We start from the raw sequence: 54,365 nt of genomic DNA on the forward strand, positions 1-54,365 counted from the left end.
GGGACTCGCTCGACTTGCATGTATTAGGCACGCCGCCAGCGTTCGTCCTGAGCCAGGATCAAACTCTCCAATAAAGTTTGTTACTGGTTCAAAGCTGGCAAATCATTTCATGATAGACTCATCAACGCTTTCGCTGTTCAGTTTTCAAGGAGCAATTACTGATTGCTGTCCGCTGAGCGTTCATCGTTTTTCGTGATGGCGTCTCGAGGACAAGAACTAATCTATCATGTCATGCATATGAGAGTCAATAGGTTTTTTAAAAAAGATTTCAGGTGAAATGCTCCTCGCCCAGTTTTCTGCGTCTCACGTACTTGGAAAGCTCATTGGGAGAGGCTATTCTGGCATACATGCGGAACATGATGGAGTAGCGTTCCTCCATGGCGCGTTTCACCAAATAATCGATTCGTTTATCGCTAAAGTCGAGCAGCATTTCTTCGAGCTCCCGCTTCAACAAGTACTCTAGTTCTTGCACTTCTTTGGCATTAAACAAAAACCCTAACAACGATATCGCCTCCGCCTTACGAGTCTCACCTCTATCCTTTCCATCACAATTCAACCCTATTCAAATTAAAAAGCCTCCCGTTTAGGAAGGCTTCAATTTGTTGGCAACTCTGAATTATTTCAGCAAGTTTAGTTGCTGCATTTGTTCCCCAATCGTTGCTTTGAGAATAAGAGGCGTAATCGAACTCTCTACGATCCCCGCAATCAGAAGCAATCCGATGACGGTCAACACCGCAGTTGGAAATTGCTTGAGGGTGTCGTACCAGTCATTTTTCACGCGCTCCTGATTGTGTGGCACAAACAGCAACCCGACAGATCGCAGGCTGAGTATCCCAAACCGTATGCCGATTCCCGCGGCAAACAGGACAGCAGGCAGTTCAAAAATCCCGTGCGGCAAAATGCCTGCGCCAAAAATCAGCCACGGGCTAATTCCAATCGCACTGTATTTCGCGATGATATACCCGAGCAGAATCCCGTTCGCCAGCATTCCAATTATGGGAAAGAATGCAAAAAACAATCCGAGAGCCATCATCATCAAGGAGCTGAGCACGTTGTTGGAAAAAATCATCCAAAACGTAGCGAACACGCCTCCCCCGCTCTCTTTGATCCGATCCGCAATTTCTTTCAGTTGCCCCATCAGGCTCTGCACCACGGGTTCCACGGCGGGAGCCTGCAAATAGCCAATTAAACCGCCCCCGAAAAAAATGAGACAAGCGGCCAGAAAAAATCGTTTGTTATCCAACCACAGACGCTGCAGTCTTTTGTTCATGAGCCACGCTCCTTTACTGCCTCTTACATTCACTATATGCATTGTACCTCAACAATAGCCAACAGGCCAAAGAATATCCTTGTCTTCCCTGCATAAACTGTTATCGGACAAAGGAGGTGCCTATCCATGAAATTCATTTATGTCGTGAGTGCCAACCGTTTGAAGCAAATCCTCATCATCGCAGCAGCCATTCTGCTGACAGTAGGCATTGGCTATGCGGAACGCGATACAATCTCGGCTTTTTCCAGCAGCGGCAACAAGCAGGGGCCCCAGGCAATCTACAAGGTAGACACCAAGGAGAAGAAAATTGCTCTCACCTTTGACATCAGTTGGGGAGAAACCCGCGCACTCCCTATTCTCGATGTGCTGAAAGAAAAAAATGTGAGCAAGGCGACCTTCTTCCTGTCCTCTCCCTGGAGCCAGCGCCATCCGGAAATTGTGAAAAGGATCAAGGAGACGGGACTGGAAATCGGTTCGCATGGCCATAAACACGACAACTACAGCAAATACACGGATGAAGAAATTCGCAGCCAGATTGCGAAGGCCGATTCCATCCTGACAGAGATGACTGGAAAAAAACCGACCTTGATTCGGATGCCAAACGGCGATTTTGACAAGCGTGTGCTGGAAATCGCCAACCGCATGGGCTATACGGTCGTCCAATGGGATACGGACTCCAAGGACTGGATCGAGCCGAAAAAAGACGTCATCGTCCAAAACGTCCTGTCCAAAGCCCATCCCGGCGACATCATCCTGATGCATGCAAGCGATTCCGCCAAGGAGACGCACCTTGCCCTCCCCGTCATTATCGACCAGCTACGCAAGCAAGGATACGAATTCGTCACCGTATCCGAGCTGATCGCCGGCACCAGCATCCAGAGCAAAGAAGTCAATTAAACGTTCAAAAAAACCTCGTCCCTCGCCAGCAGAAAACGTGGCTGCGCCAAGCCTTTGGCGAAGCCCTTTTTTGCTTATCCGAAAGAAAAATCCACAAAAAAAGCTGACCGGATAAAGGTCAGCTTTCTCTTTTTACCAAGCGGTGCAAATGCATCACTTGCCATACGTTGCAAAACAGTAAAGGGACGAGCATGGACAAGGTCGCATGCACGTTGTCTTCCTTCAGGGCCGGAATCCATTCCAGAGCCGTTACTACAAACATGAAAAACATCGTGGGAACCCACGCCGTTCTGTTCGTCAGCTTTACTTTTCCATAAGCGGTAGCCAGGGCGACAATCAGCAGCAAAACCGGCTCGATAAAGTACGGCCCGATTCCTTTTCCTTCGCCAAGCGACGTGTAGCGGAGGTAAATCATATCAAAAAAGACAAACAGGATGAAAAAAACTTGAACGCTCTTCCACAGGGAAGGGGTCTTGAAAATCGTTTTGGCAAAATAATTAATCGTCATATACGCAAAAAAACCCATCTGGGCCACAATACTAATGGTCATCCCATACAAAAGATACATCAGCGTGCCGACAAAAAAGTTGCCTGCGCTGCCTTCCAACAGCTTATCCAAATCAAAAATAAAGGCGACCAGGACGCCTCCCAGTCCACCCAAGAGCAACGTGGTGACAAAGAGCCAGCCATACTTTCGCAAACTCACCAAACATTCCCTCCATTCCACATCGAATATGATTGTACCAATGGATACAAGAAAATACTAGCGTAAGAACAAAACAAAATGCGCACGTTACTCTTAGGCAGAGTAAAGAAGGAGGTGTCCACCCCATGAGAAAAAAGGCATTGTCTTTTTGGCTCTCCGCAATTGTCTGTCTGGTACTATCCAGTTGCTCAGGCGGCGGGCAAGCGCAAGGTTCGTCTCAGCCTGATTATAAAAGCGTCAAAGACATGGTGCTGGACATATTGCAGACTGACGAAGCGAAGCAATCGGTTGGCAAGATGATGAAGGATGAAAAGTTCAAGCAAAGCCTGATGATTGACGAGTCCACTGTCCGCACCACTTTGATACAAAGCATGACCAATCCGAACAGCTCCCACATCAAAGAGGCCTTCAAAGACCCGAAATTCGCCAGCACATTGGCCAAGTCGATGAAGGACGAACAAAAAACGCTGATGAAGGATTTGATGAAAGACCCCGAGTACCAAAAGCAGCTCATCAGCGTAATGAAGGACCCCGAGTTTGAAAAAAATCTCATGGATTTAATGAAAAGCGCCGCTTACCGTCAGCAAACCATGCAGATCATGAAGGAATCCTTGCAAAGCCCGTTGTTCCAGGCGGAGCTGATGAAGATCATGACCAAGGTTTCCGAAGACCTGACAAAGCCGAAAGAACTGAAGCCTAAGAAAAAAGGCAAAGGCGGCGGCAGCGGGGAACGTGGAGAAAGCGGAGACTCCGGTGGCGAATCCTCCTAAGAAAAAAAGGTGAGCTCTCATCCAGAGCCCACCTTTTTGTATCTTTTGCGCTTATTTCTGCTCGCATTTTTCAATCACGCGTTTTGCCATGTCCCGATACAACTGGCCGATTTCGGAGCTTTCCCGATAAACAGAAGGAGAATAATCCGGCTCAGATGGGTGGTTGTCTGGCTGTCCCAACGGAATTTGCGCCAAAAGCTCGGTCGCCAGCGTCTCCGCCAGCTTCCCGCCGCCTCCACGGCCGAAGACGTACTCTTTGGAGCCGTCCTTGGCTTCGTACCAGGCCATGTTTTCCACGACACCGAGAATTTCGTGTCCTGTCCGTTTGGCCATCGCCCCGGCACGCGCCGCGACAAAAGCTGCCGTAGGATGCGGCGTCGTCACGACAATCTCCATGCTTTGCGGAATCATCGTGTGTACATCCAAAGCCATGTCACCCGTTCCTGGCGGCAAGTCCAGCAGCAAGTAGTCCAGCTCTTCGCCCCAATGCACTTCCGTAAAGAAATTGCGCAACATTTTTCCGAGCATCGGACCGCGCCAGATGATCGGCGAGTTGTCCTCTACGAAGAAGCCCATGGACATGACCTTCACGCTTTGCTTTTCTACAGGCAGAATCGTTTCGCCAATTACAGTCGGGCGCTGGTCGATGTTCATCATGTCCGGCACGCTGAAGCCGTAGATGTCGGCGTCGATAATGCCGACCTTTTTCCCCAAACGAGCCAGGGCCACGGCTAGGTTGACGGTGACCGTCGACTTCCCTACGCCGCCTTTACCGGACGTAATGGCAATAAATGTTGTGTTCGAGTCCTTGGCCAAAATCGGATTGAGCAGGGGAGCTTGTCCCTGCGTCATGTTGTGCGTTTGTCCGCCCTGGCTGTTGCGGAGCTGGGCGCTCAAGGCTGCTCGCTCCTCGTCTGTCATCGAGCCGAACTGCACGCGCACTTCCTCCGCTCCAAGCGCTTTCACAGCCCCTATGACGTCGTCTTCGATCTTGGCCTTGAGAGGACAGCCGGAGATCGTCAGAACGACTGTCAGGCTCACTGTAGCGCCCTCAACGCGGATGTCGCGGATCATGTTCAGCTCGACCAGGCTACGATTGATTTCAGGGTCCTTCACATCACGCAGCGCTTCCAGAATTTGCTCTCTGGTCAACATTGGTTGTTCACCTCATCTATATCGTCTTGGCAATCATTTTTCCCCAAACTTTACTTTGCAAGATGGTTTGCGCGTTCATTATAGCACATTCGGACGGGCGGGACACAGCCACCGCCCGCTCAAGGTGCAATTGGCGCCTTTTCGCCGGAGTACTGCCGCAAAATGCCCTGGTAGATGGCATTCGCCATCGCCTTTTGGTACTCCGGGCTTTGCAGCCGTTTCGCTTCTTCTGTGTTGCTGACGAATCCGACCTCGACCAACACTGCCGGGCAGTTGACCTCGCGAATCAGAAACACGTTATTGGTCTTGCTCGGAACACGATCCGTATTTCCCAGCACCCGCTTGATCTCATCCTGAATCAGATAGGATACTTCCGCACTTTTTTTAAACGCAGGCGAGTAAAACGTTTGCGCTCCCGACCATTTGGGAGACGGTATGGAATTGACGTGAATGCTGACCAAAAAATCGGGAGAGCTGTCGTTCACCAGCTTCACCCGGTTGCGAATGTCTTCTGCCTTTCTTCTCTTGGCCAGGTCAGCCTCCGGCGAAGCCAAATCCTTGTCTTCCTCCCGCGTCATGATGACAAACGCGCCTGACTGCTGGAGGAAATCGCGCAAGTACATACTGATTGCGAGCGTCACCTCTTTTTCTACCACATCCCCCGAGCTGGATACAGCGCCACCGTCTTTTCCCCCGTGGCCCGGGTCAATGGCAATAACGGTTCCTGTCAGCGGCAGTGACCATGCCGTCCACGACGAACGATCCGGTGATTCGTAGGTGAACAGCACCACCAGTAAAGCGAAAGCCAGTATCCAGCCTACCCCTTTTCGTGTCACGGCGTATCGTCCCCTTTGTCCCATTCTCGTTCCATCATATGGACAAACATGGACAAATATTCCACACATAAGCCGGATCGGCTCGGGGCTTGCTACGTGCAACGGTTCGTGCTTTTTGCAACGTTTTTCCAAATAGCGCAAAAAGGCTCCCGAACCGTAAAGTTCGAGAGCCTTGGCAAACGTAAATATTAGCGTTTGGAGAATTGAGGTGCGCGACGAGCTGCTTTCAAGCCGTATTTTTTACGTTCTTTCATGCGAGGGTCGCGAGTCAGGAAGCCAGCGCGTTTCAGAGCGCCGCGCAGTTCTGGATCTGCTTTCAGCAGAGCGCGAGCAACGCCGTGACGGATTGCACCAGCTTGGCCAGTTGTTCCGCCGCCGTTTACGTTAACCAGTACATCGTAACGACCGAGAGTTTCAGTCAGAACGAGTGGTTGTTTTACGATCAATTTCAGTGTTTCCAAACCAAAGTAAGTATCCATTTCACGTTTGTTAATCACAATGCGACCTTCACCTGGAACCAGGCGAACACGTGCTACGGAGTGCTTACGACGACCTGTACCGTAGTATTGTACTTGTGCCACGTATATTTCCTCCCTTTACCTTAACCGCGAATTTGCCAAACTTCTGGTTTTTGTGCTGCATGAGGATGCTCAGTGCCAGCGTAAACTTTCAGCTTAGTGAACATTTGACGTCCCAAGCTGTTTTTAGGCAGCATGCCTTTTACAGCCAGTTCGAACATACGAGCTGGTTTTTTGTTCAGCATGTCGCCAGCAGTAGTCTTTTTCAGACCGCCTGGATACAGGGAGTGAGTGTAGTAGATTTTGTCTTGCAGCTTGTTACCAGTCAATTTCACTTTGTCAGCGTTGATTACGATTACGAAATCGCCAGCGTCAACGTGTGGAGTGAATTCAGGTTTCAATTTGCCGCGCAGGATAGAAGCTACTTCGCTTGCCAGACGGCCCAGCGTTTGGCCTTCTGCGTCAACGATGTACCATTTGCGCTCAACTTCGAGCGGTTTCGCCATATATGTGGTACGCATTTTTGTCCCTCCTAAATATCTTACCTTTACATGTCCATCTACTTATAACCAAAACAGCCGAAACTTGCAATGGAAGATAATTGCTGTTAACGGGTGAGCAACTCTTCCAGGTGTTCCATTAATCACGATCTTGTCTTTCAATCCCGGGGCTAGAGTGGGGCTAGGCGGGGTTAAAATACCAAGGAATATCGTACTACATCGCAGTCTCGTAGTCAAGTGCCTCCACCTGGTCTAATAGTTGGAAATCCGTCTGCTAATAGACGACTTCCCACATGGTCAAACCTTTGGCTGGCGCTGTCTTTCCTGCCATCTCCCGATCACGTGCCGCAAGGATTTTTTTCAGCTCATCGGGATGGCGTTTGCCTTGCCCGACCTCCACCAAGGTGCCCACAATAATGCGCACCATGTTGTACAAAAAACCGTTGCCGCGGCACGTTACCCACACTTCGCCGCCAGAGCGCTCCACAGTCAGGCTATACACGGTTCGCACCTTGTCCTCGACAAATGTCTTCGCCGAGCAAAAGGACGTAAAATCGTGCTCTCCGACCAAATGACGGGCCGCCTGCTGCATCGCCTCCACGTCCAGCGGAAAGCGGATGTGGTCGGCATAGCGATGGCGAAATACATCCGCCACAGGGTTGTTGTCGATGCAATACCGATACTCCTTCACCCGCACGTCAAAACGGGCGTGAAAAGACTCTGCCACCTCTTCTACAGACCGGATCACGATCGCATCAGGCAGTTGATTATTGAGCACAAACCGCCACTTGTCCAACGGGATGTGGCTGTTCGTATCAAAATGAATCACCTGTCCGCGCGCGTGCACACCGGCATCGGTACGACCCGAACCGTGGATTTGGATATCCTCCCCTGTGATTCGTTTCAGAGCGGCTTCGATCTCTCCCTGCACCGTCACCTGATCGGGCTGCACCTGAAACCCGCTGAAGTCTGTTCCATCGTATCCCAAAACACAGCGCAACCGCTTCATGCACGCCACCACCCAATCGCAATCGCGAGCAAGACTCCGGCGACCGCCATTCCGGCATCTCGCCATGAAAACGCCAGCTTGTGCAGCCTGGTCCGCCCGACTCCGCCGCGATAGCCGCGCGCTTCCATCGCCAAAGCGAGATCCTCTGCCCGGCGAAACGCGCTGACGAACAGCGGGATCGCGATCGGAATCAGGTTTTGCGCTCGCTTGACGAGACTTCCGCTCGTAAAATTGGCTCCCCTGGCAGTCTGCGCCTTGATGATTTTATCCGTCTCTTCCATCAGGGTCGGAATGAAACGGATCGCAATCGACATCATCAGGGCGATATCGTGCACCGGAACGCCAATCCGGCTAAACGGCCCGAGCAGACGCTCCAGTCCTTCCGTCAAATCGATCGGAGACGTGGTCAGTGTCAGCAGCGAGCTAATCACTACCAGAAGCCCCAAGCGCAAGGAAATGAAGATCGCTTGCTGCACCCCGCGTTCCTCGACTGTGAACCAGCCCCACTGGAAGTACACCTCGCCGCCTTTTGTCAGGAAAATGTGCAGGACGACGGTAAAGACGATCAAGATCCATACCGGCTTCAAGCTTTTCAGGATGTACCCAAGCGACAGCCTGGAGAGCAGTCCGGCATACAGGGTAAAGGCGACCAATACTGCATAAGTGAGCGTATTGTTAGCCAGAAAGACGAGCGTGGCAAAAAGAATGATAAAGAGCAGTTTGCTTCGCGGATCCGCGCGATGTAAAAAGGAATGCCCAGGTACGTATTGACCAATGGCAATATTCTGCAGCATGCCTAGCCCTCCTTCGGTACGGCCAGTCGTTCCAGCAGATGGGCAAGCAACTCTTCCTCCCGATAAACGGAGCTTGGCAGACTTTCCTCGTCCGGCAGCAATTGATTCAGCCTCGACACAAAAGCGACTGTCTCCGGCACATCCAAAGCGAGCTCGCGGAGGCGTTCTGCCTGCATGAAGACTTCATCCGGCTTGCCCTGCAAGGCTACCGTGCCCTGTGCCAGCACCAGCATATAGTCGGCATACCTCGCCGCCTCCTCCATGCTGTGAGTGACCAATAGCGTCGTCAGCTTTTGCTCCTGATGAATGCGGTAGATCGCTTCGAGAATCAACTGACGTCCCATCGGGTCCAACCCTGCCGTCGGCTCGTCCAATACAAGCACTTTTGGCTGCATGGCCAGAACTCCCGCCAACGCGACACGGCGCATTTGTCCGCCACTCATATGAAAAGGCGAACGGTCCTTGACTTTTTCGTAATCCAGTCCAACGATTTCAAGAGCCTCTCTCACGCGGGCGTCTACCATCGCTTCCGGCAAATCGAAGTTCGAAGGTCCGAAGGCAACGTCTTTCGCCACCGTTTCCTCAAACAGTTGATGCTCCGGATATTGGAAAACAAGCCCGATGTTTCGCCTTTGCTCGTGAGGCAAACGCTGCTTCGAGGTGATAACCGTGTCGCCCAAGGTAATTTTCCCAGCGCTAGGCAAAAGCAAGCCGTTCAAATGCTGGATCAGCGTAGACTTGCCAGAGCCGGTCTGCCCGATAATCCCTACAAACGAACCGGATGGAATCGTAAACGAGATGTCGTGCAAGGCTACACGCTCAAACGGTGTTCCTTTTGCGTAAATATGGCTTACCTGGTCAAAAGTAATCTGCATACGTGCTCCACCAGCTCCTCTTGGTGCAGTACAAACGGTAGATCAATCCCTTTGGAAGCCAACATGTGTCGGAGGCGGACGGCAAATGGCACATCCAGCCCTACCGCTTTCAAACGTTCTACCTGGTTGAACACGTCACCAGGCGGCCCTTCCATCAGAACTTCTCCGGCATTCATCACAACGACCTTGTCCGAATAGACCGCTTCTTCGGGAAAATGGGTAATGTTGATGATGGTGATCCCTTCGTCGCGATTCAGCCGTCTGACCAGTTGCAGCACTTCCTGCCTGCCCTGGGGATCGAGCATAGCCGTCGCTTCGTCCAGGATGATGACCGATGGCCGCATCGCCATAATGCCTGCGATCGCCACGCGCTGCTTTTGTCCACCTGACAGCCGGTGCGGCTGCGCCAGCAAATACGGCTCCATCCCTACCGAGGCCAGTGCTTCATCAATACGCTGTCGCATCTGCTCAGGCTCGACACCCATGTTTTCAAGCCCAAAAGCCACATCATCTTCGACTGTTGCCCCGACAATCTGATTGTCAGGGTTTTGAAAGACCATGCCTACATGGCGGCGTATCTCCCACACCAGTTCTCCTTGGGACGTATCCATTCCGCTGACGAGAACTTTGCCGCCCTCAGGCAGCAGCAAAGCGTTCATCAGCTTCGCCATCGTAGACTTGCCTGAACCGTTATGGCCCAATACAGACACAAAGGAACCTTTTTGAATGGTCAGGTCGACGTCCTTCAATACCGGGACACGGCTGCCATTCTCGTCATCATAGGTATAGGAAACATCTTGCAGTGCCAGCAGGTTCTCTTCATTCATGAGGCATCCACATCCTCCCCAGCCTTCGCAGACTAGCAGGATTTCTCCTTATAGAAAGAAAAAAAGGGTTGAATCAGAGTCCAGCCTATGACCAGATCTGCCCCCACCCTTTTCACGGTCTATTACCGGTATCGAGGTTGTGTCTCGCTCCCCATGTAAAACGACCAATTTCTATCCATTATTAAACGAATTCGATGTACGCCATCGGAGCAGCGTCGCCGCGGCGAGGGCCGGCTTTCAGGATACGAGTGTATCCACCGTTGCGCTCTTTGAAGCGAGGCGCGATTTCATCGAACAGTTTTTGTACAGCATCGCGACCTTCTGCATTCGCAACTTCTTTGCGAACGAAAGCAGCAACTTGACGACGAGCATGCAGATCGCCGCGTTTCGCGAGCGTAACCATTTTCTCAGCGATTGGGCGCAGTTCTTTCGCCTTCATCTCTGTAGTTTCGATGCGCTCGTTGATGATTAGGTCAGTTACCAAGTCGCGGAACAACGCTTTACGAGCTGCACTACGACGACCCAATTTACGGTATGCCATGTCTTTACCTCCCTTTTCAAGCTGGCAACACTACGTAGAAAACTCTACTGTCGGGAAGCCAGATCTGTACTCTCCCTAAAAGGGGACAGACTCGAGAGAACGAAAGCCTGCTTGTCAGGGTTTGCTACTCTAGTCGTCGCTACGCAGGGACAGGCCGAGTTCAGCCAGCTTTTCCTGCACTTCTTCCAGAGATTTGCGACCCAGGTTGCGGACTTTCATCATGTCCTCTTCGGTCTTCTGCGTCAGCTCTTGCACGGTATTGATACCGGCACGCTTCAAGCAGTTGTAGGAACGAACAGAAAGATCCAGCTCTTCGATAGTCATCTCCAACACTTTTTCTTTCTTGTCTTCCTCTTTTTCAACCATGATCTCAGCATCTTTCGCCTCATCGGTCAGACCGACAAACAGGTTCAAGTGCTCCGTCATGATTTTTGCGCCGAGACTTACGGCTTCTTCCGGACTGATGCTGCCGTTAGTCCAAACCTCAAGTGTCAACTTATCGTAGTTGGTCATTTGCCCTACGCGGGTATTTTCCACTTGATAGTTAACGCGCTTGATCGGCGTATAGATCGAATCAATCGGAATCACACCAATAGGCAGATCCTCGGACTTGTTTCCATCTGATTGAACATAACCACGACCACGTCCAGCTGTCATGCGGATATGCAGACGACCGCCATTGGCCAACGTTGCAATATGAAGATCAGGGTTTAAGACCTCCACATCACTGTCAGCACGGATATCCCCCGCTTTGACAACGCCTTCGCCTTCTGCATCGATCTCGATTACTTTTTCTTCATCGGAATGGATCTTCAGCGCCAAGCCTTTGATGTTCAGGATGATCTCGGTTACATCTTCAACGACGCCTTCTACCGTAGAGAACTCGTGAAGAACCCCGTCGATTTGAACAGTACGAACTGCCGCGCCTGGCAAGGACGAAAGAAGAATCCGTCTCAGCGAGTTGCCAAGGGTAGTTCCGTATCCGCGCTCCAGAGGTTCTACAACAAATTTTCCATACGAGTTGTCGTCGCTAACTTCCACAACCTCGATTTTTGGTTTTTCTATTTCTATCATTAAACAAACCCTCCTTCAAAACGTCGAAATCCTTGGGTGGGCCGCATACGTGCCCACTCAGGAATTTCCCCGGCGGTTTACCGTTTGCGTGCATGACAAGCTATAAATCAGAATTTACCATTCTAGTATGGACATGTTCTGAACAATATAAACCAGTTACACGCGGCGACGTTTTGGTGGACGGCAACCGTTGTGCGGAATTGGCGTCACGTCTTTAATCATGTTCACTTCAAGACCAGTTGCTTGCAGGGAACGGATCGCTGCTTCACGACCAGCACCTGGGCCTTTTACCGATACTTCAAGGGAACGCATGCCATGTTCCATAGCAACACGTGCAGCCGCTTCAGCAGCCATTTGCGCAGCAAACGGAGTGCTTTTACGGGAGCCTTTGAAGCCGAGGGAACCAGCGCTGGACCAAGAGATCGCGTTACCGTGTGGATCTGTGATGGTTACAATCGTGTTGTTGAATGTGGAGCGGATGTGCGCTACGCCGACTTCAACATTCTTGCGATCACGACGACGGGTACGAGTTGCTGTAGCCTGTTTTCTTTTCGCCATGTCAGTTTACCCTCCTTTACTTCTTCTTGTTAGCTACTGTACGACGTGGGCCTTTACGTGTACGAGCATTTGTTTTAGAACGTTGACCGCGAACTGGCAGTCCACGACGGTGACGGATTCCACGGAAGCATCCGATTTCCATCAGACGTTTGATGTTCAGGGAGATCTCACGACGGAGATCGCCTTCCACCTTCACGTTCTTGTCGATGTACTCACGCAGTTTGCTAACTTCTTCTTCTGTCAGATCGCGAACACGAGTGTTCACATCTACGCCAGTAGCGGACAGAATTTTTTGAGACGTGGGGCGGCCAATACCAAAAATGTAGGTAAGAGCAACTTCAACGCGTTTTTCGCGCGGCAAGTCTACGCCTGCAATACGTGCCATGTGTCAAAAGCACCTCCTTGTTTACCCTTGTTTTTGCTTATGCTTAGGATTTTCACAAATAACCATTACGTTACCTTTACGACGGATAACCTTGCATTTCTCGCAGATCGGTTTAACCGAAGGTCTCACTTTCATGGTTCTTGCCTCCCTTTTCTAGGGGTTTTGCTTACTATTTATAGCGGTACGTAATACGTCCGCGGGTCAAGTCGTACGGCGACAGTTCAACAGTTACTTTATCCCCCGGCAGGATACGGATAAAGTGCATGCGGATTTTTCCGGAGACGTGAGCGAGGACTTTGTGTCCATTCTCCAATTCTACTCGAAACATAGCGTTCGGCAAAGGCTCAATTACTGTGCCTTCTACCTCAATTACATCATCTTTTGCCATGGTAAACTCTCCTTTCTTCTGCTCTTCAGTCGGACCATGAGTTTTGCGAAACGATCACACAACGAACTTATCGTCGACACGTTGGACGACAATCCCGAATCACTCGGAACTCCCGCTTTATGTTCGTGTAAAAATCTCATAGCCATCTTCCGTAATCGCGATGGTGTGTTCAAAATGAGCACATGTTTTCCGATCCAATGTTACTACCGTCCAATTGTCCTCCAATGTGCGGACATAACGTTCGCCGGCATTTACCATTGGCTCAATTGCCAACACCATGCCTGGTTTTAACCGTGGACCCCGATCAGGCGGGCCGTAGTTAGGAACCTGCGGATCTTCGTGCAAGTTTTGCCCAATCCCATGCCCCACATACTCGCGGACGAGTGTGAAGCCGGCAGCTTCTGCGTGAACTTGAATGGCGTGGGAGATATCGGACAACCGTCCGCCAGGAACAGCTTTTTCAAGCCCCTTGAACAGCGATTCTTCCGTTACCCGCAACAGCTTTTCATTTTCCGCTGAAATTTTGCCGACCGGATACGTCCAAGCGGAGTCTCCATGGTACCCTTGGAACTGGGCACCGATGTCGATGCTGATGATGTCTCCTTCTTGCAACGCCCGTTTCCCTGGGATCCCGTGTACGAGTTCTTCATTGACTGAAGCACAGATACTACCTGGAAAGCCACCGTAGCCTTTAAATGATGGAACTGCTCCCATGCTACGAATAAATGTCTCGGCAATTTCGTCTAGCTGCTTTGTCGTGACACCAGGCTTGATCGCCTTGGCCAGCTCTTGATGGGTGAGTGCGACGATACGACCAGCTTCGCGCATAACCTCAAGTTCTGCTTTCGACTTCAGGATAATCATTCGGCAATTACCCTCTTAGCAATGACTTAATTTCCGCAAACACTACCTGGATATCTTGTTCCCCATCGATATCTCGCAGGAGTTCCTGTGCGGAGTAGTAGTCGATGAGTGGCTGAGTCTGAGCGATGTTGACATCAAGGCGCTGTGTTACCACTTCGATCTTGTCGTCATCACGCTGATACAGCTTACCACCATCTTTGTCACACACGCCAGCCTCTTTTGGAGGATTGAACATCGTGTGATAGCTAGCTCCACATACAGGGCAGATCCAGCGACCGGTCAGACGTTCAATCAATTGCTCGCGACGAACGTTGATGTTAATCACATGATCGATTTCGCGTCCCAGCTCTTTGAGGGTAGCTGTCAACGCTTCTGCCTGTGGAACCGTGCGCGGAAATCCGTCGAGCAGGAATCCCTTTGCGCAGTCGTCCATCGAGAGGCGCTCCCGCACAATTCCGATGACTACTTCATCGGGAACAAGCAAACCTTTATCCATAAAGGATTTGGCTTGCAGTCCGAGCGGCGTTTCGTTTTTAACCGCTGCCCGGAACATGTCGCCAGTCGAAATGTGCGGGATGTCAAACTCTTTTACGATACGTTCTGCCTGTGTTCCTTTACCGGCACCAGGCAGCCCCATCAGAATTATATTCACGTCCATTCCCTCCGTCCCATAAAGAAAAGCTACAGAGGCTTTTCTGTAAACATCTAAGTCATTACTTGATAAACCCTTGGTAATGGCGTTTGATCATCTGGCTTTCGATCTGCTTCATTGTGTCAAGGGCTACCCCAATCACAATCAAGAGCGAAGTGCCGCCGATGTAAATCTGCTGCGGCAGGTTAGCCAGCTTACTGAAGAAGAATGGCAAAATAGCAATTGCCATCAAGAACAATGCGCCAGCCAATGTTAGACGGTTTAGTGTACGAGTAATGTAAACCTCAGTGTTTTTACCGGGTCGGATACCAGGAATGTAACCGCCATTTTTTCTCATGTTTTCAGCCATTTGCACAGGGTTTATCTGAACAAATGTGTAGAAGTAGGTGAAACCGAGAATCAAGATAGCGTACAACGTCATTCCCAACGGTTCGTTCACTTGGAAGTTGCGATAGATCCAGTTGGCGAACCCAGTTCCGGATGAATCCACCCAGAACTGCGCGATTGTCGACGGGAACAGTACCAGCGAGACGGCAAAGATTACAGGAATAACACCGGCAGAGTTGATTTTCAGCGGAATGTGTGTGGATTGACCACCGTACATTTTACGTCCAACCACTCGCTTCGCGTATTGCACTGGAATTTTGCGGATACCTTGCTGCATAAAGATAACCCCGACAATAATAGCGAGGATCACCAGCAGAATGATCACAACTTTGACGATGCTGAAGAAGATGTTCTGAGAAGGATCACCGAACTGTGTGGTGTAAATCGTCGAAATTCCAGTTGGAATGTTAGCGACGATCCCGGCCACGATCAGGATCGAAATCCCGTTACCGATTCCCTTCTCCGTAATCTGTTCCCCCATCCACATCATGAATGCGGTCCCAGCCGTCAGTGTCAACGCGATGAGTGCATAGCTGCCAACGGAAGTGTCGTTGAGCAGGCCAGGCGCCATATTATTGAAGCCGATTGTCATCCCTACAGACTGAATCAAACCGAGGACGATTGTCGCGTAACGGGTAACAGTAGCGATCTTGCGACGGCCAACTTCCCCTTCGCGTGCCCATTGCGTCAGCTTAGGCACAACATCCATCGACATCAGTTGCATGATGATCGATGCCGTAATATATGGCATGATACCCATGGCAAAAATCGAGAAGTTTTGCAGTGCTCCACCAGAGAAGGTGTTCAACAAGCCCAACAAGTGGTTTGTGTTCTGCTGAAACAGCTCGACGTTTACGTTAGGAACCGGTACAAAGCTACCGATCCGGAAGACGACCAACATCATGAGAGTAAACAGGATCTTACGACGCAAGTCGCCAATCTTAAAAATGTTAGTTAAGGACGCTAACATTAGATCACCTCGGTTGTTCCACCGACTTGAGCGATCTTCTCAGCAGCAGCTCCGGAGAACTTGTGAGCTTTCACAGTCAGCTTCACAGTCAGTTCACCGTTAGCAAGAACCTTAACACCGTCGCGCAGCGCGCTGATAACACCAGTTTCTTTCAACAGCTCAGGTGTTACTACAGTACCCTCTTCGAAACGGTTCAGCGCGTCCAGGCTAACAATCGCAAATTCTTTGCGGCTGATGTTAGTGAAACCGCGCTTAGGCAGACGACGGTACAATGGGTTTTGACCACCCTCGAAACCAAGGCGAACTCCGCCGCCGGAACGAGCGTTTTGACCTTTGTGACCTTTACCAGCAGTTTTGCCAGTACCGCTACCGATACCGCGACCGATGCGCTTACGAGTGTGACGGGATCCTTCTGCAGGTTGCAGTTCATGCAATTTCATACGTTGCACCTCCTAACTAATTGAGATGTAGGGTTATGCTTCTACTTCTTTCACTTCAACCAAGTGCTTCACTTTGAAAATCATTCCACGGATTGCAGCGTTGTCTTCCTTCACTACAGTGGAGTTGATTTTGCGAAGACCCAGAGCTTTTACGGTATCTTGTTGGTCTACAGTGCGACCGATCAGGCTGCGTTTGAGGGTGATTTGCAATTTTGCCATGTTCATTCCCTCCTTATTAACCCAACAACTCGTCAACAGTCTTACCGCGCAGTTTCGCGACATCTTCCGCTGTTTTCAGACGGCCGAGGCCTTCCAGCGTAGCGTTGACCATGTTGATAGGATTGTTGGAACCAAGAGACTTACTCAAGATATCGCCTACACCAGCCAGTTCGAGAACGGCACGAACAGGTCCGCCAGCGATAACACCAGTACCAGGGGCAGCAGGCTTGATGAGAACTTTACCTGCACCGAATTGGCACATAACTTCGTGTGGAACAGTCGTTCCTCTCAGCGGTACACGGATCAATTTTTTCTTAGCGTCGTCAATCGCTTTGCGAATGGCGTCTGGAACTTCTTGAGCTTTACCCATACCAGCACCTACGTGGCCGTTACGGTCTCCCACAACAACCAGGGCGCTGAAGCTCATGCGACGTCCACCTTTAACCGTCTTAGCTACGCGGTTAACAGCGACTACTTTTTCTTCGAGCTCTAATTTGCTAGGGTCGATACGCATTCCTTACCCTCCTTGTTGTTAGAATTGCAGACCAGCTTCGCGAGCTGCTTCTGCCAGTGCTTTAATACGTCCATGATAGATGTAACCACCGCGGTCAAAAATCACTTCAGTCGCACCTTTTTCTTGTGCACGCTTAGCGATCAATGTACCAACAGCCGCAGCAGCTTCCACGTTAGCGCCATTTTTCAGGCCCAGCTCTTTATCGAGAGAAGATGCAGATGCCAGTGTTACGCCAGTTGCATCATCGATCAGTTGAGCGTAGATGTGCTTAGAAGAACGGAATACGTTCAGACGCGGACGGATAGCAGAACCAATCACGCGTTTGCGGATACGCAGGTGACGTTTTTTCCGAGCTTTGTTTTTATCAGCTTTCGTAAACATTAAGCGGCCTCCTTTCTCATGAAGCTAGAAGCTTATTTACCTTTTTTACCTTCTTTACGACGAACCACTTCATCGCTGTACTTGATACCTTTGCCTTTGTATGGCTCAGGTTTGCGCAGCGAACGAATTTCAGCAGCAACTTGACCAACGCGCTCTTTGTTGATGCCTTTTACCACCAGAGTGGTTTGGTTTGGTACATCGATTTCGATACCCGCTTCTGGAGTAACTTCCACTGGGTGGGAGAAACCAAGAGAAAGAGTAACGCCGTTACCGCTTTTCGCAGCACGGTAACCTACACCGACGAGCTCCAGAGTACGAGTGAAGCCTTCGGATACGCCTTTTACCATGTTGGCAACCAGCGCACGAGTTGTACCGTGCAGGGAGCGGTGAAGTTTGTTGTCGCTTGGACGCTCTACAACAACTTCGTTTTCAGAAATGTTGATTTTGATATCTTCATGGAAGTTACGAACGAGTTGACCCTTAGGGCCCTTTACCGTCAGCTCAGTTCCGTTCAGAGTGAGGGTAACGCCTGCAGGTACCACGATCGGTTTTCTACCGACACGAGACATGTGGTGCACCTCCTGTGCTTTTTTACATTCTGTTAATTACCAAACGTATGCAAGAACTTCTCCGCCAACATGAGCTTGACGAGCTTGCTTGTCAGTCATAACACCGTTGGATGTGGAGATGATCGCGCAACCGAGGCCACCCAAAACTTTAGGTACTTCGTTGTTTTTCGCATACACACGAAGTCCTGGTTTGGAGATACGTTTCAGACCTGTGATAACGCGCTCGTTGTTCGCACCGTATTTCAGGAATACGCGGATGATTCCTTGTTTGTTGTCCTCAACAAACTCCGCATCGCGGATGAAGCCTTCTTCTTTCAGAATGCGCGCGATTTCCTTCTTGATGGTGGACGCTGGGATCTCCACTTTCTCGTGGCGAACCATGTTAGCGTTACGAATACGTGTCAACATATCTGCGATTGGATCAGTCATAACCATGAGAGAAAACCTCCTTCCCGTTTCAAATTACCAGCTTGCTTTTTTCACGCCTGGAATTTGACCTTTATAAGCAAGTTCACGGAAGCAAATACGGCAGAGTTTGAATTTGCGCAATACGGAGTGCGGACGTCCGCAACGCTCGCAACGAGTGTACGCGCGCACTGCAAACTTCGGCTGCCGCTGTTGCTTGATAATCATAGATTTCTTTGCCACATTCTTCCCTCCTTACGAGTGGGTTTATTTACGGAATGGCATACCCATTTGAGTCAGCAGCTCACGAGCTTCTTCATCCGTTTTCGCGGAAGTAACAATTACGATGTCCATACCGCGAACTTTGTCAATTTTATCGTACTCGATCTCAGGGAAGATCAGTTGTTCCTTCAGACCAAGTGTGTAGTTACCGCGACCGTCAAATGCCTTGGAAGAGATTCCACGGAAGTCACGAACACGCGGAAGAGATACGTTCATCAATTTGTCGAGGAAGTGGTACATACGCTCGCCGCGCAGGGTAACCTTCGCACCGATCGGCATACCTTCACGCAGTTTGAAACCAGCGATGGATTTCTTTGCGCGAGTTACTACAGGTTTTTGTCCAGCAATAGTTTGCAGGTCTTCAACCGCAGCATCCAAGGTTTTAGCGTTACCTACCGCTTCGCCAACACCCATATTGATGATGATCTTTTCAACCTTCGGCACTTGCATGATGGAAGTGTAGTTGAACTTGCTCATCAGGCTAGGCACGATTTCTTTTGTGTACTTTTCTTTCAATCTTGTTGCCATCTAGGATATCCTCCTTTCCAACCTGACTACTTGTCGAGTACTTCGCCAGACTTTTTCGCGTACCGAACTTTCTTACCGTTATCCAAAACTTTGTAACCGATGCGAGTAGCTTTTCCGGACTTCGGATCGATCAAAGATACGTTGGAAACGTGAATCGCTGCTTCTTGAGTCACAATGCCACCTTGCGGGTTAGCTTGGGACGGACGGCTGTGTTTCTTCACGAGGTTGATACCTTCAACCAGAACGCGTTCTTTCTTCGGATAAGCAGCGAGAACGCGACCTTTTTTGCCTTTATCTTTGCCCGCAATTACGATAACAGTGTCGCCTTTTTTAACGTGCATCGCCTGGTGCACCTCCTATCGAACAAACTGCCTGAGTTTTTCCGTTCAATTAGATAACCTCTGGAGCCAGAGAGATGATCTTCATGAAATCTTTGTCGCGGAGCTCACGAGCTACTGGTCCAAAGATACGAGTACCACGTGGGGACTTATCTTCCTTGATGACTACCGCTGCATTTTCATCAAAACGGATGTAAGAACCATCTTGACGACGAACGCCGCTTACAGTGCGAACTACAACTGCTTTAACTACTTGACCTTTCTTGACAACGCCGCCGGGTGTAGCGGATTTTACGGAGCACACGATAACATCACCGATGTTCGCCGTTTTGCGACCGGAACCACCCAGAACCTTGATGCACATGAGTTCCTTTGCACCGGAGTTGTCAGCAACAGCCAATCTCGTCTGAGTTTGGATCATTTACTGTTCCTCCTTTCGGATTTGATATCCGAAAATCTGACTTATACGATTACTGCCTCTTCGACGATACGTACCAAACGGAAACGTTTATCTTTGGACAAAGGACGAGTTTCCATCAACTCTACGATGTCGCCCACTTTTGCCGTATTGTTCTCGTCGTGAGCCTTGAACTTTTTGGAGTATTTCACGCGTTTGCCGTACAACGGGTGTGTCTTGTAAGTTTCAACAAGCACAACAATGGTTTTATCCATTTTGTCGGAAACAACGCGACCTACAACGGATCGACGCATATTGCGTTCTGCGGTCATCGTTCAAACCTCCTTCCTTTAATTAGCCGATTCCCAATTCTCTCTGGCGCAGGATGGTTTTCGCACGAGCAATATCCTTACGCACTTGTTTGATGCGAGATGTGGTTTCGAGTTGACCTGTAGCCAACTGGAAACGAAGGTTGAACAACTCTTCTTTCAAAGAAGCGACGTTTTGTTCGATCTCGGCAGTGGTCAAATTGCGGAACTCATTAGCCTTCATGTGCGTCACCACCCACTTCTTCACGCTTCACGAATTTGCATTTGATAGGCAGCTTGTGCATAGCAAGACGCATAGCTTCGCGAGCGACTTCTTCAGATACGCCAGCAAGTTCGAACATGATCTTGCCTGGCTTCACTACCGCTACCCATTTCTCAGGAGAACCTTTACCGGAACCCATCCGTACTTCGAGCGGCTTTTGTGTAATTGGTTTGTCAGGGAAGATTTTAATCCACACTTTACCGCCACGCTTGATGTAACGAGTCATCGCGATACGAGCAGCCTCGATCTGACGGTTAGTTACCCAAGATGGCTCCAATGCTTGCAATCCGTATTCACCGAACGCAACAGTAGTACCGCCTTTTGCGTTACCAGCCATTTTCCCGCGGTGTTGTTTACGGTGTTTCACGCGTTTTGGCGTCAACATGATTACTTGCCTCCTTCCTCAGTAGCGACGTTCTTTCTCGCTGGAAGGACTTCTCCACGGTAGATCCACACTTTTACACCGATGCGACCATATGTGGTATGAGCTTCAGCAGTACCGTAGTCGATGTCGGCACGCAGAGTGTGAAGCGGAACAGTACCTTCGCTGTAACCTTCAGAACGTGCGATGTCCGCGCCGCCAAGACGACCGCTTACCAAGGTTTTGATACCTTTAGCACCTGCACGCAGCGTACGAGTGATCGATTGCTTTTGCGCACGACGGAAAGAAATGCGGTTTTCCAATTGACGAGCGATGTTTTCAGCTACCAGAGTAGCATCCAGATCCGGACGTTTTACTTCGTTGATATTGATATGAACGCGTTTGCCAGTCAAATCAGTCAAGGATTTGCGCAGAATTTCTACCTCTGCCCCACCTTTACCAATTACCATACCAGGCTTAGCGGTGTGAATCGTTACGTTCACGCGATTAGCTGCGCGTTCGATTTCGATAGTGGATACAGCAGCATCTTTCAGACGCCCTTTTACAAACTTGCGGATTTTCAAGTCTTCGTGCAACAGAGTTGCGAAGTCCTTGTCAGCGTACCATTTGGACTCCCAGTCACGAATGACACCGATCCGAAGACCTACCGGGCTTACCTTTTGACCCACACGTAATCCCTCCTTATTTCTCGTTTAGTACCACTGTGATGTGGCTAGTGCGTTTATGGATGCGGCTTGCGCGACCCATAGCGCGCGGACGGAAACGCTTCAACGTAGGACCTTGGTCCACGAAGATTTTGCTAACTACCAGGCTGTTTGGATCCATTTCGTAGTTGTGCTCAGCGTTTGCAATAGCCGACTTCAGGAGCTTTTCAACAACTGGAGAAGCTGCTTTTGGCGTGTGTTTCAAGATCGCCAACGCTTCACCTACTTGCTTGCCTCTAATCAAGTCAACCACCAGGCGGACTTTACGAGACGCAATGCGAATATTGCGAGCAACTGCTCTTGCTTCCATCTTTGTACCTCCTCTCTGTCAAGAGAAAATTAGCGCTTCTTGGATTTCTTGTCGTTGTCGACGTGACCCTTGAAGGTACGAGTTGGTGCGAACTCACCCAATTTGTGACCAACCATGTCTTCCGATACGTATACTGGAACATGTTTGCGACCATCGTATACAGCAAACGTGTGTCCTACGAACTCAGGGAAGATGGTGGAACGACGAGACCAGGTTTTGATCACGCGTTTCTCGTTCTTTTCATTTTGCTCGTCAACTTTTTTCATCAAGTGGTCATCCACGAAAGGACCCTTTTTTAAGCTACGTCCCATTAGTGAACCTCCCTTCGCCAAAGGCGTTCGGTTATTGTATCAGCCTACCTTACTTCTTGCGGCGGCGGATGATGTATTGGTCGGACTTGTTCTTCTTCTTGCGAGTCTTGAGACCCAGGGTTGGTTTACCCCAAGGAGTAACAGGTGCTTTACGACCGATTGGAGCGCGACCTTCACCACCACCGTGTGGGTGATCGTTCGGGTTCATTACGCTACCGCGAACAGTTGGACGAATACCCAACCAGCGGGAACGTCCTGCTTTACCGATGTTCAGCAGTTCGTGATCGAGGTTACCTACTTGACCGATAGTAGCGCGGCATACGTTGTGGATGCGGCGAGTCTCACCGGAAGACAGGCGAACGATTACGAACTCACCATCACGACCCAACAGTTGAGCGGAAGCACCAGCAGCGCGAACCAGTTGGCCACCTTTGCCTGGTTTCAGCTCGATGTTGTGGATGGTAGTACCTACCGGGATTTTTTCCAGCGGCAGCGCGTTACCGATTTTGATGTCGGCATCTGCTCCGGAAATGATCTCATCTCCAACTTTCAGGTTGTGAGGAGCGAGGATGTAACGTTTTTCACCATCAACGTAGTTGATAAGTGCGATGTTAGCGGAACGGTTTGGATCGTATTCGATAGTAGCTACGCGACCTACGATGCCGTCTTTGTTACGCTTGAAGTCGATAATACGGTATTTACGTTTATGACCGCCACCTTGATGACGTACGGTAATTCTACCTTGGTTGTTGCGACCAGCTTTTTTGCTAAGAGGCGCCAGCAAGGATTTTTCGGGAGTCGACGTAGTGATCTCCTCGAAAGTAGAAACCGTCATTTGGCGACGACCAGGAGAAGTCGGTTTAAACTTTTTGATACCCATGTTAATACCCTCCTTTTCGGTAGTCGTCGAGGTTATACTCCCTCGTAGAAGGCCAGTTCTTTGCTGTCATCAGTCAGCTTAACGATTGCTTTCTTCCACTCGGATGTGTAACCGGAGTATTTTCCGTAGCGTTTTGGTTTAGCAGGGACACGGATAGTGTTAACTGCTTCTACTTTCACGCCGAACACTTTTTCAACAGCTTGCTTGATTTCGGTTTTGTTGGCTTTGAGAGGTACTTCGAAAACGTACTTCTTCTCAGCCATCATATCAGTGGTGCGCTCGGTAATGACAGGGCGCTTAAGGACGTCATGAAGGCTCTTCATTATGCGAGCACCTCCTCTACTTTCGCAACCGCGTCTTTCGTCACGATTACTTTGTCATGCGCTACCAGATCCAGAACGTTAATGCCTGCAGCATCTACAAATTTAGCACCTGGGATGTTACGGGAAGAGAGAGCTACGTTTTGATCGAACTCGGAAGTTACGATCAGAACTTTGCGATCTACTTTCAGGTTGTTCAAAACAGCGGTCATTTCCTTGGTTTTAGGAGCTGCGAAGTTCAATGCATCCAGAACCAGGAGTTCGTTGTTTTGTACTTTCGCGGACAGTGCGGATTTCAGAGCCAGACGGCGAACTTTACGGTTCAGTTTGTAACCGTATTTGCGCGGAGTTGGACCGAATACAACACCGCCACCTTTCCATTGCGGAGAGCGAATGGAACCTTGGCGTGCGCGACCTGTACCTTTTTGGCGCCATGGCTTGCGGCCACCGCCACGTACTTCAGAACGGTTCTTTACATCGTGTGTTCCTTGACGTTGGGATGCTTGTTGCATCACGATCGCATCGTACAGAACAGCGTTGTTAGGCTCAATCCCGAATACGCTATCTGCCAATTCGATTTCGCCAACTTGAGAACCAGTTTGGTTATAAAGAGCTACTTTCGGCATGTCAGTTCCTCCTTTCCTTAGTGTTTCTTGACTGCCGTCGATACCAGTACACAACTGTTTTTCGGACCAGGCACGGAGCCTTTTACGAGAATCAGGTTGCGAGCAGCATCTACTTTAATTACTTCCAGATTTTGGATGGTTACCTTGTCGCCACCCATTTGTCCTGGCAGGGTTTGACCTTTGAAAACGCGGTTTGGAGCGACAGCACCCATGGAACCAGGACCGCGATGGTAGCGCGAACCGTGAGCCATAGGACCGCGGGATTGGTTGTGACGTTTGATCGCACCTTGGAAACCTTTACCCTTGGTTACGCCAGACACGTCAACGATGTCTCCCTCGGCAAAAATGTCTACTTTCAACTCTTGACCAACCTCGTAATCAGCGAGGTTAACTCCGCGAATTTCGCGAATGAAGCGCTTAGGAGCAGTGTTAGCTTTTGCTGCATGTCCTTTTTCCGGCTTGTTAGCGCGCTGTTCTTTTTTGTCTTCGAAGCCGATTTGAATCGCTTCGTAGCCATCGTTCTCCACATCTTTCTTTTGAAGAACCACGTTAGAACCTGCTTCGATAACCGTTACAGCGATCGCTGTTCCGTTTGGACCAAAAACTTGAGTCATGCCAAGTTTTTTCCCTAAGATTCCTTTGGTCATTTGTGCCACCTCCTGTGCTTATTTCAGTAAAAAAACGTTTTTATGTTGTATCAAGTCCCCACCGATGCGCAGGGGTGCCATTTTAAGGGTTTGTTGCTTGGTATAACACGCTTATCAAGACAACGTCTGCGCGTGTATCGCTTTTTGGGACCTTACAGTTTGATCTCGATGTCTACACCGGATGGCAGATCCAGACGCATCAAAGCATCTACTGTTTGTGGTGTAGGGTTCAAGATGTCGATCAAACGTTTGTGAGTACGCATCTCGAATTGCTCGCGAGAATCTTTGTACTTGTGCACCGCACGCAGGATCGTATAAACTGCTTTCTCGGTCGGAAGCGGGATTGGGCCGGATACGTTTGCTCCGGAACGCTTCGCTGTGTCCACGATTTTCTCTGCGGATTGATCGAGGATTTTGTGATCATACGCCTTCAAACGAATACGAATCTTTTGCTTTGCCATTTTAGTCCCTCCTTTTTCGCCCATTTATTAAACAGACATTTCTCCGTGGAAATATCCTGCACCCCGGTCATGGCAAAGGGGCCGGGTGTGTCAGCAACCTCCCACATCATCGCAAGTCCATGACCAACATTCAATATTGTACTAAAAATATCTGGGCAACGCAAGTGATTTCTTGGTCTCCCGCACATTTTTTGTACACGCGAGCCTACTGAAAGACTCACCTCGTCCATATTACTGATTTCCCGGCAGAAAGGCAAGCGGGATTACCTGCCAACTTCCTCCCGTCCTATCTATAATAGAAAGAAGACGTTATACTAAGGAATGAGCTGTCTAAGCAAAGGAGGCTGTCTGTATGTCTGAAGCCATTCGCACTCCGTATGAAATGATTGGCGGGGCCGATACGTTGGCTCGTCTTGTTGATGCCTTTTACGATCTGGTTGCCCGGCACCCCGATCTTGCTCCCCTTTTCCCTGAAGACTTCACGGAAGTAAAAGAACGCCAATATCAGTTTCTCACACAGTTTCTCGGCGGCCCGGCTCTCTATACAGAGCGCCACGGGCATCCGATGCTGCGCGCACGCCACATGCGCTTTCCGATCGGCCCTGTCCAAGCGGAAGCCTGGCTGGCTTGTATGAAAACCGCCATGGACAAAACCGGGCTGAAAGGCGAGCTTCGGGAACAAATTTTTGAGCGGCTGCGTTTGACTGCTTATCATATGGTGAACAAGTGGGACCAAGAAGAAAAAGCGTAGGATATCCTACGCTTTTGTCGTTAGTTCGGGAGCTGCTTTGGATGGAACCGGGGTCGGCTTAACCAAATTGCGCGAACCGAGGTACACCCCACCTACAATCATAAACAGCGCGAGCACGTGCACGAGCTTCAGTTGCTCTCCGAGAAACAGTGCGGCGAACAGCAGGCTGGCCATTGGCATTCCGTTCAAAAATACGGCTGTTCGGCTGGCTCCCAGTTGGCGGATGCCGTAGTTCCAGCCGACCGAGCCGAGCGCGGTGGAAAGTGCGCCTGAGACGAAGATCACCAGCCACTGGAACGGCGATACCTCCAGGGAAAAATAGTACGATGCCGGCTGTTGCACGAGCGCTGCCGCCCACAAAAAGACGATCCCGAACATTTGCGACAAGGCCGTAATCAGCAGCACAGGCACTCCGCGGACAACCAGCTTGCGGATCAGCAAGCCTCCTGTTACATACATGAGCATGGAGAAAAACATGATGGCGTCGCCCCAGCCGTTCATATGAAAACCTCCGTGCTGGGAAATGACCACAATCAGCACTCCCGCAAAGCCTACGCCAATACCGAGCCCTTTTTGCCACGACATGGCTTCGCCGAGAAAGATCATCGCCAGCAAAGCTGTCGCCAAAGGATTCAACCCCAAAATCAGCGAAGCGTTGCCTGCCGTTGTCGTCTGGACGCCTGCCGCCAGAGTGATCTGGTGCAGCGCAATCGAGCTGGCTCCCACACCCGCGATCAGCAGCCAGTCGCCTTTTTTCAAACGCAGATTCGTTTTGTATTTATAAATAATAGGTGCCAGGCATACTCCCGCTACCGTCATCCGAATCGCAGCAACGTAGAGCGGCGGAAACGTGGCGAGGTATTTCACCATTACCACGTTCAAGCCCCAAAGCGTGACAACGCCGATCAGCATGAAAAACAACAACTTCTCCTTGTTTTGCATTTCTCTATCCCCCATCCACTGATCGTATTGTAGCACACGGCCAGTCGCCGGCTTATTGAATCATTTTGATGGGAACGATGCAGAAAATTGATGAGACCCTGTCATACAAAAAGAAAAACCCGACAACAAATGCTGTCGGGTTTTTGTACGTATCAGTAAATCTTACGCGTCGATAGAAGCTACAACGCCAGCGCCTACTGTACGGCCACCTTCGCGGATCGCGAAGCGAGTACCTTGTTCCATCGCTACTGGAGCGATCAGTTCAACGGTGAACTCAGTGTTGTCGCCAGGCATAATCATTTCAACGCCTTCTGGCAGTTGGATGATACCTGTTACGTCAGTTGTACGGAAGTAGAATTGTGGACGGTAGTTAGCAAAGAAAGGAGTGTGACGTCCGCCCTCTTCTTTGGACAGAACGTAAACTTCTGCTTTGAACTTGGTGTAAGGCTTAACGGAACCTGGTTTCGCCAAGCATTGTCCACGCTCGATGTCTTTACGCTCAACACCGCGCAGCAGGGCACCGATGTTGTCACCAGCTTGAGCTTGATCCAGCAATTTGCGGAACATCTCAACACCAGTTACAGTTGTGGAGCGAGTTTCTTCAGCCAGACCAACGATTTCTACTTGGTCACCGACTTTAACGATACCGCGCTCTACACGGCCAGTAGCAACTGTACCACGACCAGTGATTGTGAACACGTCCTCAACTGGCATCAGGAAAGGCTTGTCAGTTGCGCGCTCAGGAGTTGGGATGTAGTTGTCAACAGCGTCCATCAGTTCAACAACTTTTTGAGCCCATTCGCCAGTTGGGTTGTCGAGAGCTTCTTTAGCGGAACCTTTGATTACTGGGATATCGTCGCCTGGGAACTCGTATTGGGAGAGCAGGTCACGGATTTCCATTTCAACCAGTTCGAGCAACTCTTCATCGTCTACCATGTCGCATTTGTTCATGAATACTACGATGTAAGGTACGCCTACTTGGCGGGACAGCAGGATGTGTTCGCGAGTTTGTGGCATTGGGCCGTCAGCCGCGGATACAACCAGGATAGCGCCGTCCATTTGAGCAGCACCGGTAATCATGTTTTTCACGTAGTCAGCGTGACCAGGGCAGTCAACGTGAGCATAGTGACGGTTTTCAGTTTCGTACTCAACGTGAGCGGTGTTGATGGTGATACCGCGCTCTTTTTCTTCTGGAGCAGCATCGATGCTGTCATAAGCCATAGCTTTTGCTTTACCTTGTTGCGCCAATACAGTAGTGATCGCAGCAGTCAGGGTAGTTTTACCGTGGTCAACGTGACCGATGGTACCGATGTTAACGTGTGGTTTATTACGCTCAAATTTTTCTTTTGCCATGAGAGCTAAAGCCTCCTTAAATGATAAGGGTTTTATAGGTAAGAAAGGTTTACCCTATCAAGGGTTGTACCTTAAACATTGTAAACCTTTCCTGATTCAAGATAAAGCGGAACCGTAAATTATTCGCCTTTCGATTTCTTAATGATCTCTTCAGCGATGAATTTAGGTACTTCTTCGTAGTGGTCGATCACCATGGAGTAAACGCCACGGCCTTGGGTACGGGAACGAAGAACTGTGGAGTAACCGAACATCTCGGACAGTGGTACCATCGCACGGATTACTTGTGCATTCGCACGAGCTTCCATACCTTCGATACGACCGCGGCGGGAGTTCAGGTCGCCCATTACGTCGCCCATGTACTCTTCCGGCATTGTAACTTCTACTTTCATGATTGGCTCGAGCAATACAGCGCCACATTTTTTCGCAGCTTCTTTCAGAGCGAGAGAACCTGCTACTTTAAACGCCATCTCGGAGGAGTCGACATCATGGTAGCTACCGTCTACGATCGTAGCTTTGATGTCAACCAGCGGGAAGCCGGCGAGAACACCATTTTTCATCGCTTCTTCGATACCCGCTTGTACAGCAGGGATGTATTCGCGCGGTACCACACCACCGACGATTTTGTTTTCGAATTGGAAGCCTTGTCCTGGTTCGAGTGGTTCGAACTCCACCCAAACGTGACCGTATTGACCACGACCACCGGACTGACGAACGAATTTACCTTCCACTTTCGCAGCTTTACGGAATGTTTCACGGTAAGCTACTTGTGGAGCACCTACGTTCGACTCGACTTTAAATTCGCGTTTCAGACGGTCAACGATGATCTCCAGGTGAAGCTCACCCATACCGGAGATGATTGTTTGACCAGTCTCTTCGTCTGTGCGGGTTCTGAACGTTGGATCCTCTTCAGCCAGTTTGGACAGGCCGATACCCATCTTGTCTTGGTCTGCTTTGGATTTTGGTTCGATCGCAACAGAGATAACTGGCTCTGGGAATTCCATAGACTCGAGGATTACAGGAGCCTTTTCATCACACAGAGTATCACCAGTTGTCGTATCTTTCAAACCTACAGCCGCAGCGATGTCACCGGAGTAAACCGTTTGGATCTCTTCGCGGTGGTTTGCGTGCATTTGCAGGATACGACCTACACGTTCGCGTTTACCTTTTGTGGAGTTCAGAACGTAAGAACCGGAGTTCAGTACGCCGGAGTAAACGCGGAAGAAGGTCAGACGGCCTACGTACGGGTCAGTCATGATCTTGAAGGCAAGAGCAGAGAACGGACCGTTGTCGTCTGCAGGACGTTCAACTTCATCTTCAGTGTCAGGCAAAGTACCTTTGATTGCAGGGATGTCTACTGGAGATGGCAGATAACGAACAACGTTGTCCAGCATAGGCTGAACACCTTTGTTACGGTAGGAAGATCCGCACATTACAGGAGTCAGTTTGCACTCAATGGTACCTTTGCGCAGAGCCGCACGGATTTCGTCGTTGGTCAGCTCTTCGCCTTCCAAGTACTTCATCATCAGCTCTTCGTCTTGTTCCGCAGCCGCTTCAACCAGTGCCAGACGCAGCTCTTCGCACTTGTCTTTCAGCTCAGCAGGGATTTCGGTAGCATCGGAAGTTTTGCCCAGGTCATCGGTATAGATGATTGCCTTCATTTCGATCAGGTCAACCATACCTTTGAATTGGTCTTCTGCTCCGATTGGATATTGAACTGCTACTGGATTTGCACCCAGACGAGTTTTGATCTGCTCCAAGCACATATCAAAGTTAGCGCCCAAGATATCCATTTTGTTGATGTAGCACATACGCGGTACGCCGTAGCGGTCAGCTTGGCGCCATACGGTTTCGGTTTGCGGCTCAACGCCACCTTTTGCGTCAAAAACGGTTACAGCACCGTCAAGAACGCGCAGGGAGCGCTCAACTTCTACAGTGAAGTCTACGTGGCCTGGCGTGTCGATGATGTTAATACGATGGCCATTCCATTGAGCGGTAGTAGCAGCCGAAGTGATGGTGATACCGCGCTCTTGCTCTTGTTCCATCCAGTCCATGGTTGCTGCACCTTCGTGCACCTCACCAATCTTGTGAACGCGACCGGTGTAGAACAGAATACGCTCAGTCGTTGTCGTCTTACCAGCATCGATGTGAGCCATGATACCGATATTACGCGTATTCGGCAAAGAGAACTCGCGAGCCATTCAGGTATGCTCCTTCCATACTCGAGTTTTTGAATAAACGGGTATCCAAAACGGACACCCGATTCAATTTCCTACCAGCGATAGTGAGCAAACGCTTTGTTCGCTTCAGCCATCTTGTGCGTGTCTTCACGCTTTTTAACTGCTGCACCGGTGTTGTTAGCTGCGTCCATGATCTCGTTAGCCAGACGTTGTTCCATGGTTTTCTCTCCACGGCTACGGGAGTAGTTAACCAGCCAACGCAAACCAAGAGTAGTACGGCGCTCCGGTTTTACTTCGATTGGTACTTGGTAGTTAGCACCACCTACACGGCGAGCTTTAACTTCCAGTACAGGCATTACGTTTTTCAGTGCTTCTTCAAACACTTCCATCGGGTTGCGACCAGTGCGCTCCTGAATGATGGTGAATGCGTTGTAGAGAATATTTTGCGCTACACCGCGTTTGCCATCCAACATCAGGCGGTTAATCAAACGAGTAACCAGCTTGCTGTTGTAAATAGGATCAGGCAACACGTCACGACGGGTTACAGGACCTTTACGAGGCATCGTATTCCCTCCTTCTTTTCGGTATAAATTCACGCCACTTCACAGGCGTTTTTCTTATTTCTTTTTCGCTGCTGCAGCCGCTTGACCTGGTTTTGGACGTTTTGTACCGTATTTGGAACGACCTTGTTTACGGTTGTTAACGCCTGCAGTGTCAAGTGCACCACGAACGATATGGTAGCGTACCCCTGGCAAGTCTTTTACACGACCGCCGCGCACCAGCACGACGCTATGCTCTTGCAGGTTGTGGCCAATACCACCGATGTAAGCTGTTACCTCGATTCCGTTAGTCAAACGCACACGAGCGTATTTACGCAACGCGGAGTTCGGTTTTTTCGGAGTCATGGTACCTACACGCGTGCAAACACCACGTTTTTGAGGAGAGCTTTGGTTGGTTTGGCTTTTCTTGAAGCTGTTGTACCCTTTTTGCAGAGCTGGGGACTTCGACTTCACAACCTTGTCCTCGCGACCTTTACGCACCAATTGGTTAATTGTAGGCATGATGTTACCTCCCTTCTTAATACCCAATCTTCAAGACCACAGATCCAGGTGAGTCATTTTTAGGCCAAATAGAAAGTTCTTGTCCACCTTTTACGCACTGCGTAACAGACAAAAACATCGTTAACCACTTTTCTTAATCGCAGCGGTAGCCGCTCCCACTTCAATTCCGCACGCTTTGCCTAACCGGCGCATGGAATCTACATGAATGACTGGAACACCCTTCTCTTTGCAAAGGAGCTCGACTTTTTGGGTCAAACGTCTGTCAGCATCAGCCGCGATGTAAACTGCTTCAACCTGGAGGTTTTCCACGGCTTTCATCGTTTGCTTGATACCGATCGTCAACTCCTTGGCCCGCTCTACTTTTTCATAAGACATGATTCTCATATCCTCCAAAGTACAGATGTCAGGCACACTTGAATATAATATCAGGTGGGTCAGTTGTTGTCAACGCCCAGCTCATATTTTTATTCAGGAAGGCGCCCACCAAATTTTGACGGGCGCCACTCCTGTTATTACTCGACAGAAACTGCTTCCTGCTCTGCTTTCAGAGCTTCCTGTTCTGCTTCGTAATCAACCTGACTAGCTACTTTTACATTGCGATAACGGGACATACCGGTACCTGCCGGAACGAGTTTCCCGATAATCACGTTTTCTTTCAGGCCAAGCAGGCGATCCACTTTTCCTTTGATCGCTGCATCGGTAAGAACGCGAGTCGTCTCCTGGAACGAAGCTGCCGACAGGAAAGAGTCGGTTTCCAGGGATGCTTTTGTAATCCCCAAAAGAACCGGACGGCCTACTGCCGGGTTTTTGCCTTCGAGGAGAACTTTTGCGTTCGCTTGCTCAAACTCCGGAACTTCCACATAGGAGCCTGGCAGGAGGTCTGTGTCTCCGCTGTCGATGACGCGCAGCTTGCGGAGCATCTGACGGATCATAACCTCAACGTGCTTGTCGTTAATTTCTACACCCTGCATGCGGTAAACTTTTTGTACCTCTTGCAAAATGTAGTTGGAAACGCCGCGCATGCCGCGAACTTTGAGCATTTCTTTCGGGTCTACGGAACCTTCCGTGAGCTCGTCACCGGCACTCAGCTTGGTACCGACAGATACCTTGATACGCGCACCGTATGGAGCAGAGTACACTTTGCTTTCCGCTTCCCCGCGAACTTCGATTTCACGACGGTCCTTGCCTTCGCGAATGTCGACAACTTCCCCGTCGATTTCGGAAATAACGGCCTGACCTTTTGGATTGCGCGCTTCAAACAGCTCTTGAATACGCGGCAAACCTTGGGTAATATCGTCTCCGGCAACCCCACCGGTATGGAAGGTACGCATGGTCAGCTGGGTACCAGGCTCACCAATGGACTGAGCGGCGATAATACCAACCGCTTCTCCCACTTCCACCTCGGCTCCGGTTGCCAGGTTGCGTCCGTAGCACAGTTTGCAGACACCATGGCTGGTGCGGCAAGCGAGTACGTTGCGGATGTAGACACTTGTGATGCCCACTTTTTCGATATACTCGGCAACTTCTTCAGTAATTTCCTCGTTGCGGCCGACGATGACTTCGTTTGTTTCCGGATGGCGCAATGTCTCAAAGCATGTACGTCCAACCAGACGGTCAGACAGCTTCTCGATTTCTTCCCGGCCATCCTTGATCGCTGTAACACGGATCCCTTTATCCGTACCGCAATCTTTTTCGCGGACGATCACGTCTTGAGCAACGTCTACGAGACGACGGGTCAAGTAACCCGAGTCCGCAGTACGCAGCGCCGTATCGGCGAGACCTTTCCGCGCACCGTGCGTGGAGATAAAGTACTCCAATACGGTCAGACCTTCACGGAAGTTGGATTTGATCGGCAACTCGATGATTCGGCCGGACGGGTTCGCCATCAGACCGCGCATACCAGCGAGCTGTGTGATCTGGGACACGTTACCGCGGGCACCGGAGTTCGCCATCATGAAGATCGCATTGAATTTGTCCATGGACTTCATGAGTACGTCGGTTACTTCGTCCTTGGCTTTGGACCAGATCGAGATGACACGGTCGTAACGCTCGTCTTCGGTAATCAGACCGCGACGGAACTGCGTCATGACGGTTGCAACCTTTTTATCCGCTTCTTCCAGAATGTCTTTCTTCTTCTCTGGTACGGCAATGTCCGCTACCGCGATGGTAATACCGGCTTTTGTCGAGTACGTGAAGCCCAGTTCCTTGATCTTGTCGAGGATCATGGACGTTTTCATCGTACCGAAGCGACGGAAGCACTCGGAAATGATCGTTCCCAAGAAGCCTTTTTTCACCGCGCCCGGATCAGGCAGGTTCTTGATGAACTCGGTAACGTTGACGCCTTTATCGAAAATAAAGTATTCGTCAGGAACCATGTTTTGCAGGTTCGCTTTGGTTGGTACGTTGATGTACGGCAGCTCTGGCGGGAAGATTTCGTTGAAGATCACTTTCCCGACCGTTGTTACGATGAGCGCGTTCTGCTGGCGCTCGGTAAAGCTGGTTTTGTTCAGGCGCTTCGCTGGCAGAGCGATGCGCGTATGCAGGCTGATAAAGCCTTGCTGGTAAGCGGCAATCGCATCGTGAGGATCGCGATAAATCGTACCCTCGCCTTTGTCGCCTTCACGTTCCAGTGTCAGATAGTAAGAACCAAGCACCATGTCCTGGGATGGCGTTACTACTGGTTTACCGTCTTTCGGGTTCAAGATGTTTTGCGCTGCCAGCATGAGAATACGGGCTTCCGCCTGCGCCTCTGCAGACAGCGGAACGTGAACCGCCATCTGGTCACCGTCGAAGTCCGCGTTGTACGCTGTACAAACGAGCGGATGCAGACGGATCGCGCGGCCTTCAACCAGTACCGGTTCGAAAGCCTGGATACCCAGACGGTGCAAGGTGGGGGCACGGTTCAGAAGCACTGGATGCTCGCGAATGACGTCTTCAAGAACGTCCCATACTTCAGGCTGAACGCGCTCTACCTTGCGCTTGGCGCTCTTGATGTTGTGAGCGAGTCCTTTGGAAACCAGCTCTTTCATCACGAACGGTTTAAAAAGTTCCAGCGCCATTTCTTTTGGCAGACCGCACTGGTACATCTTCAGGTTAGGTCCTACAACGATAACGGAACGTCCGGAGTAGTCAACACGCTTACCGAGCAGGTTTTGGCGGAAACGTCCTTGTTTACCTTTCAGCATGTGGCTGAGAGATTTCAGCGGACGATTACCTGGGCCAGTCACCGGACGACCGCGGCGGCCGTTGTCGATGAGCGCGTCTACCGCTTCCTGCAGCATCCGTTTTTCGTTTTGTACGATAATGTCAGGAGCACCCAGTTCGAGCAGGCGCTTCAGACGGTTATTCCGGTTGATTACGCGACGGTACAGATCGTTCAGGTCGGAAGTGGCAAAACGTCCACCATCCAACTGAACCATCGGACGAAGCTCTGGCGGGATTACCGGCAAAACGTCCAGAACCATCCAATCCGGGTGGTTGCCGGAGTTGCGGAATGCCTCCAGCACTTCCAGGCGCTTGATCGCGCGGTTGCGACGTTGGCCTTGTGCTGTTTTCAGGTCTTCCTTCAGCATTTCCACGTCTTTGTCCAGATCGATTTCCGCGAGCAGGCGCTTGATCGCCTCCGCCCCCATCATCGCTTGGAAAGAGTGGCCGTATTTCTCCCGATAGTTGCGGTACTCCTTTTCCGAGAGCAACTGCTTTTTATCGAGTGGTGTGTCACCTGGATCGGTTACTACATAAGAAGCGAAGTAGATAACTTCTTCCAGGGAACGCGGGGACATGTCGAGCACCAAGCCCATGCGGCTTGGAATCCCTTTGAAATACCAGATGTGAGAAACTGGGGCAGCCAGCTCAATATGCCCCATGCGCTCACGCCGTACTTTGGCGCGGGTCACTTCCACGCCGCAACGGTCGCACACTACACCTTTATAACGTACACGCTTGTACTTACCGCAATGGCACTCCCAGTCCTTGGTCGGTCCAAAGATGCGTTCGCAGAACAAGCCGTCTTTTTCCGGTTTCAGTGTGCGGTAGTTGATCGTCTCTGGCTTTTTCACTTCCCCGAAAGACCACGAACGGATCTTATCGGGGGAAGCCAAGCCGATCTTCATATATTCGAAGTTGTTCACGTCTATCACAGGGCGTTACCTCCCTTTGTACCGGAATCTTACTCGTCGTTCAAGCTTCCACCTTCGAGAACGAGGTTCAGTTTTTCACCGTTGCCTTCATCCTCGTCTTCCATTTCTCGCATTTCAATCTCCTGCTCGTCACCGGACAGGATCTTCACGTCCATACCCAAGCTTTGCAGTTCCTTGATAAGAACCTTGAACGATTCAGGAACACCTGGCTCTGGTACGTTTTCACCTTTGACAATCGCTTCGTACGTTTTCACACGGCCCACGACGTCATCCGACTTGACGGTGAGGATTTCCTGCAAGGTGTAGGCTGCACCGTAAGCTTCCAATGCCCAAACCTCCATCTCCCCGAAACGCTGTCCGCCGAACTGGGCTTTACCACCCAATGGCTGCTGGGTAACGAGAGAGTATGGACCAGTAGAACGAGCGTGGATTTTGTCATCCACCAAGTGAGCCAGTTTCAGCATGTATACGCATCCGACCGTTACACGACGATCGAACGGTTCACCTGTACGTCCATCGTACAAAATGGTTTTACCATCGCGGTCGAGGCCAGCCTCTTCCAACGTCTCGAATACTTCCGCCTGACGGGCACCGTCGAATACAGGTGTCGCCACGTGGATGCCGAGAAGCTTCGCCGCCATACCCAGGTGCGTCTCCAATACCTGACCGATGTTCATACGCGAAGGTACGCCGAGCGGGTTCAGGACGATTTCAACCGGAGAGCCGTCTGGGAGGAATGGCATATCCTCTTCTGGCATGATCCGCGCGATAACCCCTTTGTTACCATGTCGTCCGGCCATTTTATCACCCACGGAAATTTTCCGTTTTTGGGCGATATAGACACGTACGAGCTGGTTTACGCCTGGAGGCAGCTCGTCGCCGTTCTCACGCGTAAATACTTTTACGTCTACAACAATACCGGAACCACCGTGCGGCACGCGCAGGGATGTATCGCGAACTTCACGAGCTTTTTCCCCGAAGATAGCGTGCAGGAGGCGTTCTTCCGCAGTCAGCTCGGTAACCCCTTTAGGCGTTACTTTACCAACGAGGATATCGCCGTCCTGGATCTCCGCACCGACGCGGATAATACCGCGCTCATCCAGGTTTTTCAGAGCGTCTTCCCCGACGTTTGGAATATCGCGGGTGATTTCCTCTGGACCCAGTTTGGTGTCGCGAGCTTCGGACTCGTATTCTTCAATATGGATCGACGTGTAAACGTCATCCTTCACAAGCTTCTCGCTAAGGAGAATCGCATCCTCGTAGTTGTAACCTTCCCACGTCATAAACGCGACGATTACGTTACGTCCCAGTGCCAATTCACCTTTTTCGGTGGATGGACCGTCACCAATGATATCGCCTTTTTCAATCCAGTCTCCGCGTCTTACGATCGGGCGCTGGTTGATGCAAGTACCTTGGTTGGAACGGATGAACTTGTGCAATTTGTATTTGTCGATGTCTCCGGCTACTTTCTTGCCGTCGATTTCTTTGTAGCGGCGAACCCAGATTTCGCGAGCCGTTACGCGCTCAACCTGGCCCGGATGCTTCGCGACGATCGCCACACCGGAGTCTTGCGCTGCTTTGTGTTCCATACCAGTACCGACGAACGGCGCTTGTGGAATCAAAAGCGGAACGGCCTGCCGCTGCATGTTGGAACCCATCAGCGCGCGGTTCGCGTCATCGTTCTCCAGGAACGGAATGAGCGCGGTCGCCACGGATACAACCTGCTTCGGCGATACGTCCATGAAGTCTACCTTGTCGCGCGGCACGCTCAAGATCTCGCCTTTACGACGGCAGATAACCATGTCGTTGACAAAGCGGCCATCCTCATCGAGAGGCTGGTTCGCCTGCGCCACGTTGAACACGTCTTCTTCATCCGCAGTCAGATAGACGATGTCGTTCAGAACAAAGCCTGTTTCCGGGTCTACCTTGCGGCGCGGTGTTTCGATGAAACCGTAGTCGTTGATGCGCGCAAAGGACGACAGCGAGTTAATCAAACCGATGTTCGGACCCTCCGGCGTCTCAATCGGACACATACGGCCATAGTGAGAATGGTGAACGTCGCGGACTTCGAAGCCTGCGCGCTCACGCGTCAAACCACCCGGTCCGAGAGCGGACAGACGGCGTTTGTGCGTCAGTTCGGCCAACGGGTTCGTCTGGTCCATGAACTGGGAAAGCTGCGAGCTTCCGAAGAACTCCTTCAGCGACGCGATCACTGGACGGATGTTAATCAGAGCCTGCGGCGTAATCTGGTTCTGATCCTGAATGGACATGCGCTCGCGCACCACGCGTTCCATACGGGACAAACCGATACGGAACTGGTTTTGCAAAAGCTCACCCACGGAACGCAGACGACGGTTGCCCAAGTGGTCAATATCGTCCGTGGAACCGACACCGTGCAGCAGGTTCATGAAGTAGTTGATCGCCGCTACGATGTCCGCCGGCGTAATATGCTTGACAGATTTATCTACGTTCCCGTTTCCGATTACCTTGATGATCTTGCCATCTTCAATCGGAGAGAAAATATTGATGGATTGCAGACGAATCGTATCCTCTTCCAAAACGCCGCCATGCGTGCGAACGTCCAGATAGCCGACGTTGCCTTCAAGCGCTGGCAGGATGCGATCCAGTAGACGACGGTCAATCATTTGACCCGCTTCGGCGAAAATTTCACCTGTGGTGGTATCGACCAATGTCTCAGCCAGGCGCTGGTTGTACAGACGGTTTTTCAGATGTAGCTTCTTGTTCATTTTGTAACGACCTACAGATGCCAGGTCATAACGCTTTGGATCGAAGAAGCGAGAGATCAAGAGGCTCTTCGCGTTTTCGACAGTAGGCGGCTCGCCCGGACGCAGACGCTCGTAAATTTCAATGAGCGCTTTTTCTGTAGAATCGGTGTTGTCTTTTTCCAGCGTGTTCTTGATGTACTCATCTTCACCCAGCAAGTTGAGAATCTCAATGTCGGAACCAAAGCCGAGTGCACGCAAAAGAACCGTTACCGGGATTTTTCGCGTACGGTCGATGCGGACATAAATTACGTCTTTCGCATCGGTCTCCAGCTCCAGCCACGCACCCCGGTTCGGGATTACCGTAGCTGTAAACGTCTGCTTGCCGTTTTTGTCCACTTTGGTGTTGTAATATACACTGGGGGAACGAACAAGCTGGCTGACGATTACGCGCTCAGCACCATTAATAATGAAGGTTCCCGTTTCGGTCATGAGCGGGAAATCCCCCATGAAGACTTCTTGTTCCTTCACTTCTCCCGTCTCTTTGTTCAACAAACGTACCTTCACACGCAGAGGCGCCGCATAGGTGACGTCACGTTCTTTCGACTCGTCAACATCGTACTTCGGCTCTCCCAAACTGTAGTCGATAAACTCCAGCACGAGATTGCCGGTGAAGTCCTGGATTGGCGAAATGTCTTGGAACATCTCACGGAGCCCCTCATCAAGGAACCATTGGTAGGACTTTTGCTGAATCTCGATGAGATTTGGAAGGCCCAGCACTTCGTTAATACGTGAATACGTACGACGCTGGCGGTGTCGGCCACTTTGAATCACTTTACCTGCCAACTTATTCACCCCTCAGGTTGTGTTTTCACACATAGAAACTTGGCATTCGGCAATCTTGCAATTGCGAGCGAACACCTTAAAATAAAAATGGGTTAAAGCAGCATCAACCATTTTTAACCCAGAGAAAATCTATTTTAAAAGAATTCCCATGTTTTTACACAAACATTCCTCTTTCAGGAAAAAAGTAGAAACGCTTGACAGACAGGGAATTGCTGAAAAATAGACATTTATCCCATATTGACATTTTATAATGCTACCACAATCAAATATTCACGTCAAGAAAACTTTTCTAAGGATTGTCGCTTGACTATTTGATTGCCCGAAAGATGGAGTATCCCTTTTCCCGATCCACTTCAATCACTTCACGGTACGTCTCTTGCAGCTTCTTCAGAGCAGACGGAGCGCCTTGCTTTTTCTGAATCACTACCCACATCTCTCCATCTTCCACGAGCAGCGCATGTCCTTCAGTAAAAATGCGATGCACAATTTCCTTGCCCGCCCGAATCGGCGGATTGGTCAAAATGACGTCGTACTGCTCGCCTTGCACGGCGCTGTAAACGTCACTGACCCGCACCTCAACATTTTTGATCCCGTTTCTTTCGGCATTCCGACGAGCCAGGTCAACCGCACGCTCATTCACGTCGATCATCGTCACCCGCCCCTGATCCGCAAGCGTGGCAGCCGTCAAGCCGATCGGCCCGTAGCCACAGCCCACATCCAGCACACGCGCATGACTGCCGATCTCCATGTTTTCGATGAGCAATACACTTCCAAAGTCAATCCGGTCCCGGGAAAAAACGCCTGCGTCCGTGATGAAGCGCAGCTCCTTCCCGCGCAGCACAAACGAAAACTGCTGCTCGTCATGCGCTGCCCCCGGCCGATTGGTGTAATAGTGATCTGCCACGTGTGATTCACCCTTCCTCATCGATTGGAAAACACTCGCCGTCCCCTTACAGAAAAACCCCCTGCCGCAGGCAAGGGGAATTTCTAAAGAAAGCTAACTTACTTCACTTCTACTTGTGCGCCAGCTTCTTCGAGTTTTGCTTTGAGAGATTCTGCTTCTTCTTTGGAAACGCCCTCTTTGAGTGTTTTTGGAGCGTTGTCTACCAGGTCTTTCGCTTCTTTCAGACCCAGACCAGTCAGTTCGCGAACAACTTTGATTACGTTGATTTTGGAAGCGCCGCCGCTTACCAGGGTTACAGTGAATTCAGTTTGCTCAGCAGCAGCTTCAGCAGCGCCACCAGCAACTACAGCTACAGGAGCAGCAGCAGTTACGCCGAATTCTTCTTCGATTGCTTTTACCAGGTCGTTCAGTTCGAGAACGGACATGCCTTTAATGGCTTCCAAGATTTGCTCTTTAGACATTTTGAAATCCTCCATTCATGGAATAGTATTTGTGTAAGCTTTACCCGATCAGACGATTACGCGCCTTGACCTTCTTTTTGCTCGGCCACTGCTTTGATTGCCAACGCAACGTTGCGCATTGGAGCTTGCAGGACGGAGAGAAGCATGGACAAGAGACCTTCGCGGGAAGGAAGAGTTGCCAGTGCTTTGATTTGCTCTGCACCAACTACTTTGCCTTCGATCACGCCACCCTTGATTTCCAGCTTTTCGTTTTTCTTCGCAAATTCCGCGATGATTTTTGCTGGAGCGACAACATCGTCTTTGGAGAACGCCAGAGCGTTCGGGCCAGTCAGATATTGATCCAGTTCAGTCAGGTTTTCCTTCTCGGTAGCCAGACGAGTCAGGGAGTTTTTCAACACCTGGAACTCAACACCAGCTTCACGCAGTTGTTTGCGGAGCTCGGTAACTTGGGCTACAGTCAGACCGCGGTAGTCAGCCACCACTGTGGTTTGGCTCTCGCGGAGCTTGGTTGCGATTTCGTTGATCGCTTGTACCTTTTCTTCACGAATAACGGTTGGACGAATTTCTGCCATTGTTTACACCTCCCGTGCTCTAATCCTGGAAAAAGAAGAATGCCCTCGCAGACATCACGAGGGCATAATGCTCTATCGTCAAAGGAAATCCACATTTCCTCATTCGTACATTACACGCCTCGGAGGGATATTAAGCGTTACTCTTGCAAGCACCGCACCTTCTGTCTACGGCATATTCTTTTCGTCAACAGGAACTATCTTAACAACTCCCCAAAAGGAAGTCAAGCGTCATTATTTTACAGCTACGCGTACACCAGGACCCATTGTAGAGCTCAGGGTTACATTTTTCATGTAAACACCTTTTGCTGCAGCCGGTTTCGCACGGTTCAGCGCTTCTGTCAGAGCAGCCAGGTTTTCAGCCAGCTTGTCAGCGTCGAAAGACACTTTTCCGATCGGAGCGTGGATGTTACCTGCCTTGTCTACGCGGTACTCGATTTTACCGGCTTTGATTTCGTTAACCGCTTTGGTTACGTCGAAAGTAACTGTACCGGTTTTAGGGTTTGGCATCAGGCCTTTTGGACCGAGTACACGACCCAATTTCCCTACTTCACCCATCATGTCAGGAGTAGCTACTACGACGTCAAAGTCGAACCAGCCACCTTGGATTTTCGCGATCATGTCTGCATCGCCTACGAAGTCAGCGCCAGCAGCTTCTGCTTCTTTTGCTTTTTCGCCTTTTGCAAATACAAGAACGCGTTGTACTTTACCAGTACCGTGTGGCAATACTACAGCACCACGGATTTGTTGGTCAGCACGTTTCGGGTCTACACCCAAACGGAATGCTGCTTCAACTGTTTCGTCGAATTTAGCAGTAGCTGCTTTTTTAACCAGCTCAATGCCTTCGACTACTTCGTACACTTTGTTTTTATCAACGAGCTTTACAGCCTCTTGATACTTCTTACCTTTTTTAGCCATGAATAAAAATCTCCCTTCAATGTGGTCGTAGCGGTTAATCCTCCCACAGACAGGGGGGCACAATGTCTGTGCCCCCTTGCACTCAAGACAATTAGTCTTCGATTACGATACCCATGGAACGAGCAGTACCTTCCACCATGCGCATAGCCGCTTCCACGGATGCAGCATTCAGGTCAGGACGCTTCAGTTCAGCGATTTCGCGAACTTTATCACGTTTCAGCGTAGCAACCTTTGTTTTGTTTGGTACGCCGGAACCGGACTCGATACCAGCAGCTTTCTTCAACAGAACAGCAGCCGGAGGAGTTTTTGTGATAAAGGTGAAAGAGCGGTCTTCGAACACGGTGATTTCCACCGGGATAATCATACCAACTTCGCTCTCTGTACGAGCATTGAATTCTTTACAGAACCCCATGATGTTTACACCAGCTTGACCGAGAGCCGGACCTACTGGAGGTGCAGGATTCGCTTTACCTGCTGGGATTTGTAATTTAATTACGCGGATAACCTTCTTAGCCACGTAAGACACCTCCTTACTTCACATGTGGTTATTACGGGGGAATGCCCCCTCCCACCGTTTTATGAAAGTCTCGCAAAAGACTTTCGATCTATAGTGAGAGTGCAAGAAACCCCAGATATTGTTGTGGGATTGTTAAAACAAAATGAAATGTACCACATAGCGCGATACTTTTCAAGTTGAATCCTAATCCAATTTTTGAACTTGTGTAAAGTCTAGCTCTACCGGTGTTTCGCGACCGAAGATGTCCACCAATACGCGAACCTTCTGTCTGTCGGGGTGAATCTCGATAATCTCCCCGGTGCGATTAGAAAACGGACCATCTGTGACGCGCACCATATCGCGGAGAGCAAAATCGACTCTGATCTTGGGAATTTCGATCCCCATTTGCTTGAGAATCGTATCGGCCTCTTCAGGACGCAGCGCTGTCGGCTTGGAGCCAGCGCCCGTGGATCCGACAAAGCCGGTAACCCCAGGAGTGTTGCGCACGACATACCAAGAGTCGTCCGTCATCACCATTTCAACAAGGACGTATCCAGGAAACACTTTTTTCGTGACGGTGCGCTTTTTGCCATCCTTAGTCTCCACTTCTTCTTCAGTGGGAACGAGAACGCGAAAGATCTTGTCTTCCATGCCCATCGACTCGACGCGCTTCTCTAGGTTCGTCTTTACCTTGTTTTCGTAACCTGAGTACGTATGAACGACATACCATGCTTTTTCCATATCCACCAGGACGTTAACCGTCCGTCCCTCCTAAGACTTGCAAAATTACGTTCCTAGAATCAAATCGATCAAGCGCGAGATTCCCAAATCAACGACGAAGAAGAATATTGCCAGAAGCACAACCGTAACGAGAACGACGATCGTATAGGTCGTCAATTCTTTACGATTCGGCCAACGGACTTTCTTTAGTTCGGACATTACGTCGCCAAAGAAATCACCGGTGCGGCGAAAACTGGCTCCGATTCGTGCTAAAAAACCCACTTTGCCACCCCCTGACTTCGTCGCATCAACCATTACTTCGTCTCGCGATGAAGGGTTTGCTTCTTGTCACGGGAGCAATACTTTTTCAGCTCAACACGTTCAGTAGTGGTGCGCTTGTTTTTTGTGGAGATATAGTTACGCTCGCCACACTCGGTGCACGCCAACGTGATGTTTACTCGCATTTATTGCCACCTCCATCTCATTTCAAACCTGCTATTCGTTAAAAGTACCAAATGATAAATAGTACGGGAAAACCGCTACTTTTTCCTGACCATTTCATTCACCAAAGTAACCATAGAACAGAGAGATAAGAGTCTATGGCTACCTAAATAAATTTATCACACCAAAATACCCATGTCAAACAAAACGACTTGACAAAAAGAAGGCCTTTTGCTTCCATATTCCTCCGCGGTTCGTTATGTACAAAGCTTTTGCGCGCTTGGCGGTCCGAAAATAAAAAGAGATTCCCCTGTTTTACAGATGAATCTCTCTTCCTTCCAGATAGCGCTCCAGTTTGCGTTTGACGCGCTGCAGTGCATTATCAATAGACTTGACGTGACGTTTGAGCTCGACGGCAATTTGTTGATAGGACCGTCCATCCAGGTACAGCATCAGCACTTGCCGCTCCAGGTCACTCAATATTTCGCTCATTTTCCCTTCGATGTCATCAAACTCTTCGCGATTGATGAACAGCTCTTCCGGATCAGTCACTTTGGTCCCGGAAATCACATCGAGCAGTGTCCGATCAGAATCCTCGTCGTAAATCGGCTTGTCCAGCGAGACGTACGAGTTGAGCGGAATGTGCTTCTGCCTAGTCGCTGTCTTGATCGCCGTGATGATTTGACGAGTAATACAAAGCTCGGCAAACGCCTTGAACGACGTGAGCTTGTCCCCTCGGAAGTCGCGAATGGACTTGTACAGACCGATCATGCCTTCCTGTACGATATCTTCGCGGTCAGCCCCAATAAGAAAATAGGATCTCGCTTTGGCACGCACAAAGTTCTTGTACTTGTTAATCAAGTATTCCAGAGCTTCGGCATCATTATCGCGAACCAGGTCGACTACTTCTTCGTCGGTCATTAGTTCATATTGGGCATGTTTTAACTCCTTGAGGTCAACACTCACAAATGATCCCTCCGCCAACCGGTTTCTCCATAGCTAGCGCTATTATACATGATGCCGTAAAAAAGCGTCAACCGAATCCAAGTTATTCCCTTCTCCATTTTTCGAATATTTTCGCTATTTCGTCATTCAGCGCAATCCGTTTGGAGAACCGTTCTTCGTGCGTTTTTTCGACCTGCTGCTTGATTTCTTTCCCGGCGTTTTCCATATCGAGCAGCAACTCCCTCGCGGATTTGCGCAAGGCTCCCTGTCCAAAAATAACCCGCTGGGACGTATAGTCCGAGGTCGCTACATAAATTTGTCGATTTTTTTGGTGAAATTCGGAGACAAGCTGCTCAATTTTTTCGTCAGCCGTCTCCTTTTTCTTCGTGAAGTAGATTTCAACCAGGTAATCTTCCATTTGCCGGCCGATGCCGGGAACGTTGTATGCGTCGAACACGATGATGACTTTGATCCCGGTATAGCTCTGGTACTCTGCCATTTTGGAGATCAACTGGTCGCGCGCCTCGTCCATCCGCTCCTGATCTTTCAAAAGGCGCAGCTCAGGCCAGGCCCCGATGATATTGTAGCCGTCCACGATCAAAAGCTGTTTGGCTTTTCTTTTCGCCATCTCACTTCACCCGCGTCGGAAGAGGACTCCTGGAGCGATATACTTCATACATCAGCAAAGCAGCAGCCACCGAAGCATTCAGGGAGGTGACGTTGCCCGCCATGGGCAGACTGTAGAGGAAATCACAGTTTTCCCGCACGAGGCGACTCATCCCTTTTCCTTCACTGCCGATGACAACGGCGAGCGGCATCGTGTAGTCGCCCTGGCGGAAGTCCTGCTTGGCGCTGGCGTCCGTTCCCGCGATCCAGACTCCGCGCTCCTTCAGCTCCTCCATCGTGCGCACGAGATTGGTGACGCGCGCTACGGGCACGTAGTTGATCGCTCCGGCTGACGCCTTTGCCACCGTCGCTGTCAGGCTGACAGAGCGCCGCTTCGGAATGACGATGCCATGCGCTCCCACCGCATCTGCGGTACGCATGATCGAACCCAGGTTATGCGGGTCTTCCAGCTCGTCCAGCAGCAAAAGGAACGGCTGCTCGCCTTTTTCCTCGGCCCGCTGCAAAATGTCGTCAACTTCTACGTAGTCGTAAGCCGCGACAGAAGCCACGACTCCCTGATGGTTGTCCGTCGACACAAGCTGGTCCAGCTTTTTGCGGTTGGCGGTAGTCACAATGACCCCCTGCTCTTTTGCCAAAGCAAAGACAGGTGCCATCAAATTTTTGTTGGTCCCTTCCGCAATCCAAATCTTGTTGATCGTGCGCCCGGAACGCAGCGCCTCGATCACGGGGTTTTTCCCCAAAATCCACTCTTCACTCATGTCTTACTCTCCTTCCACAATCGCAAACGCCTGTTGCACAATTTCTGCGATCCGCTCTTCTTTTCCACACAAATACAAGTAGCCAATCAGCGCTTCAAAAGCCGTAGCATGCCTGTAGTCGATAATATCGGCATTTTTGGCGGTGGAGCCGGACTTGGCATTCCGCCCCCGTTTTACCACATTCAGCTCTTCCTCCGGCAATGTCGGCATCAGCGCGAGCAGCACATTGGCCTGTGCTTTGGCTGAAACGTAACGATTGGCCGCCTTGTGGAGCTGGTTAGGTTTAACCAGCCCCTTGGCGATCAGATGATACCGCACGCAATGCGCATAGGTAGCATCGCCCAGAAAGGCGAGCACGAGTGGATTTGTCAGGTTTGGATCTCGGGTCAGTTCTTCTTTTTGCATCTAGCTTCTTCGGCCCCTTATTTTCGGCGCCAGCGAACACCTTGTGGCGTGTCCTCCAGCACGATTCCTTTTGCCGCGAGCAGGTCGCGAATTTCGTCAGAGCGGGCAAAGTTTTTCGCTTTACGCGCCTCTGTGCGCTCTGCGATCAGCGCGTCGATCTCACTGTCCACCAGCCCCTGCTCCTCGGCAATCTCAAGTCCGAGAACTTCTGTCAATTCCACGAGCAGCTCCATATAGGCGCGAACCTCTCCAGCCCCTACATTTTGGTGGCGCAAATACAGGTTCGCTTCCTTCACCACGTCGAAAATGACCGTGATGGCATTGGCTGTATTAAGATCGTCGTCCATTTCAGTGATGAACCGTTCTCTCAGCTCATTGATGATGCGCTGCTGTTCCTCGGCCTGGCCGTTCGGCTCCTCGTCTCTTGCCGTATCCAGGCGGTGGGAGAGGTTCGTGTAAGCCGTTTTGATGCGTTCCAGGCCGTTCGCTGCCTGCTCCAGCAGCTCCTCGCTGAAATTGATCGGGTTGCGGTAGTGGCCTTGCAGCATGAAGAAACGGATCAACTGGCCGCCGAATTTTTTGGACAGATCGCGAGCGAGCAAAAAGTTTCCGAGGGATTTCGACATTTTCTCGTTGTCGATATTGAGCATCCCGTTGTGCAGCCAGTAGCGGGCAAACACTTTTCCGGTAAAGCACTCGGACTGCGCGATTTCGTTTTCGTGGTGCGGGAACACAAGGTCGGTTCCGCCCGCATGAATGTCGATCTGTTCGCCCAAAAACTTCAGGGCCATCGCCGAACATTCGATATGCCAGCCTGGTCTGCCTTCGCCCCACGGGCTGCTCCAGGTTACTTCGCCTTCCTTCGCAGACTTCCAGAGCGCGAAGTCGAGCGGATGCTCTTTTTTCTCGTTGATCTCTACGCGAGCGCCTGCCTGCAAATCGTCCAGCGGCTGGTGCGAGAGCTTGCCGTATTCCTGAAAACGCCCCGTGCGGAAATAGACGTCGCCTTCGCTCTCGTACGCGTAGCCTTTTTCGATCAGCCCTTCCACGAACGAAATGATCTCCGGAATCGTCTGCATGACGCGCGGCTGAATGTCAGGCGGCAACACGTTCAGCGCACGCAGGTCCTCGTTGTACGCATCGGTGTAGCGATCTGCTACTTCCTTGACCGTCGTTCCTTCCTGGTTGGCTACCCGAATCAGTTTGTCGTCCACATCGGTAATGTTTTGCACGAACGTCACTTCGTAGCCGCGGTATTTCAAATAACGTCGAAGCGTGTCGAAAACAATAGCGGGACGGGCGTTTCCAATGTGAATGTAGTTGTACACGGTCGGTCCACATACGTACATCTTCACCTTGCCCGGCTCCAATGTGACGAACGGTTCCTTTCGTCGTGTCATCGTATTAGTCAGTTGAATGCCCATGGTTCTTTTTATCCTCCCTCAAAAGCTCCAATTCTTTGCGCAATTGATCGATTTCCTTTTGCATCAGACGAATCGTGTCTGCAACCGGGTCAGGCATGTTGACGTGGTCCAGATCGTGTTTGACGCGTTTGCCATCCTGAATGACGATGCGTGCCTTGATCCCTACTACGGTCGAGTTGGGCGGCACTTCCTGCAAAACGACTGCGCCAGCCCCTATCTTTGAATTATCGCCAATTTTGAAAGAACCCAACACTTTTGCCCCCGTTGCGATAATGACATCGTTGCCGATTGTGGGATGGCGCTTGCCTTTTTCCTTCCCGGTTCCCCCGAGCGTGACGCCCTGATAGATGGTGACATTGTCGCCGATTTCACATGTCTCCCCGATGACCACGCCCATACCGTGGTCGATAAACAAGCCTCTGCCAATTCGCGCGCCCGGATGAATTTCGATCCCGGTGAAAAAGCGGGTAACCTGCGACACAATCCGCGCAAGCGTGTACCACTCCGCTTTCCAGAGCTTGTGGGCAATCCGGTGCCCCCATATGGCGTGCAGACCTGAATAGGTCATGACAACTTCCAATGCACTGCGTGCTGCCGGGTCTCTTTCAAATACAGCCTGAATGTCATCTTTCATCTGTGCGAACATAGTTGGGTGGCACCTCCTGCCTGAAATTCCTGCCAGATTTTTTTGCTGCAAAAGAAAAACGCCTCCACCCCTTCAAGGACGAAGGGACAGAGACGGGGTTTACCGCGGTTCCACTCTGCTTAGATCGCTGTTCATCCGGCCAAAAGAAAGCCAGTCGCACGATCTCGCTCTACATCCCGATAACGGCGGGAACCGATGGCACCTACTGATGTCGTCCAAACAGTCAGACACGTTCAGCTCATTGCTCACAGGCGCATTTCCGAACAGGGCACGCTGGATGGCTCTCACCTTTCCATCCTCTCTGTAAACGTGTATCCTGCCGTACTTCTCCTGATCGTCGCATTCGTTTGTATATCACTGGCCCTTTACAGGTTATTTTCCGTTTGCAATCACACGCTGGGCACGCGCCAACACTTTGTCGCGTCCGAGCAGGTACAGCGTCTCTGCCAAGTCGCGCCCGTGCGCTTGACCCGTTGTGCCGACACGTACTGGCATGAACAGCGCTTTGCCTTTTTGACCCGTTTCCTTTTGCACGTCCTTCAGCACCGCTTTGATGACATCCACATTATATGCATCCTGGGCCGACAGGTGTTTCACAAAAGAAGCGAGAACTTCCGGAAACTGCGGCTCTTTCAGTACCATTGTCGCCTCTTCATCGTACACCACTTCGTCCAGGAAGAAAAGAGCGGCCAATGGAACGATTTGGGCACAGTAGGACATTTGCTCCTGGTACAGCGCGACAATGCTGCGCACCCACTCCCGCTTCTCGTCAGACAGCGTTTCCTCGATAAAACCCGCTTTTTGCAGGTGCGGAATGCACATGTCGGTAATCAGATCGAGCGGCTGACGCTTCAGGTAGTAGTTGTTCATCCAGTTCATTTTTGTCGCATCAAATACTGCCGGCGACTTGCTCACGCGCTCCATGGAGAACAGCTTGACCAAATCGTCCATGAGGAAAATTTCCTCTTCGCCACCTGGAGACCAGCCCAAAAGAACGAGGAAGTTCACGATTGCTTCTGGCAGGAAGCCAAGATCGCGGTATTGCTCGATGAATTGCAAAATGCTTTCATCGCGCTTGGACATTTTTTTGCCATCCTGGTTGAGAATCAGTGCCAAGTGGGCGAAGTCAGGCGCTTCCCAGCCAAACGCTTCGTAGATCATCAATTGGCGAGGCGTGTTGGAGAGATGTTCCTCACCGCGAATGACGTGGCTGATTTTCATCAGGTAGTCGTCGATCACAACCGCGAAGTTGTAGGTAGGGATACCGTCCGGACGGCAAATGACGAAGTCGCCCATTTCGTTGGAGTTGAATGTCACCTGTCCGCGGATCAGGTCGTTGACTACGTATTCGCGGTTATCCGGCACAAGGAAATGAATGGATGGCACACGGCCTTCCGCTTCGTATTGCGCGCGCTGCTCTTCTGTCACATGGCGATGCTTCTCCAGAATACGCGGAGTTTCTCCACGCGCCAGTTGTTCTTCGCGCTCGGCATCCAGCTCTTCCTTGGTCGCGTAACAGTAGTACGCCTTGCCTTCTGCGAGCAGTTGATCGATATATTTACGGTAAATGTCCAATCTCTCGGTTTGGCGATACGGGCCGTAGGGGCCGCCCACATCGGTGCCTTCTTCCCATTCGATTCCGAGCCATTTCAAGTTCTTCATTTGCTCTTCATCGGCATTTTCCTTATTGCGCGTTTGGTCCGTATCCTCGATCCGAACGATAAACGAACCGCCGTGATGTTTGGCAAACAGATAGTTAAAAAGCGCTGTTCGCGCACCGCCGATGTGCAAATGCCCCGTAGGACTCGGCGCATAACGCGTGCGGATTTCTTTCGCCATTTTTAGCACCATCCTTGTGAATGTAAAAGGCTATGATCCTTCATGAATACGTTTCTAAGGCTTTATGTTACACCTTGCCCCTTTACTTGACAAGCAAGCATGCAGCCTGGGCCGCGATTCCTTCTCCTCTGCCCGTAAAACCGAGCTTTTCCGAAGTCGTCGCCTTCACGTTTACCTGCGAGGCGTCTTCTGCCTCCAGCACACGGGCAATGACTTCGCGCATTTGCGGTATGTAAGGAGCCATTTTCGGCGCTTGCGCGATAATCGTCGCATCTACGTTGCCAAGGCGATAGCCACGCTCTTTTGCCAGCTTCCACACATGCTCGAGCAGCACGACGCTGCCAGCTCCCTTGAAGGCAGGGTCCGTATCCGGGAAGTGGCGCCCGATGTCGCCTTCGCCAATCGCTCCGAGAATCGCGTCGCTGATGGCGTGCAGCAGCACATCGGCGTCAGAATGGCCCAGCAAGCCTTTTTCATACGGAATGGTGACGCCGCCGATAATGCACGGACGACCTTCCACCAGTTGATGCACATCAAATCCTTGTCCAATACGCATGATTTACTCTCCCCTTCGCTTACGCATGATCTCTTCACCGAGCCACAGGTCATCCGGCGTCGTGATCTTAATATTCTCATAGCTTCCCTGCATGACGGACACAGGATGCCCCAGCCATTCGACCAGCATCGCGTCATCCGTACCGAGCTTGCCCGCTTTTTCTGCCGCCTCATGCGCCTCTCGCAGCAAAGACATACGAAAAGCTTGTGGGGTTTGAACCGCCCACAAGCTTTCCCGTGCCGGGGTAGCCTCCACAAGCCCTGTGGCCCCCACCACTTTTATCGTATCCTTGACAGGCACGGCCATGATCGTGGCCTGATCGCGCCGCACCTGCCGGAGTATGTCGCTGATCTGCTGCTGCGTGACGAAAGGTCGGGCAGCATCGTGAACAAGCACGTAGGTACAGGATGAAGCCAGTGACGCCAGACCGTTTCTGACGCTGTCCTGCCGTTCGGCGCCGCCCAAGGTGACGGTGACTTGCAGCTTTTCCGCATCCACCAAGGCAAGCACGTCGGCGTAGTCCGCTTCGCTCACGACCAGGACGATCTGGTCGATCTCCTGATGCGAAGCGAAAAGGCGAACGGTGTGAGCCAAGATCGGCTCTCCTGCAAGCGGCAACCACAATTTGTTTCGTTGACCGCCCATTCTTTTGCCGGAACCGGCAGCAACGATCACGACCCCTGTACTCACGTTTTCTTTCCTCTCCCGTCTTGTACTTCTCGCCTTACAGCGCTCTTTCCAGCAGCTTCGGCTTGGCGAAGATCATCCGTCCCGCTGACGTTTGCAGCACGCTGGTGACCAATACGTCCACGTCGTTGCCGATGTATTCGCGTCCGCCTTCCACGACGATCATCGTGCCGTCGTCGAGATAAGCAACGCCCTGACCGTGCTCTTTGCCGTCTTTGATGACTTGCACGTTCATTTCTTCCCCTGGCAGCACGACCGGCTTCACGGCGTTAGCCAAGTCGTTGATGTTCAATACCGCCACGCCTTGCAGCTCGCACACTTTGTTCAGGTTGAAGTCGTTGGTGACGACTTTTCCGTTCATGACCTTCGCCAGCTTAATCAGCTTGCTGTCCACTTCGGATACTTCTTCAAAGTCGCCTTCCCAAATCTGCACCTTGACCTTCATTTCCTTCTGGATCTTGTTGAGGATGTCCAGACCACGGCGGCCGCGGTTGCGCTTCAGCACATCCGAGGAATCCGCGATGTGTTGCAGCTCCTCCAGGACAAAGCCCGGAATGACCAGCACGCCCTCCAAAAAGCCCGTGCGGCAAATATCTGCAATGCGTCCGTCAATGATGACGCTCGTATCCAAAATCTTGTGCTCGACATTGGTCGTCGCAGCAGCCTGTTCCTTTTTCTTATCCTTGCGTCCAATAGAGAAAACCGACATAATCTCGTCCCGCTTGCGAAACCCTACCTGAAAGCCCAGATAGCCGAGCAACCCGGAAACAACCAGTGGCAACAGATCACCTATTAGCGGAATCGGAATTTTACTGATGGGCAGGAATAATAAAAAGGCAACAATAAGACCACTAATCAACCCCATCGCTCCGAACATCACGTCAACAATCGGCATTTTGACGAGCGTCTCTTCTCCCCAGCGAACTACCCTCAAAATGTAGTCCAACAGCCAATTAGCTAAAAAGAAGAACAGAATGGCACCAAGTACCGCCCCAATATATTGCGCTCCAGCAACTACTCCAAAATTCAACAACGGGTTGAGCAGCGAAAACAGCTCTGTACCGTATTGGTACCCCAAGCCACCGCCAACCAAGACAAAAAAGATTTTTCCTATGCGGCGTACCATGCCTTCACCTCCTTTTATTAATTATAGACAGAAGCCTATGAGTAAAACCCTGTTTCTTTCCAAATAGCGAAATTGCTTCATTATCGCTTTCCCTCACTATAGCAAAAATGATTTTACCATGTCAAATAGCCAAAAATTTTAACATAGTTGCCATTTTCTCGTCAACCTCAAACACCTGTTTCCTTCCCAGGCAAATTGACAGCGGCCAGACTCCCTTCTTATAATGGCAGTAACACAATGAGCGAAAATTGTGACGATACGAACAGCTTAAAGCAGAGGTGAATCGATATGGACAAACGAGATGTAGACGACTTTCAAGCACAAGTATCCGAGCTTTTGATCCGACATCGAAGCGTACTGGACGTCATGTCCAAAGTTCAGGAAACAGCGTCTCGCATCAACCGCTCCCTGACGAAAGCCATCACCGAATGCGGCTGTGTTGAAGTGGTAGCCAAAAAGCAAACCTACGACGCAAGCAAAAACCTGGAGGAGAACAAGTCCCATCTGGACACTCACTTTAACGGCCCACTATGCGAGCATTGTCGCGACGTAGTCACAGCAGAGCTTGGCAAAAATCTTTTTTACCTGACCGCCTTGTGCAACATTACAGACATCAAGCTGGAGGACGTCTTGCAAAAAGAATCGAACCGGCTGAATACGCTGGGTGTGTTCAATCTTTCTTAACCCCACACTCGTATTACGAATGAACCCTACAAAAAGTTGCATCCAAAAGCGAAAAACCCGCACATCGCAGCGCGGGTTTTTTCATTGCCTGGCTTATTCAAATGGCACAGATTCTTCTTCCTTGTTCTTGCGCTTGCGTAATTTTTTGACGAGAAAGTCAACGTTTTTTTTTATTCCATACAGGGCATAGAAAGCAAGCGGCAGGAAGACGATTTTGGGAAACTGCTGCGGATACTTGATCGCAACCACAACGACGATGGCGATGATGATCGGCGTAATCCAGTAGGCCGATTTTGGAATCCCGACCTTCTTGAAGTTCGGATACTTGACCTTCGATACCATGAGGAAAGCCAGAAGCAGCATGCTCACCGCAAGCAGTACCGGATTGAAAACTTGATGATACAGGGCCAGCGTGGCCAGCACGCCACCGGCAGCCGTGATCGGCAGCCCGATGAAATATCCCGGAACTCCGGCCTGGACGTTGAATCTGGCCAGACGGAGCGCACCACAGATCGGGAAGATGGCGGTAACGAGAATCCCAAGCCAATCGAAGTGCTGCAGGACAACAACATACATGATGAAAGCCGGAGCTATCCCAAACGTAATGACGTCAGAAAGCGAGTCGAGTTCCTTTCCGAATTCACTTTGCGCATTCAGCATGCGAGCGACGCGTCCATCCAGTCCGTCCGCCAGCATACCGATGATGACCGTAATCGCCGCGTAATCGACGTAATGATCGCCTCGAAACGCAAGTATGATTGCCAAGACTCCCAGAAACAAGTTGCTTACGGTTAGCATGTTCGGCAACGATTTCACGAACATAGACTACCTCCTGATTTCTTTTGCAGAGGAGACAGTGTATCCTGTCAAACTTGCTGTTGCTTTC

The 54,365-nt window shown here is 50.6% G+C and carries 72 protein-coding genes, 1 rRNA gene and 2 other annotated features; of the genes, 4 read left to right on the plus strand and 69 right to left on the minus strand.

Annotation, left to right across the window (positions count from 1 at the left end; all coding sequences use genetic code 11):
- The 3 genes from AC3WQH_RS16705 to AC3WQH_RS16715 form a co-directional block, all read right to left on the minus strand.
- Positions 1-74, minus strand: a 16S ribosomal RNA gene (locus AC3WQH_RS16705); the annotation flags it as partial.
- A gap of 194 nt (positions 75-268) precedes the next feature.
- Positions 269-502: a hypothetical protein gene (locus tag AC3WQH_RS16710; RefSeq protein ID WP_007787097.1), complete on the minus strand. Its 234-nt coding sequence runs from the start codon at positions 500-502 to the stop codon at positions 269-271.
- A 114-nt stretch (positions 503-616) separates the two neighbouring features.
- Positions 617-1,270: a stage II sporulation protein M gene (locus AC3WQH_RS16715; RefSeq protein WP_025845216.1), complete on the minus strand. Its 654-nt coding sequence runs from the start codon at positions 1,268-1,270 to the stop codon at positions 617-619.
- A 126-nt stretch (positions 1,271-1,396) separates the two neighbouring features.
- Here AC3WQH_RS16715 and pdaB point away from each other — a divergent pair, with 126 nt between their 5' ends.
- Positions 1,397-2,167, plus strand: coding sequence for a polysaccharide deacetylase family sporulation protein PdaB (gene pdaB, locus AC3WQH_RS16720; protein WP_025845218.1), 771 nt, complete (start codon positions 1,397-1,399; stop codon positions 2,165-2,167).
- Between the two features lie 118 nt (positions 2,168-2,285).
- Here pdaB and AC3WQH_RS16725 read toward each other — a convergent pair whose 3' ends face one another.
- Positions 2,286-2,873, minus strand: a complete 588-nt coding sequence (locus AC3WQH_RS16725) for a KinB-signaling pathway activation protein (RefSeq protein WP_005828781.1) — start codon at positions 2,871-2,873, stop codon at positions 2,286-2,288.
- A gap of 125 nt (positions 2,874-2,998) precedes the next feature.
- Here AC3WQH_RS16725 and gerD point away from each other — a divergent pair, with 125 nt between their 5' ends.
- Positions 2,999-3,643: a spore germination lipoprotein GerD gene (gene gerD / locus AC3WQH_RS16730; RefSeq protein ID WP_005828783.1), complete on the plus strand. Its 645-nt coding sequence runs from the start codon at positions 2,999-3,001 to the stop codon at positions 3,641-3,643.
- A gap of 51 nt (positions 3,644-3,694) precedes the next feature.
- Here the strand turns inward: gerD and AC3WQH_RS16735 are convergent, their stop codons facing one another.
- From AC3WQH_RS16735 to rpsJ, 38 genes are all read right to left on the minus strand, one after another.
- Positions 3,695-4,798, minus strand: coding sequence for a P-loop NTPase (locus tag AC3WQH_RS16735; protein ID WP_007787090.1), 1,104 nt, complete (start codon positions 4,796-4,798; stop codon positions 3,695-3,697).
- A 119-nt stretch (positions 4,799-4,917) separates the two neighbouring features.
- Positions 4,918-5,634 carry an N-acetylmuramoyl-L-alanine amidase CwlD gene (cwlD, locus tag AC3WQH_RS16740; protein ID WP_005828786.1) on the minus strand — a complete coding sequence of 239 codons (717 nt, stop codon included), beginning with the start codon at positions 5,632-5,634 and terminating at the stop codon, positions 4,918-4,920.
- A 188-nt stretch (positions 5,635-5,822) separates the two neighbouring features.
- Complete coding sequence (gene rpsI, locus AC3WQH_RS16745) at positions 5,823-6,215, minus strand: 30S ribosomal protein S9 (RefSeq protein WP_005828788.1); 393 nt, start codon at positions 6,213-6,215, stop codon at positions 5,823-5,825.
- A 20-nt stretch (positions 6,216-6,235) separates the two neighbouring features.
- The gene (gene rplM / locus AC3WQH_RS16750; RefSeq protein ID WP_005828789.1) at positions 6,236-6,673 is read right to left on the minus strand and encodes a 50S ribosomal protein L13; all 438 of its coding nucleotides are present in this window, start codon (positions 6,671-6,673) and stop codon (positions 6,236-6,238) included.
- Positions 6,674-6,926: 253 nt separating this feature from the next.
- Positions 6,927-7,661: a tRNA pseudouridine(38-40) synthase TruA gene (truA, locus tag AC3WQH_RS16755; RefSeq protein ID WP_005828791.1), complete on the minus strand. Its 735-nt coding sequence runs from the start codon at positions 7,659-7,661 to the stop codon at positions 6,927-6,929.
- Positions 7,658-8,455 (minus strand): energy-coupling factor transporter transmembrane component T family protein, encoded by a 798-nt coding sequence (locus AC3WQH_RS16760; RefSeq protein ID WP_005828793.1) that lies wholly within the window; start codon positions 8,453-8,455, stop codon positions 7,658-7,660. The genes truA and AC3WQH_RS16760 overlap by 4 nt, the downstream gene beginning before the upstream one ends.
- 2 nt (positions 8,456-8,457) lie before the next feature.
- Entirely contained in the window at positions 8,458-9,330 is an 873-nt protein-coding gene (locus AC3WQH_RS16765; protein WP_005828795.1) for an energy-coupling factor transporter ATPase, read from the minus strand.
- Positions 9,306-10,157, minus strand: a complete 852-nt coding sequence (locus tag AC3WQH_RS16770; RefSeq protein WP_005828797.1) for an energy-coupling factor transporter ATPase — start codon at positions 10,155-10,157, stop codon at positions 9,306-9,308. Before AC3WQH_RS16770 ends, AC3WQH_RS16765 begins: the two co-directional genes overlap by 25 nt.
- A 181-nt stretch (positions 10,158-10,338) precedes the next feature.
- A complete protein-coding gene (gene rplQ, locus AC3WQH_RS16775) occupies positions 10,339-10,698 on the minus strand; it encodes a 50S ribosomal protein L17 (RefSeq protein WP_005828799.1) in 360 nt (119 codons plus the stop codon).
- 129 nt (positions 10,699-10,827) lie between these two features.
- Positions 10,828-11,772: a DNA-directed RNA polymerase subunit alpha gene (locus AC3WQH_RS16780; RefSeq protein ID WP_005828801.1), complete on the minus strand. Its 945-nt coding sequence runs from the start codon at positions 11,770-11,772 to the stop codon at positions 10,828-10,830.
- Positions 11,773-11,928: 156 nt separating this feature from the next.
- Positions 11,929-12,330 (minus strand): 30S ribosomal protein S11, encoded by a 402-nt coding sequence (gene rpsK / locus AC3WQH_RS16785; protein WP_005828803.1) that lies wholly within the window; start codon positions 12,328-12,330, stop codon positions 11,929-11,931.
- 16 nt (positions 12,331-12,346) lie between these two features.
- Positions 12,347-12,715, minus strand: a complete 369-nt coding sequence (gene rpsM / locus AC3WQH_RS16790; RefSeq protein WP_005828805.1) for a 30S ribosomal protein S13 — start codon at positions 12,713-12,715, stop codon at positions 12,347-12,349.
- A gap of 21 nt (positions 12,716-12,736) precedes the next feature.
- Positions 12,737-12,850, minus strand: coding sequence for a 50S ribosomal protein L36 (rpmJ, locus tag AC3WQH_RS16795; RefSeq protein WP_003333770.1), 114 nt, complete (start codon positions 12,848-12,850; stop codon positions 12,737-12,739).
- Positions 12,851-12,884: 34 nt separating this feature from the next.
- Positions 12,885-13,103 carry a translation initiation factor IF-1 gene (gene infA, locus AC3WQH_RS16800; protein ID WP_003333772.1) on the minus strand — a complete coding sequence of 73 codons (219 nt, stop codon included), beginning with the start codon at positions 13,101-13,103 and terminating at the stop codon, positions 12,885-12,887.
- A 117-nt stretch (positions 13,104-13,220) separates the two neighbouring features.
- Positions 13,221-13,967, minus strand: a complete 747-nt coding sequence (map, locus tag AC3WQH_RS16805; RefSeq protein ID WP_005828809.1) for a type I methionyl aminopeptidase — start codon at positions 13,965-13,967, stop codon at positions 13,221-13,223.
- Between the two features lie 7 nt (positions 13,968-13,974).
- Positions 13,975-14,619 (minus strand): adenylate kinase, encoded by a 645-nt coding sequence (locus AC3WQH_RS16810; protein WP_005828811.1) that lies wholly within the window; start codon positions 14,617-14,619, stop codon positions 13,975-13,977.
- Between the two features lie 61 nt (positions 14,620-14,680).
- A complete protein-coding gene (gene secY / locus AC3WQH_RS16815; protein ID WP_005828813.1) occupies positions 14,681-15,976 on the minus strand; it encodes a preprotein translocase subunit SecY in 1,296 nt (431 codons plus the stop codon).
- Positions 15,976-16,416 (minus strand): 50S ribosomal protein L15, encoded by a 441-nt coding sequence (gene rplO / locus AC3WQH_RS16820; protein ID WP_005828815.1) that lies wholly within the window; start codon positions 16,414-16,416, stop codon positions 15,976-15,978. Before rplO ends, secY begins: the two co-directional genes overlap by 1 nt.
- 33 nt (positions 16,417-16,449) lie before the next feature.
- Positions 16,450-16,635 carry a 50S ribosomal protein L30 gene (rpmD, locus tag AC3WQH_RS16825; RefSeq protein WP_005828818.1) on the minus strand — a complete coding sequence of 62 codons (186 nt, stop codon included), beginning with the start codon at positions 16,633-16,635 and terminating at the stop codon, positions 16,450-16,452.
- 16 nt (positions 16,636-16,651) lie between these two features.
- Entirely contained in the window at positions 16,652-17,149 is a 498-nt protein-coding gene (gene rpsE / locus AC3WQH_RS16830) for a 30S ribosomal protein S5 (RefSeq protein WP_005828820.1), read from the minus strand.
- An 18-nt stretch (positions 17,150-17,167) separates the two neighbouring features.
- Positions 17,168-17,530, minus strand: coding sequence for a 50S ribosomal protein L18 (rplR, locus tag AC3WQH_RS16835; RefSeq protein WP_005828822.1), 363 nt, complete (start codon positions 17,528-17,530; stop codon positions 17,168-17,170).
- Positions 17,531-17,562: 32 nt separating this feature from the next.
- Entirely contained in the window at positions 17,563-18,099 is a 537-nt protein-coding gene (rplF, locus tag AC3WQH_RS16840; protein ID WP_005828824.1) for a 50S ribosomal protein L6, read from the minus strand.
- 36 nt (positions 18,100-18,135) lie between these two features.
- Positions 18,136-18,534, minus strand: a complete 399-nt coding sequence (rpsH, locus tag AC3WQH_RS16845; RefSeq protein ID WP_005828827.1) for a 30S ribosomal protein S8 — start codon at positions 18,532-18,534, stop codon at positions 18,136-18,138.
- 27 nt (positions 18,535-18,561) lie between these two features.
- On the minus strand, positions 18,562-18,747 hold the full coding sequence (locus AC3WQH_RS16850; RefSeq protein ID WP_005828830.1) for a type Z 30S ribosomal protein S14: 186 nt from the start codon (positions 18,745-18,747) through the stop codon (positions 18,562-18,564).
- 24 nt (positions 18,748-18,771) lie between these two features.
- Positions 18,772-19,314 carry a 50S ribosomal protein L5 gene (rplE, locus tag AC3WQH_RS16855; protein WP_005828832.1) on the minus strand — a complete coding sequence of 181 codons (543 nt, stop codon included), beginning with the start codon at positions 19,312-19,314 and terminating at the stop codon, positions 18,772-18,774.
- Between the two features lie 26 nt (positions 19,315-19,340).
- Positions 19,341-19,655 (minus strand): 50S ribosomal protein L24, encoded by a 315-nt coding sequence (gene rplX, locus AC3WQH_RS16860; protein WP_005828833.1) that lies wholly within the window; start codon positions 19,653-19,655, stop codon positions 19,341-19,343.
- Positions 19,656-19,704: 49 nt separating this feature from the next.
- Positions 19,705-20,073: a 50S ribosomal protein L14 gene (gene rplN / locus AC3WQH_RS16865; protein ID WP_005828835.1), complete on the minus strand. Its 369-nt coding sequence runs from the start codon at positions 20,071-20,073 to the stop codon at positions 19,705-19,707.
- A gap of 41 nt (positions 20,074-20,114) precedes the next feature.
- Positions 20,115-20,381 (minus strand): 30S ribosomal protein S17, encoded by a 267-nt coding sequence (gene rpsQ, locus AC3WQH_RS16870; RefSeq protein WP_005828837.1) that lies wholly within the window; start codon positions 20,379-20,381, stop codon positions 20,115-20,117.
- Positions 20,382-20,403: 22 nt separating this feature from the next.
- Entirely contained in the window at positions 20,404-20,601 is a 198-nt protein-coding gene (gene rpmC / locus AC3WQH_RS16875; protein ID WP_005828838.1) for a 50S ribosomal protein L29, read from the minus strand.
- Positions 20,591-21,025, minus strand: a complete 435-nt coding sequence (gene rplP / locus AC3WQH_RS16880; protein WP_005828841.1) for a 50S ribosomal protein L16 — start codon at positions 21,023-21,025, stop codon at positions 20,591-20,593. Before rplP ends, rpmC begins: the two co-directional genes overlap by 11 nt.
- Positions 21,026-21,027: 2 nt before the next feature.
- Positions 21,028-21,690 carry a 30S ribosomal protein S3 gene (rpsC, locus tag AC3WQH_RS16885; RefSeq protein ID WP_005828842.1) on the minus strand — a complete coding sequence of 221 codons (663 nt, stop codon included), beginning with the start codon at positions 21,688-21,690 and terminating at the stop codon, positions 21,028-21,030.
- Between the two features lie 13 nt (positions 21,691-21,703).
- Positions 21,704-22,036, minus strand: coding sequence for a 50S ribosomal protein L22 (rplV, locus tag AC3WQH_RS16890; RefSeq protein WP_005828844.1), 333 nt, complete (start codon positions 22,034-22,036; stop codon positions 21,704-21,706).
- A 29-nt stretch (positions 22,037-22,065) separates the two neighbouring features.
- Positions 22,066-22,347, minus strand: coding sequence for a 30S ribosomal protein S19 (rpsS, locus tag AC3WQH_RS16895; RefSeq protein WP_005828846.1), 282 nt, complete (start codon positions 22,345-22,347; stop codon positions 22,066-22,068).
- A 49-nt stretch (positions 22,348-22,396) separates the two neighbouring features.
- Positions 22,397-23,227 (minus strand): 50S ribosomal protein L2, encoded by an 831-nt coding sequence (gene rplB, locus AC3WQH_RS16900; RefSeq protein WP_005828847.1) that lies wholly within the window; start codon positions 23,225-23,227, stop codon positions 22,397-22,399.
- A gap of 32 nt (positions 23,228-23,259) precedes the next feature.
- Entirely contained in the window at positions 23,260-23,550 is a 291-nt protein-coding gene (gene rplW, locus AC3WQH_RS16905) for a 50S ribosomal protein L23 (protein WP_005828849.1), read from the minus strand.
- Positions 23,550-24,173 (minus strand): 50S ribosomal protein L4, encoded by a 624-nt coding sequence (gene rplD, locus AC3WQH_RS16910; protein ID WP_005828851.1) that lies wholly within the window; start codon positions 24,171-24,173, stop codon positions 23,550-23,552. The genes rplW and rplD overlap by 1 nt, the downstream gene beginning before the upstream one ends.
- Before the next feature lie 17 nt (positions 24,174-24,190).
- Positions 24,191-24,820 (minus strand): 50S ribosomal protein L3, encoded by a 630-nt coding sequence (rplC, locus tag AC3WQH_RS16915; protein ID WP_492332167.1) that lies wholly within the window; start codon positions 24,818-24,820, stop codon positions 24,191-24,193.
- Between the two features lie 152 nt (positions 24,821-24,972).
- Positions 24,973-25,281: a 30S ribosomal protein S10 gene (gene rpsJ, locus AC3WQH_RS16920; protein ID WP_005828858.1), complete on the minus strand. Its 309-nt coding sequence runs from the start codon at positions 25,279-25,281 to the stop codon at positions 24,973-24,975.
- A 352-nt stretch (positions 25,282-25,633) separates the two neighbouring features.
- Here rpsJ and AC3WQH_RS16925 point away from each other — a divergent pair, with 352 nt between their 5' ends.
- Positions 25,634-26,032 carry a globin domain-containing protein gene (locus tag AC3WQH_RS16925; RefSeq protein WP_492332168.1) on the plus strand — a complete coding sequence of 133 codons (399 nt, stop codon included), beginning with the start codon at positions 25,634-25,636 and terminating at the stop codon, positions 26,030-26,032.
- 6 nt (positions 26,033-26,038) lie between these two features.
- On the opposite strand, the gene AC3WQH_RS16930 is transcribed toward AC3WQH_RS16925, so the two are convergent.
- From AC3WQH_RS16930 to AC3WQH_RS17055, 26 genes are all read right to left on the minus strand, one after another.
- Positions 26,039-26,974 carry a DMT family transporter gene (locus AC3WQH_RS16930; RefSeq protein WP_005828862.1) on the minus strand — a complete coding sequence of 312 codons (936 nt, stop codon included), beginning with the start codon at positions 26,972-26,974 and terminating at the stop codon, positions 26,039-26,041.
- A gap of 162 nt (positions 26,975-27,136) precedes the next feature.
- A complete protein-coding gene (tuf, locus tag AC3WQH_RS16935) occupies positions 27,137-28,327 on the minus strand; it encodes an elongation factor Tu (RefSeq protein WP_005828864.1) in 1,191 nt (396 codons plus the stop codon).
- A 119-nt stretch (positions 28,328-28,446) separates the two neighbouring features.
- Positions 28,447-30,525, minus strand: a complete 2,079-nt coding sequence (fusA, locus tag AC3WQH_RS16940) for an elongation factor G (RefSeq protein ID WP_005828865.1) — start codon at positions 30,523-30,525, stop codon at positions 28,447-28,449.
- 71 nt (positions 30,526-30,596) lie between these two features.
- The gene (gene rpsG / locus AC3WQH_RS16945; RefSeq protein ID WP_005828872.1) at positions 30,597-31,067 is read right to left on the minus strand and encodes a 30S ribosomal protein S7; all 471 of its coding nucleotides are present in this window, start codon (positions 31,065-31,067) and stop codon (positions 30,597-30,599) included.
- Between the two features lie 54 nt (positions 31,068-31,121).
- The gene (gene rpsL, locus AC3WQH_RS16950) at positions 31,122-31,565 is read right to left on the minus strand and encodes a 30S ribosomal protein S12 (protein ID WP_005828873.1); all 444 of its coding nucleotides are present in this window, start codon (positions 31,563-31,565) and stop codon (positions 31,122-31,124) included.
- 120 nt (positions 31,566-31,685) lie between these two features.
- The gene (locus AC3WQH_RS16955) at positions 31,686-31,940 is read right to left on the minus strand and encodes a 50S ribosomal protein L7ae-like protein (protein WP_005828874.1); all 255 of its coding nucleotides are present in this window, start codon (positions 31,938-31,940) and stop codon (positions 31,686-31,688) included.
- A 137-nt stretch (positions 31,941-32,077) separates the two neighbouring features.
- Complete coding sequence (gene rpoC, locus AC3WQH_RS16960) at positions 32,078-35,704, minus strand: DNA-directed RNA polymerase subunit beta' (RefSeq protein WP_005828875.1); 3,627 nt, start codon at positions 35,702-35,704, stop codon at positions 32,078-32,080.
- Positions 35,705-35,733: 29 nt separating this feature from the next.
- Positions 35,734-39,273 (minus strand): DNA-directed RNA polymerase subunit beta, encoded by a 3,540-nt coding sequence (gene rpoB, locus AC3WQH_RS16965; protein WP_007787066.1) that lies wholly within the window; start codon positions 39,271-39,273, stop codon positions 35,734-35,736.
- Between the two features lie 307 nt (positions 39,274-39,580).
- On the minus strand, positions 39,581-40,177 hold the full coding sequence (locus AC3WQH_RS16970; RefSeq protein ID WP_005828879.1) for a class I SAM-dependent methyltransferase: 597 nt from the start codon (positions 40,175-40,177) through the stop codon (positions 39,581-39,583).
- Between the two features lie 98 nt (positions 40,178-40,275).
- Positions 40,276-40,638, minus strand: coding sequence for a 50S ribosomal protein L7/L12 (gene rplL / locus AC3WQH_RS16975; protein WP_005828881.1), 363 nt, complete (start codon positions 40,636-40,638; stop codon positions 40,276-40,278).
- A 56-nt stretch (positions 40,639-40,694) separates the two neighbouring features.
- Positions 40,695-41,210, minus strand: a complete 516-nt coding sequence (gene rplJ / locus AC3WQH_RS16980) for a 50S ribosomal protein L10 (RefSeq protein WP_005828883.1) — start codon at positions 41,208-41,210, stop codon at positions 40,695-40,697.
- Positions 41,211-41,234: 24 nt separating this feature from the next.
- Positions 41,235-41,399, minus strand: a sequence feature (ribosomal protein L10 leader region).
- Positions 41,400-41,441: 42 nt separating this feature from the next.
- Positions 41,442-42,125, minus strand: a complete 684-nt coding sequence (gene rplA, locus AC3WQH_RS16985; RefSeq protein ID WP_005828884.1) for a 50S ribosomal protein L1 — start codon at positions 42,123-42,125, stop codon at positions 41,442-41,444.
- Positions 42,126-42,216: 91 nt separating this feature from the next.
- Positions 42,217-42,642 (minus strand): 50S ribosomal protein L11, encoded by a 426-nt coding sequence (rplK, locus tag AC3WQH_RS16990; RefSeq protein ID WP_005828886.1) that lies wholly within the window; start codon positions 42,640-42,642, stop codon positions 42,217-42,219.
- 183 nt (positions 42,643-42,825) lie between these two features.
- Entirely contained in the window at positions 42,826-43,362 is a 537-nt protein-coding gene (gene nusG / locus AC3WQH_RS16995) for a transcription termination/antitermination protein NusG (RefSeq protein ID WP_005828888.1), read from the minus strand.
- 45 nt (positions 43,363-43,407) lie between these two features.
- A complete protein-coding gene (secE, locus tag AC3WQH_RS17000; protein ID WP_005828890.1) occupies positions 43,408-43,656 on the minus strand; it encodes a preprotein translocase subunit SecE in 249 nt (82 codons plus the stop codon).
- Positions 43,656-43,805, minus strand: a complete 150-nt coding sequence (rpmG, locus tag AC3WQH_RS17005; RefSeq protein WP_003392018.1) for a 50S ribosomal protein L33 — start codon at positions 43,803-43,805, stop codon at positions 43,656-43,658. The genes secE and rpmG overlap by 1 nt, the downstream gene beginning before the upstream one ends.
- Positions 43,806-44,097: 292 nt before the next feature.
- Positions 44,098-44,748, minus strand: a complete 651-nt coding sequence (sigH, locus tag AC3WQH_RS17010) for an RNA polymerase sporulation sigma factor SigH (RefSeq protein WP_005828894.1) — start codon at positions 44,746-44,748, stop codon at positions 44,098-44,100.
- An 82-nt stretch (positions 44,749-44,830) separates the two neighbouring features.
- Positions 44,831-45,355, minus strand: coding sequence for an NYN domain-containing protein (locus AC3WQH_RS17015; protein ID WP_005828895.1), 525 nt, complete (start codon positions 45,353-45,355; stop codon positions 44,831-44,833).
- Between the two features lies 1 nt (position 45,356).
- A complete protein-coding gene (gene rlmB / locus AC3WQH_RS17020) occupies positions 45,357-46,112 on the minus strand; it encodes a 23S rRNA (guanosine(2251)-2'-O)-methyltransferase RlmB (protein WP_005828897.1) in 756 nt (251 codons plus the stop codon).
- 3 nt (positions 46,113-46,115) lie between these two features.
- Positions 46,116-46,517, minus strand: coding sequence for a Mini-ribonuclease 3 (locus AC3WQH_RS17025; RefSeq protein WP_005828899.1), 402 nt, complete (start codon positions 46,515-46,517; stop codon positions 46,116-46,118).
- 17 nt (positions 46,518-46,534) lie between these two features.
- Positions 46,535-47,941 (minus strand): cysteine--tRNA ligase, encoded by a 1,407-nt coding sequence (gene cysS, locus AC3WQH_RS17030; protein WP_327920111.1) that lies wholly within the window; start codon positions 47,939-47,941, stop codon positions 46,535-46,537.
- A complete protein-coding gene (gene cysE, locus AC3WQH_RS17035) occupies positions 47,922-48,587 on the minus strand; it encodes a serine O-acetyltransferase (RefSeq protein WP_005828902.1) in 666 nt (221 codons plus the stop codon). Before cysE ends, cysS begins: the two co-directional genes overlap by 20 nt.
- Positions 48,588-48,672: 85 nt before the next feature.
- Positions 48,673-48,934, minus strand: a binding site (T-box leader).
- A gap of 25 nt (positions 48,935-48,959) precedes the next feature.
- Entirely contained in the window at positions 48,960-50,426 is a 1,467-nt protein-coding gene (gene gltX, locus AC3WQH_RS17040) for a glutamate--tRNA ligase (RefSeq protein ID WP_005828903.1), read from the minus strand.
- Between the two features lie 82 nt (positions 50,427-50,508).
- Positions 50,509-50,982 carry a 2-C-methyl-D-erythritol 2,4-cyclodiphosphate synthase gene (ispF, locus tag AC3WQH_RS17045; RefSeq protein ID WP_492332169.1) on the minus strand — a complete coding sequence of 158 codons (474 nt, stop codon included), beginning with the start codon at positions 50,980-50,982 and terminating at the stop codon, positions 50,509-50,511.
- 3 nt (positions 50,983-50,985) lie between these two features.
- Entirely contained in the window at positions 50,986-51,672 is a 687-nt protein-coding gene (ispD, locus tag AC3WQH_RS17050; protein WP_238502974.1) for a 2-C-methyl-D-erythritol 4-phosphate cytidylyltransferase, read from the minus strand.
- A 34-nt stretch (positions 51,673-51,706) separates the two neighbouring features.
- Positions 51,707-52,795 carry a PIN/TRAM domain-containing protein gene (locus tag AC3WQH_RS17055; protein ID WP_005828906.1) on the minus strand — a complete coding sequence of 363 codons (1,089 nt, stop codon included), beginning with the start codon at positions 52,793-52,795 and terminating at the stop codon, positions 51,707-51,709.
- A gap of 288 nt (positions 52,796-53,083) precedes the next feature.
- Between AC3WQH_RS17055 and AC3WQH_RS17060 the strand changes: the two genes are divergently transcribed.
- Complete coding sequence (locus AC3WQH_RS17060; protein ID WP_005828907.1) at positions 53,084-53,479, plus strand: nucleoside triphosphate pyrophosphohydrolase family protein; 396 nt, start codon at positions 53,084-53,086, stop codon at positions 53,477-53,479.
- A gap of 93 nt (positions 53,480-53,572) precedes the next feature.
- Here AC3WQH_RS17060 and pssA read toward each other — a convergent pair whose 3' ends face one another.
- Entirely contained in the window at positions 53,573-54,301 is a 729-nt protein-coding gene (pssA, locus tag AC3WQH_RS17065; protein WP_005828908.1) for a CDP-diacylglycerol--serine O-phosphatidyltransferase, read from the minus strand.
- Between the last annotated feature and the right edge of the window lie 64 nt (positions 54,302-54,365).

This window comes from Brevibacillus sp. FW301-21C12A, from assembly GCF_058788915.1.

Coding starts and splice junctions, on each gene's coding strand:
- rplL (WP_005828881.1), bottom strand. CDS start 40,638: ATGTCTAAAGAGCAAATCTTGGAAGCCATTAAAGGCATGTCCGTTCTC.
- rplC (WP_492332167.1), bottom strand. CDS start 24,820: ATGACCAAAGGAATCTTAGGGAAAAAACTTGGCATGACTCAAGTTTTT.
- pdaB (WP_025845218.1), top strand. CDS start 1,397: ATGAAATTCATTTATGTCGTGAGTGCCAACCGTTTGAAGCAAATCCTC.
- AC3WQH_RS16735 (WP_007787090.1), bottom strand. CDS start 4,798: ATGTTGACCAGAGAGCAAATTCTGGAAGCGCTGCGTGATGTGAAGGAC.
- fusA (WP_005828865.1), bottom strand. CDS start 30,525: ATGGCTCGCGAGTTCTCTTTGCCGAATACGCGTAATATCGGTATCATG.
- rplE (WP_005828832.1), bottom strand. CDS start 19,314: ATGGCAACAAGATTGAAAGAAAAGTACACAAAAGAAATCGTGCCTAGC.
- AC3WQH_RS17060 (WP_005828907.1), top strand. CDS start 53,084: ATGGACAAACGAGATGTAGACGACTTTCAAGCACAAGTATCCGAGCTT.
- rplN (WP_005828835.1), bottom strand. CDS start 20,073: ATGATCCAAACTCAGACGAGATTGGCTGTTGCTGACAACTCCGGTGCA.
- rpsL (WP_005828873.1), bottom strand. CDS start 31,565: ATGCCTACAATTAACCAATTGGTGCGTAAAGGTCGCGAGGACAAGGTT.
- rpsG (WP_005828872.1), bottom strand. CDS start 31,067: ATGCCTCGTAAAGGTCCTGTAACCCGTCGTGACGTGTTGCCTGATCCT.
- secY (WP_005828813.1), bottom strand. CDS start 15,976: ATGTTAGCGTCCTTAACTAACATTTTTAAGATTGGCGACTTGCGTCGT.
- rplR (WP_005828822.1), bottom strand. CDS start 17,530: ATGTTTACGAAAGCTGATAAAAACAAAGCTCGGAAAAAACGTCACCTG.
- rpsH (WP_005828827.1), bottom strand. CDS start 18,534: ATGGTTATGACTGATCCAATCGCAGATATGTTGACACGTATTCGTAAC.
- AC3WQH_RS16765 (WP_005828795.1), bottom strand. CDS start 9,330: ATGCAGATTACTTTTGACCAGGTAAGCCATATTTACGCAAAAGGAACA.
- rpsJ (WP_005828858.1), bottom strand. CDS start 25,281: ATGGCAAAGCAAAAGATTCGTATTCGTTTGAAGGCGTATGATCACAAA.
- map (WP_005828809.1), bottom strand. CDS start 13,967: ATGATTATCCTGAAGTCGAAAGCAGAACTTGAGGTTATGCGCGAAGCT.
- rpsQ (WP_005828837.1), bottom strand. CDS start 20,381: ATGACCGCAGAACGCAATATGCGTCGATCCGTTGTAGGTCGCGTTGTT.
- rplA (WP_005828884.1), bottom strand. CDS start 42,125: ATGGCTAAAAAAGGTAAGAAGTATCAAGAGGCTGTAAAGCTCGTTGAT.
- infA (WP_003333772.1), bottom strand. CDS start 13,103: ATGGCAAAAGATGATGTAATTGAGGTAGAAGGCACAGTAATTGAGCCT.
- rpmG (WP_003392018.1), bottom strand. CDS start 43,805: ATGCGAGTAAACATCACGTTGGCGTGCACCGAGTGTGGCGAGCGTAAC.
- rpmD (WP_005828818.1), bottom strand. CDS start 16,635: ATGGCAAAATTGCAAATCACCCTCAAACGCAGCCTGATCGGTCGCACT.
- AC3WQH_RS16955 (WP_005828874.1), bottom strand. CDS start 31,940: ATGTCTTATGAAAAAGTAGAGCGGGCCAAGGAGTTGACGATCGGTATC.
- rpmC (WP_005828838.1), bottom strand. CDS start 20,601: ATGAAGGCTAATGAGTTCCGCAATTTGACCACTGCCGAGATCGAACAA.
- pssA (WP_005828908.1), bottom strand. CDS start 54,301: ATGTTCGTGAAATCGTTGCCGAACATGCTAACCGTAAGCAACTTGTTT.
- gerD (WP_005828783.1), top strand. CDS start 2,999: ATGAGAAAAAAGGCATTGTCTTTTTGGCTCTCCGCAATTGTCTGTCTG.
- rpmJ (WP_003333770.1), bottom strand. CDS start 12,850: ATGAAAGTGAGACCTTCGGTTAAACCGATCTGCGAGAAATGCAAGGTT.
- nusG (WP_005828888.1), bottom strand. CDS start 43,362: ATGGAAAAAGCATGGTATGTCGTTCATACGTACTCAGGTTACGAAAAC.
- tuf (WP_005828864.1), bottom strand. CDS start 28,327: ATGGCAAAAGAAAAATTTGAGCGTAATAAACCACACGTTAACATCGGT.
- AC3WQH_RS16770 (WP_005828797.1), bottom strand. CDS start 10,157: ATGAATGAAGAGAACCTGCTGGCACTGCAAGATGTTTCCTATACCTAT.
- AC3WQH_RS16930 (WP_005828862.1), bottom strand. CDS start 26,974: ATGCAAAACAAGGAGAAGTTGTTGTTTTTCATGCTGATCGGCGTTGTC.
- rplD (WP_005828851.1), bottom strand. CDS start 24,173: ATGCCGAAAGTAGCTCTTTATAACCAAACTGGTTCTCAAGTTGGCGAA.
- rplW (WP_005828849.1), bottom strand. CDS start 23,550: ATGAAGAGCCTTCATGACGTCCTTAAGCGCCCTGTCATTACCGAGCGC.
- rpsK (WP_005828803.1), bottom strand. CDS start 12,330: ATGGCGAAAAGAAAACAGGCTACAGCAACTCGTACCCGTCGTCGTGAT.
- AC3WQH_RS17015 (WP_005828895.1), bottom strand. CDS start 45,355: ATGGCGAAAAGAAAAGCCAAACAGCTTTTGATCGTGGACGGCTACAAT.
- rplJ (WP_005828883.1), bottom strand. CDS start 41,210: ATGGCAGAAATTCGTCCAACCGTTATTCGTGAAGAAAAGGTACAAGCG.
- gltX (WP_005828903.1), bottom strand. CDS start 50,426: ATGGCGAAAGAAATCCGCACGCGTTATGCGCCGAGTCCTACGGGGCAT.
- truA (WP_005828791.1), bottom strand. CDS start 7,661: ATGAAGCGGTTGCGCTGTGTTTTGGGATACGATGGAACAGACTTCAGC.
- secE (WP_005828890.1), bottom strand. CDS start 43,656: ATGGTTGATGCGACGAAGTCAGGGGGTGGCAAAGTGGGTTTTTTAGCA.
- rplF (WP_005828824.1), bottom strand. CDS start 18,099: ATGTCTCGTGTCGGTAGAAAACCGATCGTGGTACCTGCAGGCGTTACC.
- AC3WQH_RS17025 (WP_005828899.1), bottom strand. CDS start 46,517: ATGCAAAAAGAAGAACTGACCCGAGATCCAAACCTGACAAATCCACTC.
- rplX (WP_005828833.1), bottom strand. CDS start 19,655: ATGCACGTTAAAAAAGGCGACACTGTTATCGTAATTGCGGGCAAAGAT.
- AC3WQH_RS17055 (WP_005828906.1), bottom strand. CDS start 52,795: ATGGTACGCCGCATAGGAAAAATCTTTTTTGTCTTGGTTGGCGGTGGC.
- rplB (WP_005828847.1), bottom strand. CDS start 23,227: ATGGGTATCAAAAAGTTTAAACCGACTTCTCCTGGTCGTCGCCAAATG.
- AC3WQH_RS16760 (WP_005828793.1), bottom strand. CDS start 8,455: ATGCTGCAGAATATTGCCATTGGTCAATACGTACCTGGGCATTCCTTT.
- rpsM (WP_005828805.1), bottom strand. CDS start 12,715: ATGGCACGTATTGCAGGCGTAGACTTGCCGCGCGAAAAACGCGTTGAA.
- rplV (WP_005828844.1), bottom strand. CDS start 22,036: ATGGAAGCAAGAGCAGTTGCTCGCAATATTCGCATTGCGTCTCGTAAA.
- rpsE (WP_005828820.1), bottom strand. CDS start 17,149: ATGCGTATCGACCCTAGCAAATTAGAGCTCGAAGAAAAAGTAGTCGCT.
- AC3WQH_RS16715 (WP_025845216.1), bottom strand. CDS start 1,270: ATGAACAAAAGACTGCAGCGTCTGTGGTTGGATAACAAACGATTTTTT.
- rplP (WP_005828841.1), bottom strand. CDS start 21,025: ATGTTGACGCCAAAACGCGTGAAACACCGTAAACAACACCGCGGGAAA.
- rpsS (WP_005828846.1), bottom strand. CDS start 22,347: ATGGGACGTAGCTTAAAAAAGGGTCCTTTCGTGGATGACCACTTGATG.
- rplQ (WP_005828799.1), bottom strand. CDS start 10,698: ATGGCATACCGTAAATTGGGTCGTCGTAGTGCAGCTCGTAAAGCGTTG.
- cysE (WP_005828902.1), bottom strand. CDS start 48,587: ATGTTCGCACAGATGAAAGATGACATTCAGGCTGTATTTGAAAGAGAC.
- rplO (WP_005828815.1), bottom strand. CDS start 16,416: ATGAAATTGCATGAACTGCAACCTGCAGAAGGATCCCGTCACACTCGT.
- AC3WQH_RS16780 (WP_005828801.1), bottom strand. CDS start 11,772: ATGATAGAAATAGAAAAACCAAAAATCGAGGTTGTGGAAGTTAGCGAC.
- ispF (WP_492332169.1), bottom strand. CDS start 50,982: ATGCGTATTGGACAAGGATTTGATGTGCATCAACTGGTGGAAGGTCGT.
- rplM (WP_005828789.1), bottom strand. CDS start 6,673: ATGCGTACCACATATATGGCGAAACCGCTCGAAGTTGAGCGCAAATGG.
- rlmB (WP_005828897.1), bottom strand. CDS start 46,112: ATGAGTGAAGAGTGGATTTTGGGGAAAAACCCCGTGATCGAGGCGCTG.
- AC3WQH_RS16925 (WP_492332168.1), top strand. CDS start 25,634: ATGTCTGAAGCCATTCGCACTCCGTATGAAATGATTGGCGGGGCCGAT.
- cysS (WP_327920111.1), bottom strand. CDS start 47,941: ATGGGCATTCAACTGACTAATACGATGACACGACGAAAGGAACCGTTC.